This window comes from Pseudomonas sp. LBUM1661, from assembly GCF_059695925.1.
The window spans coordinates 6555610-6610874 of sequence record NZ_CP166794.1 but is presented as its reverse complement, the minus strand read 5'-3'; the positions used below and the strand labels follow the sequence as shown (position 1 = coordinate 6610874).

The window sequence follows — 55265 nt, the reverse complement described above, 5'->3', positions numbered from 1 at the left end:
GATCTGATGCCTTGCGTGCAGGAACACTTCAAAACTCTTGTCGGCCAGGTCCGAAGCCTGGCCGTGGTCGTAACCGGCCTCTTCCAGCGCATGGAACAGCACTTTGCGGCGCAAGGCACTGATGCGGTGCTTGAGGCTCGGCTCGCTGCCGAGGATTCGCTCGCGAATGGTCCACAAGTGTTCCACCGGCACGGCACCGAGGTTCGGCGCGTGTTCGGTCAGCCATTCACGCAAGATGGCTTCGGCGCTGACGATCACCGGGGCGGTGTCCCACAGGGTGTCGTCGAGGTCGAAGGTGATCAATTGAAGAGTCATGAATCATCGCCCTTAATGCGTTTGGCCCGTGGATGGGCGCTGTCGTACACCGTGGCCAGGTGCTGGAAGTCCAGGTGGGTGTAGATCTGGGTGGTCTTGATGTCCGAGTGGCCGAGCAATTCCTGCACCGCTCGCAGGTCCTGTGAGGATTCCAGCAAATGGCTGGCGAAGGAGTGGCGCAGCATGTGCGGATGCAGGTTCTGGCCCAGCTCGCGCTCGCCGGCAGCCTTGACCCGCACCTGAATCGCCCGAGGGCCGAGGCGCCGGCCGTGCTGGCTGACAAACACCGCGTCGTCCGCCGGGTTGGTCATGGCCCGCAGCGGCAGCCACAGTTCCAGGGCTTCGCGTGCTTTTTTTCCGACCGGCAACAGTCGCGTCTTGCTGCCTTTACCGAGCACCTGGACCATGCCGTCGGCCAAATCCAGCTGATCGAGATTAAGCCCGGTCAGCTCCGACAGCCGCAACCCGGAGGAATAAAACAGCTCCAGAATTGCCTGATCCCGCCGCGCCAGAAAATCATCTTCCACCGCGCCTTCAAGCAGCTGCAGCGCGCGGTCGGTGTCGAGGGTTTTCGGCAGGCGTCGTTCGCCTTTGGGCGGCGCCAGGCCGTTGGCCGGGTCGTGGTCGCAGAGGCCTTCGCGGTTCAAGTAGTGATAGAGCCCACGCACCGCGGACAGCAGCCGCGCCAGGCTACGGGACGATTGACCTTGTGAATGCAGGCGAGCGATCAGGCTGCGCAGGCGCTGGATGTCCAGGGCCGCCCAACTGCTGATGTTCTGTTTGACGCACCAGCCCAGCACTTTGTCGAGGTCACGGCGGTAGGCGTACAGCGTGTGCGGCGACACCTGCCGCTCACTGCGCAGGTGTTCGCAGTAAGCGTCCAGTTGCCGTTCCACGATCAGCGTACCGAGCGCAGGGAGTTGTTGACCCGTGGCAGCACGCGGCCCATGACTTCGGCGATGTAGCTGAGGAACAGCGTGCCCACCGAACTCTTGTAGTGCTGCGGATCGCGGCTGGCGATGGCCAGGACGCCGTGGATGCCCTGATAGCTGATGGCGACGACGGCGGTGGAGCCGATCTGCTTGCGTTGTTCTTCGCCGAACAGGAAGTCCAGTTCGTGCTCACGCAGGCTGCCGCTGACGCTTTTGTCTTCCGAGAGCAAGCCGCCAATGGCCGTTTGCGCGTCGGCGTGGGTCACCCAACGGCCGACCGGCATCGGGTTGTCGCCCAACAGGATCAGGCTGACAAAGGGCACCTGGAAGTCCTGGCGCAGGCTGTCTTCGACGCTGATCACCACGTCTTCCAGGCTGTTGGCGTCCATCAGCGCGAGAATCAGGCGGCGGGTCTTGTCGAACAACCGGTCGTTGTCGCGGGCCACGTCCATCAGGTGCGAGAGCCGATGACGCAACTCGATGTTGCGGTCGCGCAGGATGGTCATCTGCCGCTCGACCAGCGAGATTGTATCGCCGCGCTGGTGAGGAATGCGCAAGGCCGGGAGCAGTTCCTGGTGCTCGACGAAGAAATCCGGATGAGCCTCCAGGTACGCGGCAATCGCCGCCGCCTCAAGGCTTTCGGAAGGGGATTCGTCGGGCTGTAGGGCGGGGACCTGAGGCTTATCTTTCATGGATTTGACTCTCTCAAAGACGCACTTGTCCTTCATATACGCGCACTGCCGGGCCGGTCATCATGACCGGCTGGCCAGGGCCTGCCCATTCGATGGACAAGCGCCCGCCAGGCAGGTCGATCAATAGCGGCGAATCCATCCACCCCTGGCTGATCGCGGCGACTGCGGCAGCGCAGGCGCCGGTTCCGCAAGCCTGGGTTTCCCCGGCCCCGCGTTCCCAGACGCGCAATTGCGCGCGGTTGCGGTCGATGACCTGGAGAAAACCGACATTGACCCGCGCCGGAAAGCGCGGGTGACGCTCGATTTTTGGCCCCAGTTCATGCACCGGTGCATTGTTGATGTCGCTGACCCGCAGCACGGCGTGGGGGTTGCCCATGGACACGGCGGCCAGCTCGACCGGGGTGCCGTCGACGTCAATCTGATAGCTCTTTGCCTGTTCCGGCGCGTCGAAGGGAATGTCGGCCGGCACCAGGCGCGGCGCGCCCATGTTCACACCGATCTGGCCGTCGCTGCGGATATCCAGCTCGATAATGCCACTTTTGGTTTCGACGCGAATCTGCCGTTTTGCGGTCAGGCGCTTGTCGAGCACGAAGCGGGCGAAACAGCGCGCACCGTTGCCGCACTGTTCCACTTCCGAGCCGTCGGAGTTGAAGATCCGATAGCGGAAATCCACGTCGGGGTTGCTCGGCGCTTCGACGATCAGCAACTGGTCGAAACCGATGCCGGTGTGCCGATCGCCCCATTGCTTGGCGTGTTTGGGCAGGATGTGCGCGTGCTGGCTGACCAGGTCGAGGACCATGAAGTCATTGCCCAGGCCGTGCATCTTGGTAAAACGCAGCAGCATGGTTTTACTCCGGCAGCAGGCTTTCGCCAGCAAACAACTCGGCTACCGTCTCACGGCGACGCACTTCGATTGCCTGATCACCGTCCACCAACACTTCAGCGGCACGGCCGCGGGTGTTGTAGTTGGAACTCATGACAAACCCATAGGCACCGGCCGAATGCACGGCCAGCAGGTCGCCTTCTTCCAGGGCCAGTTCACGGTCCTTGGCCAGGAAGTCGCCGGTCTCGCAGATCGGCCCGACGATATCGTAGGCGCGCGCGGCGGTAGTACGCGGGCGCACGGCGGTGACGTCCATCCAGGCTTGATACAGCGCCGGGCGGATCAGGTCGTTCATGGCCGCGTCGACGATGGCGAAGTCTTTGTGCTCGGTGTGCTTGAGGTACTCGACCTGGGTCAGCAGCACGCCGGCGTTGGCAACGATGAAGCGGCCGGGCTCGAACACCAGCGCCAGGTCACGACCGTCCAGACGCTCGCGCACGGCTTTGATGTAATCAGCGGCCAATGGCGGCTCTTCATCGCGATAACGCACGCCCAAGCCACCGCCGAGATCGATGTGGCGCAGGTAGATGCCGCAATCGCCGAGGCGGTCGACCAGGCCCAGCAGGCGATCAAGCGCGTCGATGAACGGCGGCAGGGTGGTCAGTTGCGAGCCGATGTGGCAATCGACACCGACCACTTCCAGGTTAGGCAGTTGGGCGGCGCGGATGTACACGTCTTCGGCATCGGCAATGGCAATGCCGAACTTGTTCTCTTTGAGACCGGTGGAAATGTACGGGTGCGTGCCGGCATCGACGTCCGGGTTGACGCGCAGCGAAATTGGCGCGCGAACGCCCAGCTCGGCGGCGACAACTTGCAGGCGTTCCAGCTCGTCGGTGGATTCGACGTTGAAGCAATGCACGCCGACTTCCAGGGCACGACGCATGTCGTCACGGGTCTTGCCGACGCCGGAGAAAACGATCTTGTCGGCGCTGCCGCCAGCGGCCAGTACGCGTTCCAGCTCGCCACGGGAGACGATGTCAAAACCGGCGCCGAGACGGGCCAGGACATTCAGAACACCCAGGTTGGAGTTGGCCTTGACCGCAAAGCAGACCAGGTGCGGCATGCCGGCCAGCGCATCGGCAAAAGCCAGGTACTGGGCTTCGATGTGCGCGCGGGAGTAGACGTAGGTCGGTGTACCAAAGCGCTCGGCGATGGCAGACAGGGCAACACCTTCCGCGAACAGCTCGCCGTCACGGTAGTTAAAAGCGTCCATGGCATTCCCTTATTGGTAGACGTCGTGCTTGTGTGCTTTGGACGCAGGCTGCTGTTGCGAGGACTTGGCCTGCTCGGCAGGGTCCTGGTTCTCGTCAGGCAGGTACAGCGGGCCTTTTTGACCACAGGCCGACACAAGGCAGGCAACCGCGACGGCCGCAGCAAGGGAAGAGATCAGGCGCTTCATGGCGAAATCCTTGAAAATGCATTAATTGCGCCGGAGTATACCGGCCACCCGGCAGCTTGCCTATGTAACGAGGCTCCCGTCCGGCGGGGCTTGGACTGATGCAGACTGGCCATACACAATACCTGTGGGAGCGGGCTTGCCCGCGAAGACGGAGTATCAGTCAACAATTATCTTGAATGTGCCGGCCTCTTCGCGGGCAAGCCCGCTCCCACAGGTCCGGTGTTTAACCTGGCTGTATCGACCCCTTGGTCGTTATCCTTTGCAATCACCGGGGCTCGCCCGTATCTTGCGGCGCTTGAGCGTGAGTAGACACTTTTTGAGGTTGCCGTAATGAGTTTGACCGAAGCCCGTTTCCACGATCTGGTCGATGCCACCCAGCAGACGCTGGAAGACATCTTTGACGACAGCGACCTGGATATCGATCTTGAGAGCTCGGCCGGTGTGCTCACCGTCAAGTTCGAAAACGGCAGCCAGTTGATCTTCAGCCGTCAGGAACCCTTGCGTCAGCTGTGGCTGGCGGCCGTGTCCGGTGGTTTCCACTTCGATTACGACGAAGAGAGCGAGCGCTGGATGTGCGACAAGAGCGAAGAGCAGTTGGGCGAAATGCTTGAGCGCATCGTCATGCAGCAAGCGGGCGCTGAATTCGATTTCGAAGGCCTGTGAGGCCGTGACTCAACCTGTTCCCGTTCGTCCGCCGAAGCCGCTCTACAGTAATGTCAGCCCGGCGGTGCCTTCGCCGTGCAGCGGCGTGTGTCGGCTGGATGAACAGAAGGTCTGCCTCGGGTGTTTCCGCCATGTCGAAGACATCCGTGAATGGCGCTCTGCGGACGATGATCGCCGCCGGGTCATCTGCGCCGAGGCGGCTCAACGCAAAACCTGCGCCTGATGCACAACCTGTGGGAGCGGGCTTGCCCGCGAATGCGGCGTGACAGTCAGCATTGATGTCGGCTGATACACCGCAATCGCGGGCAAGCCCGCTCCCACAGGATCTCTGCTTGGCCGACTCATCATTTCCCCCCTATCGGGTCCCTTGTCCCCTCACTTGTATATTTATTGAGCTGTGATAGTGTCCGGGTACGCCTCAACCCATCGAGGCTCGTGAAAACCCCGCCTTTTTCTGGCGGGGTTTTGCTTTTTTCGTGCAGAAGAAAGGAGTCTGCCCTGATCATGACCGCACCTTCCATTACCCTTACCCGTCTGGACGTGCAACGTCTGGAACGCCTGATCGACAGCCTGGATGACACGCTGCCGGGCGTTATCGCGCTGCAAACCGAACTGGACCGCGCCGATACACTGGTTAGTCACGAAGAGGTGCCAGCCGATGTCGTGACCATGAATTCCAAAGTGCATTGCCGTGAAGAAAGCAGCGGCAAGGACTATCACCTGACGCTGGTTTACCCCAAGGACGCCAACGCCGACGAAGGCAAGATTTCCATTCTGGCACCCGTGGGCAGTGCGCTGCTCGGTCTCAAGGTTGGCCAGCATATCGACTGGCCGGCACCGGGTGGCAAAACCCTGAAGCTGACCCTGCTGGAAGTTGAATCGCAGCCAGCCGAGGGCGGCCACTTTCCGGAATAAACCTGTCAGACCTGCTCGAGCGCCTCATTCAATGCGCGCTCCAGGTCGGCCTTGTAGCGCAGATAGATATTGCATGAACTCTGACCATCACCGAGCAGGCCCGACAGGTCCAGGTCGGTGATGTAGCAACGGTAGCGTTCGGTCTCGCGGCGTTGCCCGACGATTTCCCGGGCGACTGCGCTGAACAGTTGCTCGCCATGCTCCAGCTCTGAAAATTCCCGCTGATTGCAATACAACGTGACCTGCACCTCGCCCGGCGCGGCTTTGCCGACGATCGCCTGCACGTCGTAGAACGGTTTGTTGACCGGGGTTTTCGGCGCCGGCCTGGCTTCGACCCGACGCGCCCGGCCGGGGCCGGAGGGCAGCAGTTGGTGGTACAAGGTTTCCAGGCTTATGGGCTGGGTCGCGTCCATCGGCAGCAAGGCGTCGCGTCGGTACTGGATCGATTGCAGGAACCGTTGCAACGGCACCAGCAGGCTTTGTTCGTCGTGCCAGGGCAAACGCTGCTGCCACAGGGCGTTGAATTCATCGAGCACGTACAGATCGGCCTGGTCTTCGTTGATTCGGTAAAACACCTGAATGCAGTCGGGCTGACCCATGGGCAGGAGCAGCGCCAGGTCGTGGTCTTCCAGTGCCATCGGGTCCAGGTGCAGCGGGCTGTAGCTGGCCAATTCTTCGCCGAGGTAATCGACCAGCGCCGGGAGTGTGGCGAGGGCAACATGATTGACCTGCCCGGGCACCAGTTCCAGCACGTGGTAATGCTGCTGGACCTGGATCAGGTAGCGATGATTGAGTTTGCTCAGCAACAGGTTCTGCGCGGTGTCGAGGATTTCTTCGACCCGCCGGGCAATGAACTGCGCGCGGTTGTGGCAGAAACAACGGACTCGCAGCTTTGGCTGCTTTAGCCCGCTGGGCAGCCCGTTGAGGTAATCGCGCAGGCAGTCGAGCAGCGCGTGGGGCCCGTCGAAGCGGTTGACCAGCACTTCGTTCCAGCTGTTGAGTGTGACCTGGTCGAGGGTCAGCACCAGGTTTTCCCTGACGCCGGCGTAACTCAGGGAATCGGTGCGCTCGGTGGTCATCAGGATGTTCAAGTCGCGATGATGTTTGAGCGGGTCGACGCCGACGTTCACCAGAATCAGCACTTCGCTCGGCACGCTGGCGCGCAACAGCGGCTCTTCAGCGACGGTCGTCAGGGGCAGTGCGATGCTCTGTTGCAGGCTGCCGAGCAGGTTGAACAGTTCGAACTCGCTCAGGTCGCTGCTGCCCGGATGCAAAGCCAGGCGGGTGCTGCTGTCGATCACGCCGTTGCGGTGGCACCAGGTCAGCAGTTCGAGCAATTGGCGGCTGCGCTTGATCGGCGCGAAATGTTCCCACTCGTGGGCGGTCAGGCTGCCGTTATACAAACCCCATTGGGTTTGCCCCGATTCCTTTTTGTTCGGCGCCTGCACCAGCGTCAGCGTGTCTTCGGCCAAGTCCGGGGCGATGCCCGGGTTGATGAACTCGACCTTGTCTGCCTTGCGCTCGAAGGCCGCGTACAGCCGTCGACCCAGCACGTTGAGGTCGCGTTTGTTGATCAGGCTGACCGTCTGCTCAGTGCGGGCGAATTGCGTGAGGAAACGGTAGCTGTAATTCAGTTCGTTGACCAAGGCCCGGCGTTCAGCGCTGACCTGGCGGACTTTCCACTGGCTGCGGCTGTCGAGCAGGGCCAATTGGCGATGGTCCCAGTGCCATTCGCGGGCCAGGCGTTCAAGCAACGAGCGTTGCCAGCTCTGGGTGCGATTGCCGCTGCCGGTGAGTTTGCGATTGACCTTCAGGTACAGCGCCCGACGCACCAGCTCCAGGCGCTCCGGCTCGCCACGGCCGATGAGGTATTCCTCGATGCGCCGGTAGACCACGACGTACGGGTCCAGCTCATCGAGGTCCAGTTGATTGGCGAACACGGCGTGCTTGAACCGCAGGCTCAGGCAATGGACCTTGGGGTGTTCGCTGGCGTAGACCTCGGTCAACAGCAGCTTGAGCACCGATTTGTACGGCGATTCGATGCCCTTGAATAACTGCCAGAGCCCGGCGCCGATGAATTCGCCGGGCGGAATGAACGCCAGATGCCCCAGGTCCAGGGTTTCGTCAGCACGAATGAAACGCTTGGACAGCAATGTGTGGGTGTAACGGTCGTAAGCCGATTCTTCGTAAACCGGCACCAGCCACCAGATCGGCGTGCGCCCCGCCAGCCAGATCGCGGTGCGGTAAAACTCGTCCAGTAGCAAATAGTGCTGGGTGGTGCCGCAGTCTTCCGAACTCAGTTGATTGTCCCGCTCGCCCAGGACGAAGCGCGCCGGGTCGATGAGGAAGAAGTGCGCCTCGGCGCCCTGGCTGGCGGCCCAGACTTCGAGCAACTGGCACTTTTTGCGCAGCTCGATGAGCTCGTTTTCGCTCAGGTCCGGTGCGTGACACACCCACACGTCCATGTCGCTCTGGTCGGCCTGCGCCAGAGTGCCAAGACTGCCCATCAGGAACAGGCCGTGAATGGGCCGCGGCGGATTGTTACGGTGGCGGGGTTTGTAGGAAAACGAGCGGGTCAGGCGTTGGGCTTCGGCGAGGGTGTTGGCGTCGGGCTCGTAGTTCGACAACCCGGCAGGCGTGCTGCCCGACACGTAGCCCGGCAACAGCGGATGATTGACGTGGAAGAACAACGGCAGCAGGGTCAACACGCCTTGCTGGCGGGTCGACAGCCCTTCCATGGCACGGACCATGCGGCCGTCGTTGAGCTTCAGAAATCGTGAGCGCAGTTGGCTCAGCACCTTGCGGTCGATTCCTTCGTCCAGGTCGGGGCGGATTTCGTGGGTGCGGGTCATGTCAGCTCAAACCGGCTCGCAGGGCTCGGACGTGGAGGTCTCAGGATGAGGGGCAGTTTAGCGCCTCAATCGCAGGACTTTTTAGCTGATTTTGTTTTTTGGCGTCAGATTTATAACGCCTGGCGACAGCAGGTACCCGAACTGCCCGCGGAAATCCCGTAGCAGGGTTTCCGTGGGCGATGCAGGGGTGTTCAGGCTGTTTCCTGGACGCTCAGAATGGTCAGGAGGGTTTGCACATTTTGCGCGGCGTCACGACCCAGGCTGGTCAGGTAACCGCCATCGGGCTGGTCGATCAGTTCTTTCTCGTACAGGCGTTGGGCGGCGGCAATGGCTTTCGGGGCAGCGGTCTGATGAATTTTCAAACCTTCCTGGGAACTGTCCAGGTTGAAGAGGGCAAGGATTTCCAGTTCGGCAACCAACTCAGGGGTAAGCGACATAAGGACTCCAGACTTTCTAGGAATTGGACGACAGCGCTCCTAAGGTGAGCCCACTCGTGCGCCATGTCCAGTGCTCGCGACAGGGTTTTTTTACCTTTGTAGGAGCGAGGCTTGCCCGCGAAGAACGATGACGCGGTTTTTTGGATAGACCGCGGTGAATCCTTCGCGGGCAAGCTTCGCTCCTACAGGGTTGGGTGTTGGCTTATTTCTTTTCTGGCGGCAGCTCTGGCAATGCGCGCAGGGCGGTTTCGTACCATTCGGTGTTGAACGCGCGGTCTTCTTCGAGGATCGCGTCGATTTCTACCGCCAAAACGTGGGCCATCAGGTTGAGGATTTCTTCACGCTCGTAACCCACCAGGGTCAACTTGTTGAAGGTCGCCTTGGCGGCCGGAGGGTTGTCGCTTTCGATCTGGTTTTCAATGGCTTCGATCAGCGTGTTCTCGGCGAACTCTTCTTCGTCGATCTCGATATCAGTTGGCTCGCTCATGGCAGGCTCCTCAAGTTAAGACGGGCAGTTTACCTGCATTCAGCGCTGTGATGCTGCTGGCGAGAAGCGCCGGGGCGTTCTATAACTGGCGCTGCCAACCCCCTGCACGGCCTGGAGGCTATGTAATGCTCAAGCTTTATGGATTTTCGGTCAGCAACTACTACAACATGGTCAAGCTGGCATTGCTGGAGAAGGGACTGCCGTTCGAAGAAGTCCTGTTTTTCCCCGGGCCGAGCCCCGAGGCGCTGGCGATCAGCCCGCGTGGGAAAGTGCCGGTACTGGGTGTCGAGCAGGGTTTCGTCAACGAAACCAGCGTGATTCTCGAATACCTCGAGCAAAGCCAGACAGGCACGCCGCTGCTGTCGAGCGATCCTTTCGAGCGGTCGCAGGCTTTGGCGCTGGCCAAGGAAATCGAGTTGTACATCGAACTGCCCGCGCGCGCCTGTTATCCCGAAGCGTTTTTCGGCGCGTCGGTGCCGGAGGCGATCAAGGACAAGACCAAGGCTGAGTTGCTGCTGGGTTTTGCGTCGTTGAACCGGCACGGCAAATTCTCCCCGTACGTGGCTGGGGACAGTTTGAGCGTTGCGGATTTGTATTTCCTGTACAGCGTGCCGCTGGCGTGTGCGGTGGCGAAGAAGCTGTTTGACCTGGATGTGTTGGCGCAGATGCCGGCGGCCAGAGCGTTGCTGGAGCGTCTGGAGCAGAACCCGAACGTGCAGCGGATCGCGGCGGACAAGGAAGCGGCGATGCCAGCGTTTATGGCGATGGTCGCGTCCAAGAAGTAGGTGTGGAGCGTCCTTTAGGCCGCTTTCGCGAGTAAGCCCGCTTCCACATTAGACTGATGTGAACACAAAATCTGTGAACACCAGAGATCAAATGTGGGAGCGGGTTTGCTCGCGAAGCTTTTGGCGATTTAGCGGCTGGCGAGCAATGCCTGGCCGCGAGCCACTGCCTGCTTGACCTGCGCCGGCGCAGTGCCACCGATGTGGTCACGGGCATTCACCGAGCCTTCCAGGGTCAGCACTGCGAACACGTCCTGATCGATCTGGTCGCTGAACTTGCGCAGTTCTTCCAGGCTCATTTCCGCCAGGTCCTTGCCGCTTTCCACGCCGTACTTCACGGCATGGCCAACGATTTCGTGGCAGTCACGGAACGGCAGGCCACGGCGCACCAGGTAGTCGGCCAGGTCGGTGGCGGTGGAGAAACCGCGCAGGGCCGCTTCGCGCATCATCGCGTGCTTGGGTTTGATCGCCGGGATCATGTCGGCAAAGGCGCGCAGCGAGTCGCGCAAGGTGTCGGCGGCGTCGAACAGCGGTTCCTTGTCTTCCTGGTTGTCCTTGTTGTAGGCCAATGGCTGGCCTTTCATCAGGGTCAGCAGGCCCATCAGCGCGCCGAATACACGGCCGGTCTTGCCGCGAACCAGCTCCGGCACGTCCGGGTTTTTCTTTTGCGGCATGATCGAGCTGCCGGTGCAGAAACGGTCCGGCAGATCGATGAACTGGAACTGCGCGCTGGTCCACAGCACCAGCTCTTCGGAGAAGCGCGACAAGTGCATCATCGCGATGCTCGCGGCCGAGCAGAATTCGATAGCGAAGTCACGATCGGAGACGTTGTCCAGCGAGTTGCCGCCCACGGCATCGAAGCCCAGCAGCTGCGCGGTGAATTCGCGGTCGATCGGGTACGTGGTGCCCGCCAGCGCGGCGCTGCCCAACGGCATGCGGTTGGTGCGCTTGCGGCAGTCGACCAGGCGCTCGTAGTCGCGGCTGAGCATTTCGAACCAGGCCAGCATGTGGTGCCCGAAAGTCACTGGCTGCGCGGTTTGCAGGTGGGTGAAGCCCGGCATGATGCTGCCGGCTTCGCGCTCGGCTTGCTCCAGCAGGCCTTTTTGCAGGCGGGTGATTTCGCTCAGGATCAGGTCGATCTCGTCACGCAGCCACAGGCGGATGTCGGTGGCGACCTGGTCGTTACGGCTGCGGCCGGTGTGCAGTTTTTTACCGGTCACGCCGATGCGGTCGGTCAGGCGCGCCTCGATGTTCATGTGCACGTCTTCGAGGTCGATGCGCCAGTCGAACTGGCCGGCCTCGATTTCACCCTGGATGGTCTTCAGGCCATCGGTAATGCTGTCGCGCTCGGCATCGGTCAGCACGCCGACCTTGGCCAGCATGGTGGCGTGGGCGATCGAGCCCATGATGTCGTGGCGATACAGGCGCTGGTCGAAAGTGACGGAGGCGGTGAAGCGGGCGACGAAGGCGTCGACGGGCTCACTGAAGCGGCCGCCCCAGGACTGATTGGTCTTGTCAGTGCTCATGAATTCGCTCGTATCGGTTGAAGAAAGATGGCGTTGAAAGCTGTCGCGGATAATAACAGGGATGCCAATCCTGTCGCTGACACTGGTCGATACGTTTTTTTCTCATGGCACGACCCATACTCGGGGCAAGACTTGGCGCAATTGCGCAACGATATTTTTCAATTGAGCAATATCGTCCCGGCAACCGTCTACAGTTGGACAGTAGGATCAGCGCACTTCTTGACGCTGCAGCTGACTATAAGAAGAGGGGTGTTCGTATTGTGTATCAGCAAACCCTACGGCGATGCCTCGCAATTGCGGGCCTGGGCCGCCAAACGCCCGGCAGATGAAAATTTAGCCGCCCGACCAGCGGCACTTTTTGGCCTTCGCGCTAGTCTTAGCGTGGATCGCGGTGACGGACGTCACTTCACCTGTCTACGCTATCCTTGTGCGAGACTCACGCAGGAATCCAGCGCAATATGAATGTCCTGATCGTTGATGACGAACCCCTTGCCCGCGAGCGCCTGAGCCGAATGGTCGGCGAACTCGAGGGATACAGTGTCCTGGAGCCCAGCGCCACGAACGGCGAAGAGGCGTTGGCACTGATCGACAGCCACAAGCCGGATATCGTATTGCTCGATATCCGCATGCCAGGCCTCGACGGCCTGCAAGTGGCTGCACGGTTATGCGAACGCGAAACCCCGCCCGCCGTAGTGTTTTGCACCGGACCCGATGAATTTGCCGTGGAAGCCTTACAGGCCAGCGCCGTAGGCTATCTGGTGAAACCTGTGCGTACAGAACATCTACACGAAGCGTTAAAGAAAGCCGAGCGGCCCAACCGCGTCCAGCTCGCCGCCCTGACCCGCCCTGCCGCCGAAAGTGGCAGCGGCCCACGAAGTCATATCAGCGCCCGAACCCGTAAAGGCATCGAACTGATCCCATTGGGTCAGGTGGTCTACTTCATTGCCGATCACAAATACGTGACCCTGCGCCACGAAGGCGGCGAAGTGTTGCTGGATGAACCGCTCAAGGCCCTTGAAGATGAATTCGGCGACCGATTCGTGCGCATCCACCGCAACGCACTGGTCGCCCGCGAGCGCATCGAACGCCTGCAACGCACGCCTCTGGGGCATTTCCAGCTGTTCCTCAAAGGCTTGAACGGCGACGCGTTGATCGTCAGCCGCCGCCATGTGGCCGGTGTGCGCAAGATGATGCAGCAGCTTTAATTCGCCGTTCGCTGCGGATTTCACACCCGATTGCCGGACATCCGGGGCCAGGGAGGCCAAGCAGTATCTGATACAAGTCAAAGTGGATTTGGCTGAGCTGTTATTATCCGTCATATCTATTCAGTACGGATTGATCCATGTCCTCTCGCGAAATCCGCATCGCCACCCGTAAAAGTGCGCTCGCCCTGTGGCAGGCCGAGTACGTCAAAGCCCGTCTGGAAGAGGCCCATCCCGGTCTGCTCGTGACGTTGGTGCCCATGGTCAGTCGCGGCGACAAGTTGCTCGACTCGCCGCTGTCGAAAATCGGCGGCAAGGGCCTGTTCGTCAAGGAGCTGGAAACGGCGCTGCTGGAAAACGAAGCCGACATCGCCGTGCACTCCATGAAAGACGTGCCGATGGACTTCCCCGAGGGGCTCGGTCTGTTCTGTATCTGCGAGCGCGAAGACCCGCGTGATGCGTTCGTCTCCAATACCTATGCAAGCCTGGATGAATTGCCGCCAGGCAGCATCGTCGGCACCTCCAGCCTGCGCCGCCAGGCGCAATTGCTGACCCGTCGCCCGGACCTGGAAATCCGCTTCCTGCGCGGCAACGTCAACACGCGCCTGGCCAAGCTCGATGCCGGCGAATACGACGCCATCATCCTCGCCGCCGCTGGCCTGATTCGTCTTGGCTTTGAAGATCGCATCAGCTCGGCCATCAGCGTCGACGACAGTCTGCCGGCCGGTGGCCAGGGCGCGGTGGGTATCGAATGCCGCAGCGTCGACAGTGAAATCCACGCATTGCTGGCGCCGCTGCATCACCAGGACACCGCCACCCGCGTCACTGCCGAACGCGCGCTCAACAAACATTTGAATGGCGGCTGCCAAGTGCCGATCGCCTGCTACGCCGTGCTTGAAGGCGAGCAGATCTGGTTGCGCGGTCTGGTGGGTGATCCGAGCGGCGGCCTGCTGCTCAGCGCCGAAGCCCGCGCGCCGCGCAGCGATGCCGAAGCCTTGGGTGTGCGAGTGGCCGAGGACCTTCTGGGTCAAGGCGCCAACGACATTCTCAAGGCGGTCTACGGCGAGGCAGGTCACGAGTGACTGGCTGGCGCCTGCTGCTGACGCGTCCTGCGGAAGAGTCGGCGGCGCTAACCGGTGTGTTGGCCGAGCAGGGGGTTTTCAGCAGTAGCTTGCCGCTTTTGGACATAGCGCCGATCCCGGCCTCTGACACAATGCGTGAAGTGATTCAGGGTCTGGATCGCTACTGCGCGGTGATCGTGGTCAGCAAGCCGGCCGCGAGGATTGGCGTCGATCTGCTCAGGCAATATTGGCCGCAGCCACCGGCTCTGAAGTGGTTCAGCGTGGGCGCGGCGACCGCACAGATTCTCGAAGATCACGGCTTGGAGGTGAGCTTCCCGGCGGAAGGGGATGACAGCGAAGCCTTGCTTGAACTTCCTCAGCTGCGCGAGGCTATCGCCCGACGCGATCCACGCGTGCTGATCCTGCGCGGGGAGGGCGGGCGCGAGTTGCTGGCTGAGCGTTTGCGCGAGCTTGGTGCTAGTGTCGAGTATCTGGAACTGTACCGCCGCGAGTTGCCACAGTACCCGCCAGCGACGCTACCCGAGCGGATCCAGGCGGAACGCTTGAACGGGCTGGTGGTCAGCAGTGGACAGGGTTTTGAGCACCTGCACCAATTGGCCGGCGATGCCTGGCCGATACTGGCGCGGTTGCCGTTGTTTGTTCCAAGCCCCAGGGTCGCCGAGCTGGCACGTGCCGCCGGGGCCCAAACAGTTGTGGATTGTCGTGGCGCGAGTGCCACGGCTTTGCTGACGGCGTTACGGGAGCATCCCGAACCCGTTCTCTAATGCAAAGGATGGATACGTGAGCGAAACAGCCTTGCCTAAAGATGACGTCCAGCCCGTGCTTGATGCGCCGGTTGAAGCACCGGTTGAAACCGCGCCACCTGCTGCCGAGCAGCGCCGAGGCAATGGGCTGGCAATCGTCGCGCTGTTGCTCGGCGCTGCCGGTGTTGCCGTCGGCGGTTGGGGTGTCTGGCAGGTCCGTCACCTGCAAGCCAATACCCAGCAGCAGTTGAGTCAGGTCCAGGCATTGAACGATCAGGCGCAGGACCTGAAGCTCAATGAACAGCGCCTGACCGCTCGCCTCGAACAAATGCCAGCCGCCGACGTGCTCGACGCGCGCAGTCGTTTGGTCACGCAACTTCAAGGCGATCAACAGCGCTTGAATCAACGTCTGGAAACCGTCCTCGGTGCCAGCCGCAAAGACTGGCGTCTGGCCGAAGCCGAGCACTTGCTGCGCCTGGCCAGCCTGCGACTTTCTGCGTTGCAGGACATCAGCAGCGCCCAGGCCCTGGTGCAGGGCGCCGATGAAATTCTCCGTGAACAGAACGATCCGGGTTCCTTTGCCGCTCGCGAGCAAGTGGCCAAAACCCTGGTAGCGTTGCGCAGCACCGAACAGCCGGATCGCACCGGATTGTTCCTGCGCCTGGGCGCGCTGCGCGATCAGGTCATCAGCCTCACCGAGCTGGCGCCCGAGTACAAAGACCGTGGCGAATCCTTGCTGGGCCTGACGGCCGATGGCGACGGCGCCAGTCGCTGGTCGCAGTGGTGGGATCAGGTCTCGCGCTACATTCGCATCGACTTCAATGCCGACAAGAATGTTCGTCCATTGTTGGCCGGGCAGAGCCTGAGCCAGGTGCGCCTGGCCCTGAGCCTGGCGCTGGAACAAGCGCAGTGGGCCGCGCTCAATGGCCAGCCCGCCGTTTACACCCAGGCACTGGCTGAAGCACGGGATGTGCTCAAGGGCAACTTCAACCCGGACAACCCGCAGAGCAAAGTGATGCTCGAGCAGGTTGGCGAGTTGAGCAAGCAACCGGTCACCGTCGTCACGCCGGATCTGACCGCCACGCTGAGCGCGGTCCAGGGCTATCTGGAGCGACGTAACGTCAACGCCGAGGACTCGATCAAGCCGCTGCCGAAACCTGACGCGAGCACCGCGCAGGAGGCGACGCCATGAAACGCCTTTATGTGATCGTGTTCCTGGTGATTGCTGCCGCCGCCGCGTTGGGTCTGGCGATTGCCGAGCATTCCGGCTACGTGCTGATCGCCTACAAGAGCTTCCGTTTCGAATCGAGCCTGTGGGCAACCCTGGCGTTGGTGGCGGTGCTCTGGCTGGTGTTCTGGGGCATCAAGGCGCTGGTCGAACTGGTGACGACGTCCAGCGGCGTGGTCAATCCCTGGTCGCGACGCAATCGTAGCCGTCGGGTGCAAGTGGCAATCGAACACGGTCAGCTGGATCTTGCGGAGGGGCGCTGGGCCAGTGCGCAGCGTCATCTGCATCGGGCTGCCGAAGCCGAGCGACAGCCGTTGCTGTACTACCTCGGCGCTGCCCGCGCGGCGAACGAACAAGGTCATTACGAAGAAAGCGACAACCTGCTGGAGCGCGCTCTCGAGCGTCAGCCCCAGGCCGAGTTGGCGATCGCCTTGAGCCACGCACAGTTGCAGACAGACCGTGGCGACACCGACGGCGCCCTGGCGACCCTGCAAGTCATGCACGAGCGTCATCCTCATAACGTCCAGACCCTGCGCCAGTTGCAGCGCCTGCATCAACAGCGCGGCGACTGGTCGGCAGTGATTCGCCTGTTGCCGGAGCTGCGCAAGGACAAGGTGTTGCCGCCGGCGGAACTGGCCGAACTGGAGCGCCGGGCCTGGGGTGAGAACCTGTCCCTGGCAGCGCATCAGGAAGAGGACGGAACGGTCGGTTTGCAATCGCTCAACCGCGCCTGGCAACAGCTCACCTCGGCTCAGCGCCAGGAACCTCAACTGGTGCTTGCCTATGCCGAGCAACTGCGGCAACTGGGGGCTCAGGTCGAGGCTGAAGACGTTCTGCGTACGGCGCTCAAGCGCAAGTACGATAGCCACCTGGCGCGACTTTACGGGTTGGTTCGCGGCAGCGACCCGGCACGTCAACTGCACACCGCCGAAGGCTGGCTCAAGGACCACCCAGCCGATCCGAGCCTGCTGTTGACCCTGGGCCGCTTGTGTCTGCAAAGCAGCCTGTGGGGCAAGGCCCGAGATTATCTGGAAAGCAGCCTGCGCGTGCAGCGCAACCCGGAAGCCTGCGCGGAACTGGCACGGCTGTTGGCCCAATTGGGCGACACCGAGCGCAGTAATCAGCTATTCCAGGAAGGGCTGGGCTTGCTGGACGAGCGCCTGCTGGCGGCCCCATTGCCGGTTCCCGTCCACGCCTGACGACCGTCGCTCTGTAGCAGCCTGCGTCCGGCTGCGCAGCAGTCGCAAGTCCAGTCCGCTCGGTGTTTCAGGTAGATCAAACTAGTAGGATTGGCGACTGCTTCGCAGCCGAACACAGCCTTCGGCCGCTGCTACATGAGCGGGGTTCGCAAGGGGTGTGCACAGCGTCGAAATTCGTGGGGTTTTGACCGTCCTATATCCTCGTCGGAGACGTCCTACAGAGGACTACATCTGATCCTCTCGCTTCTGTCGGGAATTCCCTACATCGCTGTTGAAGTGTCCCTGCTGGCCCGCCTTGAAAGGCTGGCGCACTTTCCTCTACCGTAACCACTTGTCTCTACTGGTACGGAAAAGCCATGTCTTTGGCCTGCTCACGCTCCTTGTTTTTCATGGTTTTCATTGCGGGTGCCCTGGTCCTGGGCATTTCCTATTACCTGGAATATGCGGTCGGCCTCAAACCTTGCGGGTTGTGCCTGCTGCAACGCTTTTTCCTGGCGCTGCTCGTCGGTGTCTGCCTGCTGGCGTCGGTGCATGGTCCCGGTCGACTCGGCTCATTCCTGTATTGGCTGCTCGGCCTGTTCTGCAGCCTGGCAGGTACCGTCACGGCGTGGCGGCAGGTGTTGCTGCAGAGCGATTCGATGGCGCAGCTGTCGACCTGTTCGCCCCATCTGACGGAGGTGTTCGCCAATACGCCGTGGGAATTCATCGCGCGGCAACTGTACGAAGGCACCGCGGACTGTTCGCAGGTTTCATGGACGCTGTTCGACCTGAGCATCCCGGAGTGGAGTCTGCTGTTCTTCGTCGCGATGATGATCGTGGGAGCTTATCAGTTGCTGCGCGTGGTCTGGATCGCCTGTCAGCGACCGCTCAGCGGCGAGTCGTCGCACCGGGTGTTGGCGGGTGATTAAACACTTGTATGAACTTTATCTCCTGCGTACCTTGAAGGCATTGTCGCGCGGGCATAATCTGGCCCGCACGTGTCATTGGAATTATGTTGCTCGAATGACGCTCTGCCTGGCCGATACTTGACCTTCAAGTGTGCGACAGGTGTAGGGCAGCATGACCCACAAGGGAAGAGAGATCACCATGCTCGAAAGTTGTCAGAATGCTCAGGAACGTTGGGGTGGAGTGCATCTGCTGATCGATCGCTGGTTGCAGGAGCGTCACGAACTGGTTCGGGCCTACGATGCTCTCGGCGCCAAGCCTGAGGCACTGGGCGCAGACCGAAAACCTTTGCAGGAATTCTGCGGAGTGTTGGTCGATTACGTGTCTGCCGGACACTTCGAGATCTACGAACAGCTGACTGGCGAAGCCAAGGCGTTTGGCGACACTCGCGGGTTGGAGCTGGCCGAGACGATCTATCCGCGCATCGACGTCATCACCGAGAAGCTGCTCGCGTTCAATGACCTGTGTGATGCCGGCAAATGCGTCGCAGAGAAATTCAAGGAGCTGGGTGGCCTGTTGCATGAACGCTTCGAACTGGAAGACTGCCTGATCGAAGTGCTGCATACCGCTCACAAGGAAGAAGATTCGGTTCAAGCCTGAACCGTCTCCCCGCAAGACCCGCTTCCTGCAGGAAGCTAAAAACGGTGCGCATTGCGCGCCGTTTTTCGTTTGTGCTGTTCAGCCGGTGGCGCCGCGCAATTCGACTTCGAATACCAGCGGCGTGAACGGCTCGATCAAGTCGCCGGCTCCGTCGGCGCCATAGGCTTGGGCCGATGGAATCACCAGCCGCCATTTCGCACCGACCGGCATGTTTTGCAGTGCGCTGCGCCATCCGCTGATCACACTGTCGAGGCTGAACCACTGCGGCTGAGTGTTCTGATCGAACACCGTGCCGTCGGGAAGGCGACCGATATACAGCACCTGGACTTTTCCGTTCGGGCCGGCTTTCGCGCCGTTACCGGGAGCCAGCTCCGTCAGTAGTATTCCATCGGCCAGTTCTCGAACGCCGGGTTTGGCTTTTTCCTCAGCGAGAAAACGCCGCTCTTTTTCCAGGGCTGCTTCGCTCTGTGGCATGGCCGGTTGCAAGGCAACCTGAGCTTCGTGCTCATTCAGAATCTGTTCGATCCGCTCATCTTTCAGCGCCAGGGGTTTGCCTTGATAGGCTTGTTGCAGACCTTCCACCAGCGCTTTCAGTTGCAGGTCGGGAACCTCCTGACGCAAGCGTTCACCGAGGCTGGCGCCCAGGCTGTAAGCAAGATCGTGAGCGTCATTTTCGTTGGTTTTTTCGGCGGCCTGGACCGCGGAAAAAAACACGCACAGCGATAAAAAAAGGTAACGCGACATGGGCACTCTCCGGCCTGAGATGCGGCGGATTATGCCAGTGTGAATGGGCTCAAAGGTGAACTGGTTTTCGCACCTGCGCAGAAGAATTTCAATCCGTTGCAACGCAGCGCTTTGGATACTGTCAACATGCCCTAGCGGCGGTAGCAGCAGAGGTCTAGTATGAGCCGCACCCACGTCAGCCAGGAGGTAAACCATGTCGGCCACCAAGAAGCCTGTAAATACCCCGTTGCACTTACTCCAACAACTCTCGGGCAGCTTGCTCGAGCACTTGGAAACCGCTTGTTCGCAAGCCTTGGCTGATGCTGAAAAATTGCTCGCCAAACTGGAAAAGCAGCGCGGAAAAGCACAGGAGAAATTGCACAAATCCCGTACCAAATTGCAGGACGCTGCGGCGGCCGGCAAGGCCAAGGCTCAGACCAAAGCCAAGGGTGCGGTCAAAGAGCTTGAGGACCTTCTCGATGCCCTCAAGGATCGTCAATCCGAAACGCGCAGCTACATTCTGCAACTCAAGCGCGATGCTCAAGAAAGCCTGAAACTGGCCCAGGGCGTCGGTCGTGTACAAGAGGCTGTCGGCAAGGCGTTGTCCCTGCGTTCGGCCAAGCCTGCTGCGGCCCCTGCCAAGAAAGCCGCGGCCAAACCAGCCGCTGCAAAAGCACCGGCCAAGCCTACTGCCAAAGCACCGGTGAAAGCCGCAGCCAAGCCAGCAGCAAAACCTGCGGCGAGAAAACCAGTCGCTGCCAGCGCTGCGAAAGCGGCTGCTAAAACGACGGCTGCCAAGCCTGCCGCCGCCAAGCCAGCCACTGCAAAAACGGCTGCTGCAAAACCAGCCGTGGCAAAAGCTGCCGCTGCCAAACCAGCTGCCAAACCAGCAGCTAAACCCGCTGCAAAAACGGCCGCTAAACCTGCAGTCAAACCCGCTGCCAAAACCGCTGCGGCGAAACCTGCAGCCAAGCCAGCTGCCAAACCTGCCGCGGCTAAAGCGGCTGCAAAACCAGCAGCCAAACCAGCTGCCAAAACCGCTGCGGCGAAACCTGCTACCAAGCCGGCTGCCAAACCTGTCGCGGCTAAAGCTGCTGTAAAACCAGCTGCAAAACCAGCTGCAAAACCAGCTGCAAAACCAGCGGTAAAAACGGCTGCAAAACCAGCCGCTAAACCGGCAGCAAAACCTGCTGCAGCAAAACCTGCCGCTGCTGCCAAGCCGGCCACCGCCAGCGCTGCAAAACCTGCCGCAGCCAAGCCGGCCACCGCGCCAGTTGCCAAGCCAGCCAACCCGGCTCCGGCGGCAACATCCGCTTTAGCGGCCGCCACCTCGACAGCCACGCCAGCGCCAACGCCGGCCGCCGCGTCGATCGCAGCAACCACCCCAACCAGCGCTTCCTAAGTGCCGGTTGCCGCGACGCGCAGCTGAAGCAGCGCGTCGCGGTGCAGGTGGACGGCGCCCGCCGTCACACCTTCCAGCCAGGCCGAGAGATCGGTCGCGTCACCCTGCGGCCAACTCTGTGCCGATCGCTCCAGCCGCAACAACAGATGCCGCTCGGCTTCCAGTTCCAGTGTCTTCACTTGCTCACGTAACGTATTCAGTTCGGCATCTTCGGTCGCGACGGCTTTCCATTGCATGCGCAAGGCTCGCAGTGGTCGAACGACATCGGCGTCCCAAGGCTCGGCAACGGTGCGAAGTAGCTGCAAGCGTTGTTCGTTGCAGGCCACGCCACGCTGTCCCAGCCACAATCCACACAGCAGCAGGCAGACATTGCTGCCCGCCGACTGCAATTGCAGGCACGCGTGTTCAACACCGGGACGGGCGTAAGTGGTCAGGGAAAAGCTCCACAGGTCAGAGGACATAGTGCTACTCGCGCCAGTTGCGAGCGAAGCTGGTAGACTCCGCCGCCATTATGATTCGACTTCAGAACCTGACTTTACAGCGTGGCCCGCAACGTCTGCTAGAAGACGCCGAGCTGACCCTGCACGCCGGCCACAAAGCCGGCCTCATCGGTGCCAACGGCGCCGGCAAATCGAGCCTGTTCGCCTTGCTTCTGGGCGACCTGCACCCGGACTCGGGTGATTGCTTCTTGCCGGCGGACTGGCGCATCGCCCACATGCGCCAGGAGATCGACACCCTCGATCGCATCGCGGTCGACTACGTGCTCGATGGCGACCTGCGCCTGCGCGAGGTGCAACGCGACCTCGCCGCAGCCGAAGCGGCCCACGACGGTGCCGCTCAGGCCCGCCTGCACGCCGAACTCGACAGCGCCGACGGTTACACCGCCGACGCCCGGGCGCGCAAGCTGCTGGCTGGCCTTGGGTTCACCAACGATCAGATGGACCGTCAGGTCGGAGATTTCTCCGGTGGCTGGCGGATGCGTCTGAACCTGGCGCAGGCATTGATGTGCCCTTCAGACTTGTTGCTGCTCGACGAACCGACCAACCACTTGGACCTCGACGCCATCATCTGGCTCGAAGAATGGCTTAAGAGTTACCCCGGCACCTTGATGCTGATTTCCCACGACCGGGACTTCCTCGATGCCGTGGTCGATCACGTGGCCCACGTCGATCAGCGCAAGATCACCCTCTATCGCGGTGGCTACAGCGCCTTCGAACGTGCCCGCGCCGAACGCCTGGCCCAGCAACAACAGGCCTACGAGAAGCAGCAGGCGCAACGTGCGCACATGGAAAGCTACATCGCCCGCTTCAAGGCCCAAGCTACCAAGGCCCGCCAGGCCCAGAGCCGGATCAAGGCGCTGGAGCGGATGGAAGAGCTGTCCGCCGCCCACGTCGATTCGCCGTTCGACTTCGTTTTCCGCGAGTCGCACAAAATCTCCAGCCCGTTGATTGATATCTCCGACGCTCGACTGGGTTATGGCGAGCGAGCCGTGCTGGAGAAGGTCAAGCTGCAACTGACCCCTGGCGCGCGCATCGGCTTGCTCGGCCCCAACGGTGCCGGTAAGTCGACCCTGATCAAAAACCTCGCCGGTGAACTCGAGCCGTTGTCCGGCCGCCTGACCCGTGGCGAAAACACCGTGGTCGGCTACTTCGCCCAGCATCAGCTCGACTCACTCGATTCCAAGGCCAGCCCGTTGCTGCACATGCAGCGCCTGGCGCCGACCGAGCGCGAGCAGACCCTGCGCGACTTCCTCGGCGGTTTCGACTTCCGTGGTGCGCGGATCGACGAGCCGGTGCTGAATTTCTCCGGTGGCGAGAAAGCGCGACTGGCCCTGGCGTTGATCGCCTGGGGCCGGCCGAACCTGTTGCTGCTCGACGAACCGACCAACCACTTGGACCTGGAAATGCGCCTGGCGCTGACCATGGCCCTGCAGGAATTCAGCGGTGCGGTGCTGGTGGTCTCCCACGATCGCCATTTGCTCAAGAGCACCACCGACAATTTCTATCTGGTGGCGGACGGCAAGGTCGAGGAGTTCGACGGCGACCTGGAAGACTACACCCGTTGGCTGGTCGACTATCGTCAGCGCAATGCGCCGGTGAGCAACACGCCGGTCAATCCGGACAAGACCGACAAGAAAGCCCAGCGCCAGGCCGCCGCTGCGTTGCGTCAGCAACTGGCGCCGCACAAGCGCGAGGCCGACAAGCTCGAAGCCGAGCTCGGCAAGCTGCACGAGAAGCTGGCGAAGATCGATGCCAGCCTTGGCGACAGCGACATTTACGAACCGGCGCGCAAGAACGATCTGCGTGATCTGCTGGCCGAACAGGCCAAGTTGAAGGTCCGTGAAGCCGAACTGGAAGAAGCCTGGATGGAAGCGCTGGAACTGCTTGAAAGCATGCAGGCGGAGCTGGAGGCGTTGTCCTGATGGAAGCGTTCCGGTTGCCATTGCCCGCCGTGTGGGTCGAGCCGATCTGGCTCGTCGCGCAAATCCTGCTGATTCTGTTGGCCGGTTACTTCGCCCAGCGCTGCGTCGCCAAATGCCTGACCCGCCTGGGCGAGCGCTATCCGTTTCCGCCGCAGTTGCTGATGCCGCTGCGCGGTGGCCTGCGCTGGCTGATCATGGGCAGCGCGCTGATCTTCGTGCTGGAACGTCTCGGGGTTTCAGCGACGGTGCTCTGGACGGCCTTGTCCGGTTTTGTCGCGGTGGCGGCGGTGGCATTTTTTGCCATGTGGAGCGTGCTCTCCAATCTGCTCTGCGCGATCCTGATCTTCACTGTCGGCCCGTTCCGCCTCGGCGACGTGGTCGAATTGGTGGACACCACCGACAAGCCCGGCGTCAAAGGTCGGGTGGTGGCGATCAACCTGCTCTACACCACGTTGATCGAGGCCGAAGAGCTCGGCACCGGCAGCGCCATGGTGCAAGTGCCCAACAGCCTGTTCTTCCAGCGTTCGGTTCGGCGGTGGCGCGGCACGGATATGTTTCCGTCCAGCGGGTTTGAAAAGTAAGCCCTCTGTTGCCTGACAGACCGCCATCGCGAGCAGGCTCGCTCCCACAGTTGACCGCGATCTACTGAGTGACGCGGTCCAATGTGGGAGCGGGCTTGCTCGCGATGGCGGTCTGTCAGGCGATGAGCCCTTCATGCCGTAAACGCTTGTCGAAAGTCGCCATGGCCGACAAAAAATCGGTAGTCATCCGCCCAAAGCCGCATTAGCTTAGACGTCTGTCAGGAGTCTGAGTCGAGGTGTGCAATGGAGCTTCAAACATGGCTGGCGTTTTTTGCCGCCTGCTGGGTGATCAGCTTATCCCCCGGTGCCGGCGCCATCGCGTCGATGTCCAGCGGTCTGCAATATGGTTTCTGGCGCGGTTACTGGAACGCCCTGGGCCTGCAATTGGGCCTGGCAGTGCAGATTGCGATTGTCGGCGCCGGTGTTGGCGCGATTCTCACGGCTTCGGCCACCGCCTTCTACGCAATCAAATGGTTCGGCGTGGCGTACCTGGTTTACCTCGCGATCAAACAATGGCGTGCGCTGCCCAGCGACATGAGCGATGACGCGGCGGTGCGTCAGATTGGCAAGCCAATGGCCCTGGTGTTCCGTGGTTTCCTGGTGAACATCAGCAACCCCAAGGCATTGGTGTTCATGCTGGCCGTATTGCCGCAGTTCATCGACCCGCACGCGCCGCTGCTGGTTCAGTACCTGATCATCGGTGTGACCATGGTCTGCGTTGACCTGATCGTCATGGCCGGCTACACCGGGCTGGCGTCGAAAGTGCTGCGCCTGTTGCGTACGCCAAAGCAGCAAAAACGCATGAACCGCACCTTTGCCGGGCTGTTCATTGGCGCGGCGGCCTTCATGGCGACGCTGCGCAAAGCGACGATGTAAAACCGTCAGCCACAAAAAAGGCGACCTCTACCGGTCGCCTTATCGTTCCCACGCTCTGAACGATTATCAGCGCAGAATAACCGGCGCTGTATCCTGCGGCAGGTTGTTGCGCTGCGGGGCTTGCCCCGGCTGCTCGTAACCGCCGCCGCCAAGCTGTTGGCTCAGTTGCGCAGCCACGTCTTCGCCCAACGCTTTGGACACATCACGCACCACCCGCGGGCGGTTCAGCGACACCTTGATATCCCGGCCATTCAGCAATTTGGTGTCCTGGCCTTCGCCCATCGCCGTGAACGCCGAGGTGATTTCGAACGTCCTGGTGTTGATCAGGCTGAAATCCGCCACAAGGGTCAAAGCCAGCACTGCCGAATAGCTGTCGGTATTGGCCAGTTCATTGATGTCGCGGGTGAAGTCGATGTCCGACACGGTACCGAACAGCACGTAATCCGCGCCCTTGAAGTTGCCGGCCTTGATCCGCTTGATCACATCATAGATGTCACCCTTGGACGAAGCGGTGTAAGGCGTGCCCTGAATCAGCTGGAACATACCGGTGCGCAGGATTTCACCCTTGATGTCGCCGGTGAATTTACGCAACTCGGTCTGCTCGATGTAGCTGGTCGTGGCTTCGATCTCGTTGTAGTTCGACGAGCCGCTGGCGCCGTAGTAGCTGTGGTTGTAGTTGTTCTGGGCCGAAACGATGTGGATGTACTGCTCCACCCGCTCCTGATACGCCAGGTCGGTCACTGCAACTTTCGGCGCCGCCTGCACGCTGAACGCGCAAGCCAGGGCCATGATGCCAATCCATGCGCGCATCGATTAACGCTCCGTGGTTTTGCGGATCTCTTTTTCGTCCATCCACTCGGCCAGACCGCTTTCAACGTCGATCAATTGCAGGCTGAATTTGTAGAAGACGTCCTTGTAGTCGCTGCTGCGCTTGACGATCGAGCTGATCGAACCTTCAAGACGGTATTGGGCAGCGATCATGTTGCCAGTCTTGGCCACCGTGCTCTTCTTGTACAGGCCGCTCTGGTTCTGCAGTTTGAGCTGGTCGACCTGGCTTTGCATCGCGGTATTGTCGCTGGCGAAACGGGCCACGCCCGTCTTCATCAGCTGAGTCTTGATGCTGGTGGTGATTTCGCGGGTGTCGATGTATTCGCTGGTCTTGTTCTTCACGTCGTAGACCTGAACCACCGGACGGCCGTGCAGGATGCCGGACTGGGCCAGGGAGCGGGTCATCGACTCGGCGATCATCTGCAGGTCGGTGGAACCGAACTCGTTGGTCACGGTTTCCACCGCCTTGGTGTCGCCGTAACTGATATTTTTGCTTCCCAGCGTTGGCGAAGTATTGGCGCAACCGCTGGCCAGAAGGGCCACCACGGCGATGAACGAAAAGCGTGCAAACATGGGAATGCTCTCTAGAACTGAACGAATAGGGTGTCAGGCTTAAGGCGTTTTGATTTCGAGACGGAAATCCACGGCTTTGGCCGTTGGCGCAATCGCCTGGATAAAGCTGGTCTGCTCGCCGTACATCAGCTGGCTCTTCCAGACTTCCTCTTCGGCGACGGGAAAGCCTTCAGGGCCGAGCCAGGCAAAGCGGTAGTAGAAGATTTTGTTGTTGTAGCTGGTGTTGCTCAGCTGCACATTGGCCGTCATGAAGCCGTTTTCCCGGGCGACGCGCATGGCGCCGACCACGATGTTCTTGAGCTTGCCCATGGCCACGACCTTGCTGGCAGCAGTGCCTGGCTCGGGTGGCGGCGGGGTGGCGCAGCCGGCCAGCAAGGCCAGGGCGACGACAGCGATGAGTTTGAAGCGCATGTAAAGACTCCGTTCTTAAGGTTTGAGGCTGGCGACAGCGGTCGGGTTGGCGCTCGGGATCACGTGCGCGGCCAGGCCACTGGCGAACACCTGATTGCCCACGGCGCGCAGGCTGACCACCTGGTAACGCTGATCGATGGTGACCTTGACCACCGAACCGCCCACGGCGCTCGGCAGCGTGACTTGGTGCTCGCCTTTCTTCAAGCGCAGACGCACCACTTGGGTGTTGTCCGGCAGGGTGCGCCATGTACGGGTATCGGCACCTTCGAGCACGGCTGAAGTGATACCGACCGCCAGGCCCGCCAGCGGGTTGGTTTCATTGATCTGCTTCTGCGCCACGCCACGGGTGATCGCCCGCACGGTGGTGCGCACGATGATCCCTGGCATGTCGTCACGCAATGCGCGGCGAGACATGGCGGTGGTGCTGTTGAGTTGCGTCAGGTTGAGCTGCTGGCCGTCCACGCCGATCTGGGCGAAAGTCGCGGTGGAGGCGTCAGCCTTGATGATCGGGAACGACAGTGGGGTGATCACCACGTTGTTGCTGATCGGCAACGGCAGCGGAATGCGGATCGAATCACGCGCCGGTGCCAGACCGCTTTGCACGACAATCAGGATGTCGCTGTCTTCTTCCTTGCCACTTGGCTTGTCGAGGTTAACCAGTGCCTGTTCCAGCAGCGGAGTGTTGGGGCGCAGCTCGGCGGCTTTGCGATAACCCGGTGCGGCCAGGCCTTTTTCGCCCAGGGCCTCATACACAAACCCGGACAGGTAATGGCTGAACGCACTCTGGTAGCTGTTTTTCAGGCCAACCACTTCTGGCGCATCAAGGCTGGCGACCGGGTAACCCTGCAAATCCTTGTACTGGGTTTTGACGCCTTCTTTCTCGGCTTGCTCTTCGCTCTTGAGATATTCCTTGTCGCGCAGCTCAGCGATCAGCGCTTCTCGTTCGTGAGTCTTCTTGATGGCGGTGCGCGCACCGTCGAAGTCGTTCACCGCCAGCAGGTTGAGCGCCATTTGCGTGGTCAGCATGACTTTTTCATAGTCATAACCTTCGTAGCGACGGACTTTGTCGTTGACCACGAAACTGCCGAATTGGGCGAGGTACTTGCCGGTGTCCAGCTTGACCGAATCCTCCCACTTGCCCACCACTTGATCGGCGCTGCTCCAGGCATTCTGGCTGCCGGACAAATCACCCTTGGCGCGCAGCAGTTCACCTTTCTCAAAGTAATAGAGCAGGTCTTTGTCTGCGCCGGTGTTGTTCTTTTCCAGCAGGGTCAGCGCGGCATCGACGTTACCAGCGGCCAGTTGCTGGTTGGTCTGGGCCAGTTCGGAGTCGTAATTGCGAAATGCCGAACAGCCGGAAAGCAAGGTGACGGCGCTGAGCGCGATCGACGTTAGGGCGCGGGATGCCATAGGGTGTTTCTTCCCTGAATGAAAGCAGCCGCAAATGCTGGTCGGGCTGATAGGACCTACTGGCGGAAAGCTGGCTTCCTGCCAATTCCTCACTACAAGAGGAGCTTCAAATGCCGCATCGCATTAGCGAGGGCGCGGCATTATAAGCAAGAATGCTGGCCAAGTAGTGGCTTTTTGATTCTGTTTTTAGGGTGCTGTGCCATTACTTATTTCAAGCCGGATACCACGCGGCTTCCAGGCGCGTTGGAGGGCTCGAAGGCCACCCCATTGTGGAAAATCTGCTGACCCAGGGCCCGCAGACCGATGACTTGATGGTTTTGGTCGACGCGGAATTTCAGTGGCTCGGCGCCCGGCGTATTGGGCAGGCTAATCAGGTGTTGGCCTTTTTTCAGGCGCAGGCGTGTCACCAGGGTGATGTTGGGCAGCGTGCGCCAGGTGCGGGTGTCCGCATGCTCAAAACCATCGTGCTGGGTCACATACGAGGCTTTGCTCGGATCGCGTCGGTTGTCTGTGCCCTGGACGGAAGCCGCCAGGTAGGCGCGATAGGCCGTGCGTTGAATGATGCCCGGCATGTCGTCCCGCAGCGTGCGCAGCGACATATCGGTGATGCTGTTGACGGCAATCAGTGGCTGTTTGCGACCGTCGATATTCACTTGCGTGAAGGCCGGCGTCGAGGTGTCGGGAACCATGACCGGAAACGACACGTTGGCGACAATCACCTGATTGTCCTCCAGGCGTACCGGGTAAGGCACGCGAACCGAGCTGCGCGCCGGCGCCAGGCCGCTTTGCACTATGATCAACACGTCGCTTTCATCAGCCTTGGCCCTGGGTTTATCGAGGTCGCGCAACGCCTGTTCGAAGAAGGGCACGTCGGGCCGCAACTCGATGGCCTGGCGATAACCGGGGGCGGCGAGATCCCGCTCACCCAGTGCTTCATAAGTAAACCCGGCCAGGTAGTGACTGAACGCACTTTGATAGCCGTTTTTCAGCGCGATGACGGCAGGTGCGTCAAGGGTGGTCACCGGGTAGCCCTGAAGATCCTTGTAATGAACCCGCGCACCCTGCGCCTTGGCTTTTTCTTCGAGCCGCTCGTATTCCTTTTCCCGTTGACGGGCAATGAGTGCTTCACGTTCATGGGTTTTTTTGATGTCGGCCCGTGCGCCATCGAAGTCATTGAGCGCCAATTGGTTTAACGCCATTTGCGTGGTCAGCATGACTTTTTCGTAGTCGTACCCGTCATAGCGACGCAGTTTGTCGTTGATGATGCTGCCCCAGTGATTGCCCATCGCGGCCAGCAATTGGTCGCCGGTGGTCTCGAGGGTGTCCTGGCGTTCAATGATCCGTTGCTCGGCACTGCGCCAGGCGACCTGACTTTGCGGCAGCGCCCCTTCGGCGCTCAGCACTGCGCCCTTCTCGAAGTAATAAAGCAGATCCTTTTCTTCTCCAGGATTGTGCAGTTCGATCAAGGAAAGCGCGCCAGCAGGATTGCCCGATTTCAACTGATCGGTGGTTTGCTGCAGTTCAAGGTCGTAGTTGCGGTAGGCGGCGCAACCGGTCAGTTGCAGGACAAGGCTTACCAGCAATAAAGAACGGAGGCGGGCGCGCATGAGCAATGATTCTTCCCTGAATGGAGGCGGTGGATAGTGGCAAATGGCTGCTAACTGTACACGCCGTTACGCAGGAAACTCCAACAAAGCTTGAGTGAAAGTCATTGGGAGTGAACAATGTGTTACTTCGTATTTCCAATTGAGATTCATTCATGACTGCCCCGTCCCGTTTACTGGCCTGGCTGGTGTTCCCGCTGTTTGCCTTGTGCAGTTTCAACCTGCTGGCCGACACCGTGGAAGGCGCGCCGCAAGCGCTGCATTTGCTCGATTACATTGGCGCTGACTACCCGGAATCGGTGCAAGCGGGTACGGTCATCAACGAGACGGAATACCGCGAGCAGCTGGAATTCATCAAGGTCCTGCAAGGCTTGATTGCCGCCCTGCCAGCCAAACCGGAAAAGCCCGGGCTGGAGCAGGGCGCCACTGCGCTGCGCAACGCGATCACCGCACGTCAGGATGGCGCTGACATCACCCGCCAGGCCCGTCAGCTCGGCGCGAAGCTGGCTGTCGCCTATGAAGTCAGCCAGGCACCGATCATTACCCCGGACCCGACGCGTGGTGCGCCGTTGTACGCGCAACACTGCTCGGTTTGCCACGGCGATGCGGGGGCTGGCGATGGCCCGGCAGGTGTCGGCTTGACGCCGCCACCGGCCAATCTGCGTGACGCGGCGCGTCTGGATCACCTCAGCCTCTACGCGATCTACAGCACTTTGGGCCTCGGCGTCGAAGGCACCGACATGCCGGCCTTCGCCGATCAACTCGACGACCGTCAACGCTGGGACCTGGCGACGTACATCGCCAGCTTCAGCGCCGACCCGGCTGCCGCATCCTCCGAAAAAACCTACAACATCGCTGACCTCGCCCGTCAGACGCCGGCCGAAGTGCAGGCTACCGACGGCCCGCAAGCGGCGGCGACGTTCCGTACCCAGCGTGCGCAACCGCCGCAGGTCAAGCGTGGCCCGGCACAGCTGCTCGACTACACCGCTGCCACGCTGGACAAAAGCGTCGCGGCTTACCGTGCTGGCGACCACGATCAGGCCTACGACCTGTCGGTGGCGGCGTACCTGGAAGGTTTCGAACTGGTCGAGAGCTCCCTGGACAACGTCGACGCCAACGTACGCAAAGACACTGAAAAATCCCTGATGGCTTACCGTCAGTCGTTGCAGGACGGTTTGCCGGTGGCCCAGGTCCAGGAACGTCTGGACGCGGCCAAGGCCAAGTTGAAAGCGTCCGCCGGCTTGTTGGGCAGCGATGGCTTGAGCTGGTCGCTGAGCTACATCTCCGGCCTGCTGATTCTGCTGCGCGAAGGCCTGGAAGCGATTCTGGTACTGGCGGCGATCCTCGCGTTCCTGCGCAATACCGGCCAGCAATCGGCGGTGCGCAGCGTCAACGTCGGTTGGGGCCTGGCGCTGTTGGCCGGCTTGGCGACCTGGGCGCTGGCGGCGTATGTGATCGATGTCAGCGGCTCGCAACGCGAATTGCTCGAAGGTGCGACGGCGTTGTTTGCGGCGGTGATGGTGCTCTGGCTCGGCGTGTGGATGCACGACCGCCGTCACGCCGCGGCCTGGCAGGATTACATCAAGAGCAGCCTGGTGGGCGGCGGGGGACGCTTCGGCTTTGCGACGCTGGCGTTCTTCTCGGTGTATCGTGAATTGTTCGAAGTGATCCTGTTCTACGAAACCCTGTGGTTGCAGGCAGGCCCTTCGGGCCATAACGCGGTGCTGGCCGGTGGTGCGACGGCGTTGGTGTTGCTGGTTGGTCTGGCCTGGGTGATCTTGCGCGGCTCGGCGAAATTGCCGTTGTCGTTGTTCTTCAGCATCAACGCCGGTTTGCTGTGCGCGTTGTCGGTGGTGTTCGCCGGGCACGGGGTGAAGGCGTTGCAGGAAGCCGGGATCTTCGGCACACGGCCGGTGCCGTTCTTTGACTTCGACTGGCTGGGGATTCACGCGGATGCGTATTCGTTAAGTGCTCAGGCCGTGGCGATCATTGCGATCATCGTGCTGTATAGCCGCAGTCGGATGGCTGAGAAGCGCCGGGTGCAGGTTTCTTAAAGCATTCGCTGCGCTCACATTCGCGGGCAAGCCCGCTCCTACAGGTTTAGCGTTAACCTTGTGGGAGCGGGCTTGCCCGCGATGCTTTTCAACAGAGGAAAACACAATGCGTGTCTGGATCGATGCCGACGCCTGCCCGCGGGCGGCCAAGGATCTGGTGGTGAAGTTCGCCCTCAAACGTCAATTCGAAGTGGTGCTGGTGGCCGGCCAGCCGCAAATCAAGCCGGGGCTGGCCTTGGTGAAGCTGATCGTGGTGCCCAGTGGCCCGGATGCGGCAGACGACTACCTGGTGGAACACGCCGTGCCCGGCGAATTGGTGATCTGCAGCGACGTGCCGCTGGCCGACCGGCTGGTGAAGAAGGGCGTTTCAGCGCTGGACCCTCGGGGCAAGGAGTTCGATGCGCAGAACATGGGCGACAGGCTGGCCGTGCGTAACCTGTTCACCGATTTGCGTGAACAGGGTCAGATGAGCGGCGGCCCGGCGCCGTTTGGTGAGCGCGAGAAGCAGGCGTTTGCCAACTCGCTGGACCGAATACTCACGCGGCTAACCCGCAAAACCTGAGCCTTGCATAGAACCCTGTGGGAGCGAGCCTGCTCGCGATGGGGCCCTCAAATTCACCATTGATGTCGACAGATGGGCCGCCATCGCGAGCAGGCTCGCTCCCACATTAGTTCGCGTTACACATCATTTTCGTGGGTCAGTTCGAGCACGCGGTCGACCAGTTTGTTGATGCCCGACGCCGCTTCGCTGATCGATTGCGCCAGCATGTAAGCCGGGGTGCTCACCAGTTTGCGCGCCTTGTCTTCGACGATCTCGCTCACCGCGCAGTCGGTGTGAGTGGCGCCCATCTTGTTCATGGCCGCAGCCGTATCGGCGTCGTTGCCAATGGTGCAGGTCACGCCCGGCCCATAGATCTTCGCCGCCAGCGCCGGCGAGATGCAGATCAGCCCGACCGGTTTACCCGCCTCGGCAAACGCTTCCGCCAGTGCCAGCACTTCCGGTTGCACGGTGCAGCTGGCGCCTTCGATGGCGAAGTTCGACAGGTTCTTGGCCGCGCCGAAACCACCGGGCACGATCAACGCATCAAAGTCTTCGACGTCCGCTTCGCGGATGTCCTTGATGTTGCCCCGGGCGATCCGCGCCGACTCCACCAGTACGTTGCGTGACTCGGGCATTTCTTCGCCGGTCAGGTGGTTGATCACATGCAACTGCGCGATATTCGGTGCGAAACACTGCACCTGAGCGCCGCGTTGGTCCAGACGCAACAGGGTAATCACGCTTTCGTGGATCTCGGCGCCGTCGTAGACGCCACAGCCGGAAAGGATCACTGCAATTTTTTTGCTCATGGGCTTTTCTCCAGATTCATGGCGTTAAATGTCCACTAATTTGTCACTCGTTGCCATAGGGTTAATTCACGGCTACACCTAGCATCTGTCCTCAAGATTCCGACTCAGGGCGCGTCATGGACTTCATTCTGTATGCGGTGCCGTTTTTCTTTGTGCTGATTGCCGTCGAACTGCTGGCGGATCGTTGGCGCGGAGTGAGCAATTATCGCGTGGCCGACGCGATCAACAGCATCAGCACCGGCGTGTTGTCCACCACCACCGGCCTGTTGACCAATGGCGTGGGCCTTGTGACCTATGCGTTTGCCCTCAAGCACCTGGCGCTGTTCGAACTCTCGGCTGACCGTGTTTGGGTCTGGGTATTCGCCTTTGTCCTGTACGACTTCTGCTACTACTGGCTGCATCGCATGGGCCACGAGCGCAACATCCTCTGGGCGGCGCATTCGGTGCATCACCAGAGTGAGGACTACAACCTTTCCACGGCGTTGCGCCAGACCAGTACCGGGTTCCTGTTGAGCTGGATTTTCTACCTGCCGATGGCCGTGCTCGGTGTGCCGCTGCTGGTGTTCATCAGCGTTGCGTCGCTGAACCTGCTCTACCAGTTCTGGGTGCATACCCGGCACATTCCCAAGCTCGGCTGGTTCGAGTGGTTCTTCGTCACGCCTTCCAATCATCGGGCTCACCATGCACAGAACGCTCTCTACATGGATCGCAACTACGGCGGGGTGTTCATTATTTGGGACCGTCTATTTGGCTCGTTCCAGGAAGAGGACGACAACGAGCCGGTGATTTTCGGCGTCACCACGCCGCTGGCGAGCTGGAACCCGGTGTGGGCGAACGTGCAGTTCTACGCGCAGTTGTGGGCCGATGCGCGACGTGCCGAAAGCACCTGGGACAAGCTGCGGATCTGGTTCATGCGCACCGGTTGGCGGCCGGCGGACGTGGCGGCCAAGTACCCGATGAGCAAGCCGGACCTGAGTCAGTTCCGTAAATTCGAAGTGCCACTGGACGGGCGTCAGCAGCTGTATGTCGCCTTGCAGTTTTGCGCCTACATCGCGCTGGGCAGCTATTTGATGAACCTGGAGCCGAGTTTGCCGACCGGCGCATTAGTGCTCGGCTGGAGTGCAGTGGCGTTGGGCTTGTTTGTGCTGGGCGTGGCCTTGGAGAATCGCCCGTGGGCGCTGAAGCTGGAGCTGCTGCGGCTGGCATCGAATGTGCCGCTGGTGTGGCTCGCGCCGATGGTCGGCCTGTGGCCGGCCAGCGCGGTGGGCTGGGTCGGCCTGATCAGTTACAGCCTGCTCAGCGGCATCGGCCTTTACTGCTGCCGAAACCGATTCACTCGGTTGGCGTCTTAGTCTCGGCGGCCTTGGCCAGCTCGGCCTGTTCCTCGGCGTATATCTTCTTCGCCAGACGGGCATTCTTGAAACGCCGACGCAGCCACAGGACAAAGCCCAGCACCAGCAAGGCGCCGAGCACCCACAGCTCGTATTTCTTGACGCTGCCGAGCATGCCTTCCAGCACTGCCCCGAAGTGATAAGCGGCGGCCGCCAGCGCACTCGCCCAGATCGCCGCGCCAATCCCGTTCAGCAGCAGATACCGGCCCGGCGGATAACCCGACAAACCGATCGCCACCGGCATCACCGTGCGCAGGCCATAAACGAAGCGGAAGCTCAGCACCCAGATGTCCGGATGCTTGCGGATGTGTTCCAGCGCTCGGTCGCCCATCAATTGCCAGCGCGGTTTGCGTGCCAGCAACTTGCGGCCGTGCTTGCGTCCCAGGAAGTACCAGAGCTGGTCGCCGGCATAACTGCCGCAGAACGCCACGACCACCACCAGGTTGATGTCCATGTATCCACGGAACGCGAGGAAGCCTGCGAGCACCAGAATGGTTTCGCCTTCGAAGAACGTGCCTAGGAAAAGGGCAAAGTAGCCGAAGTCATGCAGAAATTGTTGGAGCATTGTCTGGGTGCTGGCGAAATGAACGCGCAGCCTAACCCTTCGTGCACATTCATGAAAGTGTCCAAATGTGTCTCGACGTGAACATTTCCTACAAGGACAATGGAATGCGACTACCTCTCGCAGGGGTGCACATAACTGTAATACGACCGTCATAATGGTCGCTTATAACTGTCACGCTCGCCCGCCAGCGCGGGCTCTGGAGTCTGCCGTGAGCTTTACCCCCGCCAATCGTCTGTTTCCTGCAACCCGCCTGCGTCGCAACCGCCGTGATGATTTCTCGCGTCGATTGGTCCGTGAAAACGTTTTGACCGTTGATGACTTGATCCTGCCAGTGTTCGTGCTGGACGGTGAAAACCGTCGTGAAGCGGTGGCCTCGATGCCCGGTGTTGAACGCCTGACCATCGACCTGTTGCTCGAAGAAGCGGCCAAGTGGGTCGAGTTGGGAATTCCAGCCCTCGCGCTGTTCCCGGTGACGCCACCGGAGCTGAAGTCGCTGGACGCCGCCGAAGCCTGGAACCCCAACGGTATCGCCCAGCGCGCCACCCGCGCCTTGCGTGCGCAGTTCCCTGAACTGGGTGTGATCACCGACGTCGCCCTCGACCCGTTCACCACCCACGGACAGGACGGTATCCTTGATGAAGAAGGCTACGTGCAGAACGACATTACCGTCGACGCACTGGTCAAGCAGGCCCTGTCCCATGCCGAAGCCGGCGCTCAGGTGGTGGCCCCGTCGGACATGATGGACGGTCGCATCCAGGCGATTCGCGAAGCCCTCGAGCTGGCCGATCACGTCAACGTGCGGATCATGGCCTACTCGGCAAAGTACGCCAGCGCCTATTACGGCCCGTTCCGCGATGCGGTCGGTTCGGCGCTGAACCTGGGCAAGGCCAACAAGGCCTCCTATCAGATGGACCCGGCCAACAGCAACGAAGCCTTGCACGAAGTGGCGGCGGACTTGTCAGAAGGCGCGGACATGGTCATGGTCAAGCCAGGCATGCCGTATCTGGACATCCTCTACCGGGTCAAAGAAGAATTTAAAGTGCCGACCTTTGTTTATCAGGTCAGCGGTGAATACGCCATGCACATGGCGGCAATCCAGAATGGCTGGTTGAGCGAAGGGGTTATCCTCGAATCCCTGACCGCTTTTAAACGTGCAGGCGCTGATGGCATCCTGACTTACTTTGCCGTTCGTGCTGCTCAATTGTTACGAGAGCAAAAATAGCCCTCCCAGGAACATTCGATGAATACCGAAGGACTCACTGACGTTGCCGTAAAAGATGCTCAACCCGTGGTCGAGCAAATCGCCGAAACCCCGCCGGAACTGGAGCCTGCTCCACCCGCGGTGGTCGCGGAGCCTGTTGCGGCGGCGCCGGCGATTGCCATTCCCGGCCTGGATGACAGCAGCCTGTACATCCATCGCGAGCTCTCGCAACTGCAGTTCAACATCCGCGTGCTGGAACAGGCGCTGGATGAGTCCTACCCGTTGCTGGAGCGCCTGAAGTTCCTGCTGATCTTCTCCAGCAACCTGGACGAGTTCTTCGAGATCCGCGTGGCGGGCCTGAAGAAGCAGATCACCTTCGCCCGTGAACAGGCCGGCGCCGATGGCCTGCAACCGCACCAGGCCCTGGCCCGGATCAGCGAGCTGGTGCACGGCCACGTCGACCGTCAGTACGCGATCCTCAACGACATTCTGTTGCCGGAACTGGAAAAACATCAGGTCCGCTTCATCCGTCGGCGTCACTGGACCACCAAGCTCAAGACGTGGGTCCGCCGTTATTTCCGTGACGAGATCGCACCGATCATCACCCCGATCGGCCTCGACCCGACGCACCCGTTCCCGTTGCTGGTGAACAAGAGCCTGAACTTCATCGTCGAGCTCGAAGGTATCGACGCCTTCGGTCGCGATTCCGGTCTGGCGATCATCCCGGCTCCGCGCCTGTTGCCACGGGTTATCAAGGTGCCGGAAGAAGTCGGCGGCCCTGGCGACAACTATGTATTCCTGTCGTCGATGATCCACGCTCACGCCGATGACCTGTTCCAGGGCATGAAGGTCAAGGGCTGCTACCAGTTCCGCCTGACCCGAAACGCCGACCTTTCCGTCGACACCGAAGACGTGGAAGACCTGGCCCGCGCCCTGCGCGGCGAGTTGTTCTCCCGTCGCTACGGTGACGCGGTGCGCCTGGAAGTCGCCGACACGTGCCCGAAACACCTGTCCGACTACTTGCTCAAGCAGTTCAACCTGCACGAGACCGAGCTGTACCAGGTCAACGGTCCGGTCAACCTGACCCGCCTGTTCAGCATCACCGGCCTGGACAGCCAGCGCGAGCTGCAATACCTGCCGTTTACGCCGCAGATCCCGAAACTGCTGCAAAACAGCGAGAACGTTTTCAGCGTGATCAGCAAGCAGGACATTCTGCTGCTGCACCCGTTCGAGTCGTTTACCCCGGTGGTCGACTTGCTGCGCCAGGCAGCCAAGGACCCGCACGTATTGGCGGTTCGTCAGACCCTGTACCGCTCCGGTGCCAACTCGGAAATCGTCGACGCGCTGGTCGATGCGGCGCGTAACGGTAAAGAGGTCACCGCGGTGATCGAATTGCGTGCGCGGTTCGACGAAGAGTCCAACCTGCAACTGGCCAGCCGTCTGCAAGCGGCGGGTGCGGTGGTGATCTACGGCGTGGTCGGCTTCAAGACCCACGCCAAGATGATGCTGATCCTGCGTCGCGAGGCCGGTGAGATTGTCCGTTACGCCCACTTGGGTACCGGCAACTACCACGCGGCCAACGCCCGTTTGTACACCGACTACAGCCTGCTGACATCCGACGATGCCTTGTGTGAAGACGTCGGCAAACTGTTCAGCCAGTTGATCGGCATGGGCAAGACGTTGCGCATGAAGAAGCTGCTGCATGCGCCGTTCACATTGAAAAAGGGCATGCTCGACATGATTGCCCGCGAGACGCAGTTCGCGCTCGACGGCAAACCGGCGCACATCATCGCCAAATTCAACTCGCTGACCGATCCGAAGATCATCCGCGCGCTGTACAAGGCCAGTCAGTCCGGGGTGCGTATCGATCTCGTGGTGCGTGGCATGTGCTGCCTGCGTCCGGGCATTGCCGGCGTGTCGCACAACATCCACGTGCGCTCGATCATCGGGCGCTTCCTGGAACACACCCGGGTCTTCTACTTCCTCAACGGCGGTGACGAACAGATGTTCCTGTCCAGCGCCGACTGGATGGAGCGCAACCTCGACAAGCGCGTCGAGACTTGCTTCCCGGTCGAGGGCAAGAAGCTGATCATGCGGGTCAAGAAAGAGCTGGAGCTGTACCTCACCGATAACACCCACAGCTGGAGCCTGCAGTCGGACGGTCGCTACATCCGCAACACGCCGACCGGCAATCAGAACCCGCGCAGCGCCCAGGCGACGCTGCTGGAGCGTTTGGGCAGCCCGATCCTGGCTGTTCGTTAACACAAGACGGATACAAAAAATGGCGATCCCTGCGGATCGCCATTTTTGTTTCCATCGCAGCCCCCTGTAGGAGCACAGCTTGCTGGCGAAGGCGTCAGCGAGATCGCCTTCGCCGGCAAGCCGTGCTCCTACAGGACCGTGTTCGGCAAATGCATACCCGTGTGTCAGCGCACGGTCAGGACGAAACCAACCCGGGTCAGCCATTCCGCTTCAAGCGCGAAGTCGGCCTGGGTCAGCTGGTTTTCGTCCAGCCAGTTTTCCGGGAACTGCACATCGAGGCTGTCGCCATTGGCATGCAGCACGACCTGAGGCATTTCCTGGGTGCCGCGAATGTGATGGAACAGGATCGCAAAGCGCAGCAGCACGCACAGGCGAATCAGCTTGATGCCTTCGTCGCCAAAATCGGCAAACCGGTCCCGGGGAATATTGCGCCGGTGACCGCGCACCAGCAGCGCGAGCATCAGTTGGTCTTCGCGGGAGAATCCCGCCAGGTCCGAATGCTCGATCAGGTAGGAGCCGTGCTTGTGATACTGATAGTGCGCGATGTCCAGGCCCACTTCATGGACCTTGGCCGCCCAGCCGAGCAGCTCACGCCAGACGCCATCATCCAGGTCCCAATCCTCGGCAACCTGATCGAAGGCATGCAGCGCTTTACGCTCGACCCGCGCCGCTTGTTCCAGATCGACGTGATAACGCTCCATCAGCGAGCTGAGGGTGCGCTCACGGACGTCTTCGTGATGATGACGGCCCAGTAGATCGTAAAGCACGCCTTCGCGCAGGGCGCCTTCACAGTGGTCCATGCGTTGCAGTTCGAGGGCGTCGAAGATGGCTTCGAGAATCGCCAGACCGGCGGGGAAGATTGCCCGGCGGTCGGGCTTGATGCCTTCGAAGTCGATCTTTTCGACGTCGCCGAGCTTGATCAGTTTGCGCTTGAGCCAGGCCAGGCCTGGGGCGTTGACTTCACCTGCACCGTGACCGCCGGCCTTCAGCGCCAGGCCGATGGCGCGAATGGTGCCCGAGGAGCCGATGGCTTCATCCCAGGTCAGGCGGTGGAGGGCGTGTTCGATGCTCATGATCTCCAGCCGCGCCGCGGTGTACGCCTGGGCGTAGCGGGCCGGGGTGATCTTGCCGTCCTTGAAATAGCGCTGGGTGTAGCTGACGCAGCCCATTTGCAGGCTTTCGCGCAGCAGCGGCTCGAAACGCTGGCCGATGATGAATTCAGTACTGCCGCCGCCGATGTCGGCCACCAGGCGCTTGCCCGGGGTGTCGGCGAGGGTGTGGGAGACGCCGAGGTAGATCAGGCGCGCTTCTTCACGGCCGGAGATGACTTCCACCGGGTGACCGAGGATGTCTTCGGCGCGGCGGATGAATTCGCCACGGTTGCGGGCTTCACGCAGGGCGTTGGTGCCGACGATCCGCACGGCGCCAGTCGGCATACCGTTGATCAGTTGGGCAAAACGCTTCAGGCAATCGAGCCCGCGCTGCATGGATTCTTCACTGAGCTTGCGCTCATCGTCGATGCCGGCGGCCAGCTGAACCTTCTCCCCGAGTCGTTCGAGAATACGGATTTCGCCGTTCTGGGCCTTGGCCACGACCATGTGAAAGCTGTTGGAGCCCAGGTCGATTGCGGCGATCAGGGACAGATTCTTGGCTTGGGATTGCGGCATGGTCAGGGGGTCTCGGTCGATAACCTCGACATCGTGCCACGATCAAACGCTGACGCCAACGCGCAGTGTTCAAAGCCTTGATCCTGCGCAGTTAAGTCGGTGACCGCTGCGCGGTCAATCGCTAGCAGGCTAGCTCCCACATTGGAATGCGTCCCCCTGTGGGAGCTAGCCTGCTAGCGATGATGGCCTTAAAGACACTGAGGTTGTTTCAGGCTGTGGCTTCAACCGTCCCAATGAAATTCGCCAGCTCCGCCGTCTGCGGACTGGCAAACAAAACTTTCGGATCCCCCACCTCATGCACCTTGCCCTGATGCATGAACACCAACTTGTCCCCCACTTCCCGGGCAAAACGCATTTCATGGGTGACCATGATCAGCGTCATGCCTTCCCTGGCCAGCTGCCGAACCACGCTCAGCACTTCGTTGACCAGTTCCGGGTCCAGCGCCGAGGTGATCTCATCGCACAGCAACACCTTCGGCGACATCGCCAGCGCCCGGGCAATCGCTACCCGTTGCTGCTGCCCGCCGGACAGCCGATCCGGGAAGGCATCGAATTTCTCCCCCAGCCCGACCCGCTCGAGCATCTGCCGCGCAAGTTCGGCAGCTCTGGCCTTGGGTACTTTCTGCACCACTTGCGGCGCGAGCATCACGTTCTCGCCCACGGTCAGGTGCGGGAACAGGTTGAACTGCTGGAACACCATCCCGACTTTCTGCCGCAAGCTGCGCAGGTCGGCGCGGGCGGCATCGAGGTATTCGCCATCGACTTCGATCACGCCGTCGTTGATCGACTCCAATCCATTGAGCGTGCGCAGCAAGGTCGATTTGCCCGAGCCGCTGCGGCCGATGATCGCCACCACCTGGCCTTCCTCGACGCTGAGGTCGATGCCTTTGAGTACGTGATGGTCGCCGTAATATTTATGCAGGGCCGAAATTCTAAGCAGAGGCATGCAGTCTCCTTTCCAGGTAGCGCGCACTGAGGGACAAGGGGTAGCAGAGCAGGAAGTAACCGAGGGCCACCAGGCCGTAGACCATGAACGGTTCGAAGGTCGCGTTGGCGAGCATGCCGCCGGTCTTGGTCAGTTCGGTGAAGCCGATGATCGAGGTAACGGCGGTGCCTTTCACCACCTGCACCGAGAAACCCACGGTCGGCGCCACGGCGATGCGCAAGGCTTGCGGCAGGATCACGTAGCGCAGTTGCTCCAGCGGGTTGAGCGCCAGGCTCGACGAGGCTTCCCACTGGCCGTTGGGAATCGACTCGACGCAACCGCGCCAGATCTCCGCCAGGTACGCGCTGGTGAACAGCGTCAGGGCAATCGCCGCCGCCATCCACGGCGAAATCTCCACCCCGGCCAACGCCACGCCAAAGAACACCAGAAACAGCTGCATCAACAGCGGCGTGCCCTGGAACAGTTCGATGTAGGTGCGGGCAACGCTGCGCGGCAGGGACTTTTTCGAAATGCGCATGACCATGATCAGCAACCCGATCAGCCCACCGCCGATAAACGCCACCAGCGACAGTGCCAAGGTCCATTGCAGGCCGGTGAGCAGGTTGCGCACGACGTCCCAAAAGGTGAAATCGCTCATTGGCTGCTCCTGGAAATGTAGCGGCGACCGATCCAGTTCAGTAGCTGGCGGATCAGCAACGCCATGCACAGGTAGATCAGCGTGGTCAGGGCGTAGGTTTCAAAAGCACGGAAGTTGCGCGACTGAATGAAGTTGGCGGCGAAGCTCAGCTCTTCCGTGGCGATCTGCGAACAGACCGCCGAACCGAGCATGACGATGATGATCTGGCTGCTCAACGCGGGCCAAACCTTGCTCAACGCTGGCAGTAGCACCACGTGGCGAAAAGCTTCGAAGCGCGTCATCGCCAACGCGGCGGCGGCTTCCAGCTGCCCTCGGGGGATCGCTTGGATGCCGGCGCGGATGATCTCGGTGGAATAAGCGCCGAGGTTGATCACCATCGCCAGCACCGCCGACTGCCATTCGGAAATCTGCACGCCGAGGGACGGCAGGCCGAAGAAGATGAAAAACAACTGCACCAGAAACGGTGTGTTGCGGATCAACTCCACGTAGACCCCGAACATCGCCGAGAACGGGCGAATGTTCCACGCCCGCACCAGCGCCCCGACGATGCCCAGGCCCACGCCGAACACCGCGCCGATGGCCGTCAGTTCAAGGGTGAACAGCGCACCGCGCAGCAGCAGGTCGGTGTTTTGCACCACCGGTAGAAAGTCGAACTGATACGCCATATCAAATCTCCCGAGCGTCGATCAGAGATCGGCCGGCAGCGGTTCTTTGAGCCAGGTCTGGGAGTTCTTCTCCAGCGCACCGTCGGTCTTGGCGGTAGCGAGGATTTCGTTGACCTTGCCCAGCAGCGCCGGCTCGTTCTTGTTCACGCCGACGTAGACCGGCGAATCCTTGAGCTTCACTTTCAGCGCCGGCACGCGTTTTGGGCTGCGCTCACTGATCGCTACCATCACCACGTTGCCGCTGGCGATCAGGTCGACTTGCCCGGCGAGGTAGGCGGCGATGGTCGAGTTGTTGTCTTCGAAGCGCTTGATGGTGACGCCTTCGGGGGCGACTTTGCTCAGCTCGATGTCTTCGATGGCACCACGGGTAACGCTGACGGTTTTGCCCTTGAGGTCGTCCAGGCTTTTGATGTTGGCGTCTGGCGGGCCGAACACGGCGAGGTAGAAGGGCGCATAGGCGCGGGAGAAGTCGATGACTTTCTCGCGCTCGGGGTTCTTGCCGAGGCTGGAAATCACCAGGTCGACCTTGCCGGTGGTCAGGAACGGGATGCGGTTGGTGCTGTTGACCGGCGTCAGTTCGAGTTTGACCTTGAGCTGATCGGCCAGCAGTTTGGCCGTATCGATATCGAGGCCGCGCGGCTTCATGTCCGGGCCGACCGAGCCGAAGGGCGGGAAATCCTGAGGCACCGCCACCTTGAGGACGCCGCGCTTGACCACATCCTCCAGACCGTCGGCGTGGGCGGGCGCCTGGCTCAGCATTAGGCTGGCAAACAGGGCGGCGAGGAGGGCGCTGTAACGCTGGGTCATGGCAAATCTCCGAATCGGCGAGAAGTGATTTCTGCGGATCGACAGAGCACGGGCCATGCCAAGATCGGTTTTCGGGGTGCGCAGGCCGCGGTTTTATTGGGATTTGTCGGTCTTACTGGTCTGAACAGTCAGGTGGTGTTTCGCACCCCGATAGCGCATCGCCGGATGTCACCGAACCCCCATGGGGCACGACTTGCCGGGCGTCGCGAATAGCTTTACAACTAACCGCTCATTGGCCTGGTTCGTCTGAAAAACCATGAACTCGATCTCTCGCGCCGTACCTGAAGTGGCGCTGCAAGCCATCCGCAAACTGATCACCGAACAGGGTTTCGGGCCGGGGGATGCCTTGCCCTCGCAACGGGACCTGGCCGTGCAATTGGGGGTGAGTCGGGCGTCGCTGCGCGAGGCTTTATCGTCACTGAGTGCGCTGGGTGTCATCAGCATCCAGCCGGGCAAGGGTGTGTTTGTGCAATCGCCGGTGGACTTGCCACGGTCCGATGCCGCGCTCAGTTGGCCATTCGCGGCCCAGGCGTCGCCGCTGGACATCTTCCAGTTGCGTTATGCCCTGGAAGGCTTTGCTGCGGGGCTGGCGGCCGTGACGTTGAGTACGTTTGAACTCGATGCCCTGGAGGACAACGTCGCCGCCATGCGTAACGAACTGAAGGCTGGTGATTTCGATGCAGCGGCGCGGCTGGATTTCGAATTCCACCGGCGCATCCTGCTGGCCAGCGGCAATCAGGCGATGCTGAGCATCCTCAGCGCGAGCGCCGAGATCTTCCTGGAGAGTCAGAAACTACCGTTCATCCGGGCCGAGCGGGCCATGGAAACCTGGCAGGAGCACCGCAAAATCCTCCGTGCACTGGCGCGGCGGGCGTCCGGCGCGGCGCAGAAGGCCATGCACGAGCATGTGCGTAATGCCGCGTTGCGCACCGGAATTGCCTTCGTCGCTCCCGCCACCTCCTGACTTGAGCTATACCCAAACTCATGGACCACCATAGCGAGACTCAATCATCTGCGGCTTCCTGAACGCGGGAAGGGCGGCTATGATGGGCCACGTTTTTTTGCTTACAACCTGGAGACTTCCATGAGCAGCGATCTTATCAAACACGTTAGCGACGCTAGCTTCGAGGCCGACGTACTCAAGGCCGAAGGCGCTGTATTGGTCGACTACTGGGCTGAATGGTGCGGCCCTTGCAAAATGATCGCTCCTGTTCTGGACGAAATTGCCGAGACCTACAAAGGCAAGCTGACCATTGCCAAACTGAACATCGACGAGAACCAGGAAACACCGGCCAAGCATGGCGTGCGTGGTATCCCGACTCTGATGCTGTTCAAGAACGGCAACGTTGAAGCGACCAAGGTCGGCGCACTGTCGAAGTCGCAACTGGCTGCTTTCCTCGACGCCAACATCTAAGCGTCGCTGTAAAGTGTCCGAAAAAAGGCCCCGCATATTGCGGGGCTTTTTCGTTATAGAGGGCTAGACGCTCCGAAACTCAGGTGGTACATTCGGCCCCGCACTGGTTTCTCCATTGCCCCCTGCTAGCCGTCGCCGACGCACTCCTTTTCGAATAAGTACGCGATCCTGTCGCCTTCTCTGCGGCGCGGCCTCATTAAGCCAAAAGCTTAATTTCCCCCCCTCCATAAATGATTACGTCATTCCTATATGAATCTGACTGAACTCAAGCAAAAGCCGATTACCGAACTGCTCGAATTGGCCGAACAGATGGGCATAGAAAATATGGCCCGTTCGCGCAAGCAGGACGTGATTTTCTCCCTGCTCAAAAAGCACGCGAAAAGCGGCGAGGAAATCTCCGGTGATGGCGTGCTGGAGATTCTCCAGGACGGCTTCGGCTTCCTGCGCTCCGCTGACGCTTCCTATCTTGCCGGCCCGGACGATATTTACGTCTCGCCTAGCCAGATCCGCCGTTTCAACTTGCGCACCGGTGACACCATCGTTGGCAAGATCCGCCCTCCGAAGGAAGGCGAGCGTTATTTCGCGCTGCTCAAGGTCGACACGATCAACTACGATCGTCCCGAGAACGCGAAAAACAAGATTCTCTTCGAGAACCTGACCCCGCTGTTCCCGACCGTGCGCATGAAGATGGAAGCCGGCAACGGTTCCACTGAAGACTTGACCGGTCGTGTGATCGACCTGTGCGCCCCGATCGGCAAAGGCCAGCGCGGTCTGATCGTTGCACCGCCGAAAGCCGGTAAAACGATCATGCTGCAGAACATCGCGGCCAACATCGCGCGTAACAACCCTGAAGTTCATCTGATCGTCTTGCTGATCGACGAACGTCCGGAAGAAGTGACCGAAATGCAGCGCACCGTGCGCGGCGAAGTGGTTGCCTCGACGTTCGACGAGCCGCCAACCCGCCATGTGCAGGTTGCCGAAATGGTGATCGAGAAGGCCAAGCGCCTGGTCGAGCACAAGAAAGACGTGGTGATCCTGCTCGACTCCATCACCCGTCTGGCTCGCGCCTACAACACCGTGATCCCGAGCTCCGGCAAAGTGCTCACCGGTGGTGTCGATGCCCACGCCCTGGAGAAACCGAAACGTTTCTTCGGCGCCGCGCGGAACATCGAAGAAGGCGGTTCGCTGACCATCATCGCCACCGCGCTGGTTGAAACCGGCTCGAAGATGGACGAAGTGATCTACGAAGAATTCAAAGGCACGGGCAACATGGAACTGCCGCTGGATCGCCGTATCGCTGAAAAACGCGTCTTCCCGGCCATCAACATCAACCGTTCCGGCACCCGCCGCGAAGAGTTGCTGACGGCCGACGACGAGTTGCAGCGCATGTGGATCCTTCGCAAGTTGCTGCACCCGATGGACGAAATCGCTGCCATCGAGTTCCTGGTCGACAAGTTGAAAACGACCAAGACCAACGATGAGTTCTTCCTGTCGATGAAACGCAAGTAAGTCGAATAGGCCAAGAAGCCGGGGAAACCCGGCTTTTTGCTATCTGATTTTTGATCAATCGCCAGTTCGAGGTTCTGAACAGCGGGGTTCGGCGCTAAACTGCCACCCCCGAACGGCACGGCCAATACGAGGCTCACGCATGCAGTATCGCGACTTGCGCGACTTTATCAGCGGCCTGGAAAAGCGCGGCGAACTCAAGCGCATCCAGGTTCCGGTGTCCCCAGTGCTCGAAATGACCGAGGTCTGCGACCGCACGTTGCGCGCCAAAGGCCCGGCCCTGCTATTCGAAAACCCTACCGGCTATGACATTCCCGTGCTCGGCAACCTGTTCGGCACCCCCGAGCGCGTTGCGTTGGGCATGGGTGCAGAAGCGGTCAGTGAACTGCGCGAGATCGGCAAGCTGCTGGCCTTCCTCAAGGAACCCGAGCCGCCCAAAGGCCTGAAAGACGCCTGGTCGAAACTGCCGATCTTCCGCAAGATCATCGCCATGGCGCCGAAAGTCGTCAAAGACGCGATCTGCCAGGAAGTGGTCATCGAAGGCGACGACGTCGACCTAGCGATGCTGCCGGTGCAGACCTGCTGGCCCGGCGACGTCGGCCCGCTGATCACCTGGGGCCTGACTGTCACCAAAGGTCCGAACAAGGATCGCCAGAACCTCGGCATCTACCGTCAGCAAGTGATCGGCCGCAACAAGGTCATCATGCGCTGGCTGAGCCACCGTGGCGGCGCGCTGGATTATCGCGAGTGGTGCGAGAAACATCCGGGCCAACCGTTCCCGGTGTCCGTGGCGTTGGGCGCTGACCCGGCGACCATTCTCGGTGCGGTGACGCCGGTGCCGGACAGCCTGTCCGAATACGCCTTCGCCGGTCTGCTGCGCGGCAACCGCACCGAACTGGTGAAGTGCCGTGGCAACGACCTGCAAGTGCCGGCCACCGCCGAGATCATTCTTGAAGGCGTGATCCATCCGGGTGAGATGGCCGATGAAGGTCCGTACGGCGACCACACCGGCTACTACAACGAAGTCGACAGCTTCCCGGTGTTCACCGTCGAGCGCATCACCCACCGGATCAAACCGATTTATCACAGCACCTACACCGGCCGTCCGCCGGATGAGCCGGCGATTCTCGGCGTGGCGCTGAACGAAGTGTTCGTGCCGATCCTGCAGAAGCAGTTCCCCGAGATCACCGACTTCTACCTGCCGCCCGAAGGCTGCTCGTACCGCATGGCCATCGTGACCATGAAGAAGTCGTATCCCGGCCATGCCAAGCGGGTAATGCTCGGTGTCTGGTCGTTTTTGCGACAGTTCATGTACACCAAGTTCGTTATCGTCTGTGATGACGATATCAATGCACGCGACTGGAACGACGTGATCTGGGCCATCACCACGCGCATGGACCCCAAGCGCGACACGGTGATGATCGACAACACGCCGATCGACTACCTCGACTTCGCCTCGCCGGTTTCCGGCCTGGGTTCGAAGATGGGGCTCGATGCCACGCATAAATGGCCGGGCGAAACCACCCGCGAGTGGGGCCGGGTCATCGTCAAGGACGAAGCCGTGACCCAACGGATCGATGCCATCTGGAATCAGTTAGGAATAGATTGATGCGTGTAACCTTGCAGCCCTCCGGAGCAGTGCTAGAGATTCTGCCCGGCGAGCGGATTCTCGATGGCGCACGGCGTCTGGGCTATGAATGCCCGCAAAGCTGTCGCAATGGTAATTGCCACGTGTGTTGCGCGCTGCTGGTGGAAGGGCGCGTCGAGCAGGCCGGCGATGTGCGCGACCATGGCGAGTTCTACACTTGCATAGCAGAGCCGCTGGAAGACTGCATCGTGCTGTGGGATGGCGTGCTCGCGCTGGGAGAACTGCCGGTGCGCAGCTTGTCGTGTCAGGTCATTGAATGCAGGGACGTCGGCGGCGATACCTGGCGCGTGCGTTTGCGCGCACCGGCAGGCAAACCGCCGCGCTATCACGCGGGTCAGTACCTGATGATCGAACGGGAAAACGGCGAGAAATCCGCGTTCTCCCTGGCCTCGGCGCCGCATGGCGGGCGTGACCTGGAAATCCATGTGCTGGCGCGCGAAAGCAGTGCGCTGAGCCTGATCGAGCAGCTTCAGCGCAACTCGATGGTGCGGATCGAAATGCCGTTCGGCGATACCCACCTGGCGGAACTGCCGGCCGGTCCGCTGGTGCTGATTGCCGCTGGCACCGGCATGGGCCAGATCCACAGTTTGATCGAACATTGCCGCGCGACGGGCTTCAAACATCCGGTGCATCTGTATTGGGGCGTGCGCCGTCCTGAAGACTTTTATGACATTGAGCATTGGGATGAATGGCTGAAACTGCCCAACCTGTTCCTGCATAAAGTCGTCAGCGATCAATGCGGCTGGCAGGGGCGCTGCGGCATGTTGCATGAAGCGGTGTGTGAAGACTTCCCTGACCTGAAAGCCCTGCACGTCTACGCCAGCGGCTCACCGGCGATGGTCTACGGCACGCTGGACGCGTTGGTCGAAGCCGGGATGGATGCCCATCAGATGCGCGCCGACGTGTTTGCGTACGCGCCGCGATCTTGATCCGCGATCTTGATCCACGATCTTGATCGTTATAACCCTCTATATAGCCGATCGGTATTTATATATTTATATAAATACCGATAGGTTATATGTCACCCAGGCAATCAGTTAAGAACTGTGCCATGGCACTTAAATTGCCTTAAAACATATGTGCCTTATTGTTACAGCGGTGCGTTCTATTAAGTAATCTTTACCCGCGGGGAGCTGAACGCTATTCGCCATGAGCGCCATTGAATCTGCTTTTTTGAATCTGCCTTACCCTCCGCGGCTCGATCTGGGGCCGCAGCTTACGCACGAACAATTGCTCAGCTCGATGCAGTCGACCATGGCGCGCCACAAGGGTGGGCCGGTCTGGCTGTTCGCTTACGGTTCGCTGATCTGGCGGCCTGAATGCCCGGCGGTGGAACGTGTACGCGGTCGCGTGCATGGCTACCATCGCGGTTTGTACCTGTGGTCCCACGAACATCGCGGCACGCCGGAAGTGCCAGGGTTGGTGTTTGGCCTGGATCGCGGCGGCTCTTGCAGCGGTTTCGCTTATCGCTTGCCCGAAGAACAACTCGACGCGTCGCTCTACGCCTTGTGGCAGCGCGAAATGCCCTTTCCATCCTATCGCCCACACTGGCTCAACTGCCGTCTCGAAGACGGAAGCCAGGTTCAGGCATTGGGATTCGTGTTGGAGCGTCACCTGCCCAGCTATGCCGGCAACCTGCCGGATCACGTGCTGAGCCATGTATTCGAAAACGCTTGCGGGCGTTACGGCACCACTCGCGATTATGTCGAGCAGACCGCCAACGCCCTGCGCAGCCACGCCATGCCAGACCGGAATCTGGAGGCGCGGCTCAAGCGTTGCAAATCAACGTCCGATCAGGCGATGGCTTCTTCGCGGCTCTGACTGGCGACGTTCTTGTGACCCAGCGTGGGTGCCAGGAACGCCATCGCCAGCAGGCACGCGGCCACCAGCAGAATGAAACCGCCATCCCAACCGAAGTAGTCCACGGTGTAGCCCATCAGCGCACTGGCCGCGACTGAACCGCCCAAATAACCAAACAGACCGGTAAAACCCGCGGCTGTCCCGGCGGCTTTTTTCGGTACCAGTTCCAGCGCTTGCAAGCCCACCAGCATCACCGGACCGTAGATCAGGAAGCCGATCGCGAACAGCGAGATCATGTCGATCATCGGGTTTCCCGGCGGGTTCAGCCAATACACGATCGTCGCGACGGTCACCAACGCCATGAACACCATGCCGGTCAGGCCACGGTTACCACGGAAGACCTTGTCCGACATCCAGCCGCACAGCAACGTGCCCGGAATGCCTGCCCACTCATAAAGGAAATACGCCCACGACGTCTTGTCGAAGTCGAAGTGCTTGACCTCTTTGAGGTAGGTCGGCGCCCAGTCCAGGATGCCGTAGCGCAGCAGGTAGACGAAGACGTTGGCCAGGGCGATGAACCAGAGCATTTTGTTGCGCAGCACGTATTTGACGAAAATGTCCTTGGCGCTGAATTCGTCTTCGTGGCTGGCGTCGTAGCCTTCCGGGTAATCGTTCTTGTACTTCTCGATCGGCGGCAGGCCCGTCGATTGTGGTGTATCGCGCATCACAATGAAGGCAAAGACGGCGACCAGCAGTGCCACGGCGGCCGGTACATAGAACTTGCTGTGCCAGTCGTTGAACCAGCCCATGCCGAGAATCGCCAGCGGGCCGATCAAGCCGCCGCCGACGTTATGCGCGGTGTTCCACACCGAAACCACACCGCCGCGCTCTTTCTGCGACCACCAATGCACCATGGTTCGCCCGCTCGGCGGCCAGCCCATGCCTTGCGCCCAGCCGTTGATGAACAACAGGATGAACATCATGGTCACGCTGGAGGTCGCCCACGGTGCGAAACCGAAAACGAACATCACCCCGGCAGACACCACCAGCCCAAACGGCAGGAAGTAACGCGGGTTGGAGCGGTCGGACACAATGCCCATCAAGAACTTCGACAGGCCGTAAGCGATCGCAATCGCCGACATGGCCACGCCCAGCTGGCCTTTTGTATAGCCTTGGGCGATCAGGTCGGGGAAGGCCAGGGTGAAGTTCTTGCGCAGCAGGTAGTAACCGGCATAGCCAATGAAAATCCCGGCGAAGATCTGCCAGCGAAGGCGTCGGTAGGTGCTGTCTATTTTTTCTTCAGGCAATGGAGCCTGATGTGCGGCAGGACGAAAGAAAGCAAACATTCAAGAGCTCCAGATTTCTTGTTTTGACTGCGGATGCGAATGTTACAGTTTCGTTACCGAAAATAGCACCGGTTCGCATTGGCAAAACAGCGGAAACATTGGAGATCGCATGTTCTTTTACGAACATGTCGCTCAGGTATAAATGAAGGACGTTGTAGGAAGCATTACCCCTGTTGCTTTGACGCCCTTGGTCTGTCCGAAGTAGGGCAGGGCTTTGGGAAATGTCCTTCGATTGAATGGGAAGTCGTGACGTTCTGTTTCAAGTCACCGCGCTTTAACCTTTGTGCGGGTGCCGGGTTTGGCATTGCAGTGGCGAAGGGGAGGGATTATGCGGTGGTTAGCGTGTGTGATTTTGCTGATGGTGTCGGTGGATATCAGGGCGGGGGACGTGCTCCTGATACCTGAGCATAATCCCAAACCGATTTACCCCCGGGCGCTTTACAGGGCCGGGATAATCGGTGAAGTCCGGGTCGGCTTCACTGCCAATGCTGATGGTTCGGTCAGCCAGGTCAACATTTTGCAAAGCGACCATCCTGAACTGGCCGAGGCGTCCAGGGTCGCGATTGCACAGTGGCGATTCAAACCATGGGCGGTGGACGGTGACACCCTTGCCGAACTGGAAGTGGTTGCGCCCATGAGCTTCCGGCTGGATCTGGACACGCCCATCCACACCAACCAATGGCTCAAAAAGCTGCGATGCCGTGACATCAACGAAGCTCTGGCCGATTTCCCGGAGCACGCGTGGGTGGACACAGCTGTGTTCGATTACACCCGGGCGTATCTGTCGAACGTGTTCCACGTGACTCAGTTGCCAGACGAGAAGCGTCTGGCGCTGATCGCCAAGCTCAACAGGCGTGTGCCCACCATCGTCAGGCAATGCCGTCGCGGCCCGGTCCTCAAATACATGAGTTTGCTACCGAAGGAAGTTCGCGAGTTGCTTTAGTCCCGGCAAAAAAAGCCCCCGATCCTGAAATCGGGGGCATTTTTTATGCGTTGCACAACACCTGTAGGAGCCAGGCTTGCCGGCGAAGGCGTCATCAGCCTCAGTGAACCTGAACCACCACTTTCCCGACCGCTTTACGCTGGCCCAGATCATTGATGGCTTGCGCCGCATCGCTCAGCGGATACACCTGCGACACCAGCGGCTTCAACTTGCCCTCGGCAAACCAGCCAAACAACTGCTCGAAGTTCGCCGCGTTGTCTTGTGGCTGGCGCTGGGCGAACGAACCCCAGAACACGCCGACCACCGCTGCACCCTTGAGCAGCGCCAGGTTCACTGGCAGTTCCGGGATGCGTCCACTGGCGAAGCCGACCACCAGCAACCGACCATTCCAGGCGATCGCACGGATGGCCTGGTCGAACAGGTCGCCGCCCACCGGGTCGTAGATCACGTCGGCACCCTGGCCATCCGTCAGGCGCTTGATTTCGTCCTTGAGGCTGGTTTCGCTGTAGTTGATCAGCTCATCGGCGCCGGCCGCCTTGGCCACGGCGAGTTTTTCGGCGCTGCTGGCGGCGGCGATCACGCGGGCGCCCATGGCTTTGCCGATTTCCACGGCAGCCAGGCCGACACCGCCGGAGGCGCCCAGTACCAGCAGGGTTTCACCGGGTTGCAGATTGGCCCGTTGCTTGAGTGCGTGCATCGAGGTGCCGTAGGTCATGCTGAACGCGGCGGCAGTGTTGAAATCCATCGACGGCGGGATCGGCAGCACGTTGTAGCCCGGCACCGCGACCTGTTCGGCGAAGCTGCCCCAGCCGGTCAGGGCCATGACCCGGTCGCCGACTTTAAGGTGGCTGACCTTTTCACCCACCGCACTGACGACCCCTGCCGCTTCACCGCCCGGCGAAAACGGGAAGGGCGGCTTGAACTGGTATTTGCCCTCGATGATCAGCGTGTCCGGGAAATTTACCCCGGCGGCGTGCACGTCCAGCAGGATTTCATTCTTCTTCGCGACAGGACTGGCGACGTCTTCCAGCACCAGCGATTCGGCAGGGCCGAAGGCTTTGCACAGCACGGCTTTCATCAGGGCTATTCCTTTGGGAGTGATGGCCGATAAGTGTAGGTGTGTGAGTCGACGGGTCAACGAGCATGCCCGACCCTGATAGTCAGCCATAAGCTTGTGCTAGCGCGGCGGGTCGTTATGCTTGGCCGCAAACCGGATAAGGAGCGAATTGTGAAAGCGTGGATCATGTTGTTGCTGGCCCTGTCTCTGCCTGTGGCAGCAGTGGCCGAAGAAGCCAAAGAAGGTTCGGCGCCGAAGGTCAATTACATCACCTTGAGCCCGCCGTTCGTGGGCAACTACGGGCTGGACGGCACGCCGAAGCTCAAGGTCTACAAGGCCGATGTAGCCTTGCGGGTCACCGGGGAAGAGGCGACCAAACTGGTGAAGGCCAACGAACCGTTGATTCGTAATCAGCTGGTGGCGCTGTTTGCCCAGCAGACGACCGAGGCGATGAACAATGTCGAGGCCAAGGAAAAGCTGCGTCAGGAAGCATTGAAGCAGACCCAGCAAATAATGAACGACGAAACCGGTCAGCCGGTGGTTGAGGATTTGTTGTTCAACAACCTCATCATCCAGTAAGACTTTCGCTGTCCGGGCTGGCCTCATCGCGAGCAGGCTCGCTCCCACAGGTTTTGGGTGTGATGCAAAAATTGCATTCACTGAAGAGCCCCTGTGGGAGCGAGCCTGCTCGCGATAGCATTTTTGCAGCCGCTACAAATCTCAAGGCTTTAACGCGATCACCGCCGCCCACTGCTCGGCCGTCACCGGCATCACCGACAGTCGCGAGCCTTTCTGCACCAGCGGCATCTCGGCCAGTGCCGTCTGCTGTTTCAGGTAATCCAGCTTCAACACCCTGGAAAACGTCTCGACATGCGCGACATCGATCGCGCTCCAGGCGTTTTTCTCGGGTGTGGCCTTCGGATCAAAATAATGACTCTCAGGCTCCAGCGCCGTCGGGTCCGGATACGCGGCTTCGACAATCTTCCCGATCCCGGCTATTCCCGGCTCGGGGCAGCTGGAGTGATAAAAGAAAAATTCGTCACCGGCGGCCATGGCCCGCAAAAAGTTACGCGCCTGATAGTTGCGAACCCCGTCCCAGCGCGCTGTGCCCAGCTTCTCCAGACCTTTGATCGAGAGTTCGTCGGGCTCGGATTTCATCAGCCAATACGCCATGGTTTTTGCTCCTTGCGGGGTGAGTGGGCAAGTTGTCGGTCAATTTTATGACAAACCGACAGTCGGTTGACGCCAGCGTTTGCGTGTCGGTTCACGTTGTCGCAAAATGCCGGCCTTCTAAGCTTGACGCTGCTGCACGGCCTACAACGGAAACCGCTGCTGTCATCGTGTTGATGTGCCTTTGGGGGGCAATCGATGAAACGCAAACCGGATTTACTATGGATTTTGGTTATTTTGTTCGGCCTCGGCGTCGTGACCACCGGCTATGCCCAAAGCTTATGGAACAACACGACCGACGCACCGATCGAAATCGCCCAGCAACAACAGCCGTCAGCCTTCAAGCGCTGATCGGTCTTTTCGACGCCGCTGACTCCAGTGGCGTCTAGCCTGCGAAATACCACGCCTTGTCTGTCACCGTTCCTTGCAACGGCACATCCCAGCTCGCCTGAGCCAATCGTTCGACCTTCTGACATTCATGGGCCAGCCCCAGCAACGTCGGCTTGCGCCAGTTTTTGCGCCGCGCCAGGTACGCCAGGCTCCGGTCGTAGAAACCACCGCCCATGCCCAGGCGCCCGCCGACATCGTCAAAACCTACCAATGGCAGCAACACCAGGTCCAGCGCCCAGACTTTGCGTTGCCGGGCGAGGTTGTGCAGGGGTTCGAGAATGCGGAAGCGGTTGGGTTTGAGTTTTTCACCGGGGCGAATCCGCTGGAACACCATTTTGGTTCGCGGCCAGGCGCTGAGTACCGGCAGGTAGGTGGCCTTGCCTCGACGTTGCGCGGCACGCAGCAGCACGCGCGGATCGATTTCACCGTCGGTGGGCAGGTAAAGAGAGATATGTTTTGCGCGGCGGAACAGCGGTTGCTGGGCCAATTGCTTGTACAACCCGTGAGCGGCCTGGCGCTGCTGACTGGGTGTCAGTGCGCGGCGGGCCTTGCGCAGCATGCGTCGAAGTTGCGGTCGGGGTAGCAGCGCAGGTTCGGTCATGAATTCGGGCTCGCGGGATGAGTCCATGAAGCGTACCCGTAAAAAAGCCGATGCCGGTATTTAAACCGGCATCGGATTGGAATCAGGCTCCCCGGATGAACCGCTGCTGACTTAGCCCTTGAACCCGAAAGTTCAA

General features: G+C 60.5%; 57 protein-coding genes, 1 other RNA gene and 1 pseudogene (2 of these 59 only partly in view). 30 read left to right on the top strand and 29 right to left on the bottom strand.

Annotated features, from left to right (window positions below):
- The 6 genes in view from ACA057_RS30455 to lptM are tightly spaced (at most 13 nt apart) and all read right to left on the bottom strand, a layout consistent with a single transcriptional unit that may run on beyond the window.
- A protein-coding gene (locus ACA057_RS30455) for an HAD family hydrolase (protein ID WP_497344700.1) crosses the window boundary here: on the bottom strand, positions 1–315 show its start. 390 nt of this gene lie to the left of the window's left edge; 315 of the gene's 705 nt are visible here — the first part of the coding sequence; its start codon is at positions 313–315; its stop codon lies beyond the left edge, outside the window.
- On the bottom strand, positions 312–1211 hold the full coding sequence (xerC, locus tag ACA057_RS30450; protein ID WP_497344698.1) for a tyrosine recombinase XerC: 900 nt from the start codon (positions 1209–1211) through the stop codon (positions 312–314). The genes ACA057_RS30455 and xerC overlap by 4 nt, the downstream gene beginning before the upstream one ends.
- 2 nt (positions 1212–1213) lie before the next feature.
- Positions 1214–1939 carry a DUF484 family protein gene (locus ACA057_RS30445; RefSeq protein ID WP_497344696.1) on the bottom strand — a complete coding sequence of 242 codons (726 nt, stop codon included), beginning with the start codon at positions 1937–1939 and terminating at the stop codon, positions 1214–1216.
- 13 nt (positions 1940–1952) lie between these two features.
- Positions 1953–2783 carry a diaminopimelate epimerase gene (gene dapF, locus ACA057_RS30440; protein WP_497344694.1) on the bottom strand — a complete coding sequence of 277 codons (831 nt, stop codon included), beginning with the start codon at positions 2781–2783 and terminating at the stop codon, positions 1953–1955.
- A gap of 4 nt (positions 2784–2787) precedes the next feature.
- Complete coding sequence (lysA, locus tag ACA057_RS30435) at positions 2788–4035, bottom strand: diaminopimelate decarboxylase (protein WP_497344692.1); 1248 nt, start codon at positions 4033–4035, stop codon at positions 2788–2790.
- 9 nt (positions 4036–4044) lie between these two features.
- Positions 4045–4221 carry an LPS translocon maturation chaperone LptM gene (lptM, locus tag ACA057_RS30430; protein ID WP_497344690.1) on the bottom strand — a complete coding sequence of 59 codons (177 nt, stop codon included), beginning with the start codon at positions 4219–4221 and terminating at the stop codon, positions 4045–4047.
- A gap of 330 nt (positions 4222–4551) precedes the next feature.
- Here lptM and cyaY point away from each other — a divergent pair, with 330 nt between their 5' ends.
- The 3 genes from cyaY (at position 4552) to rnk (ending at position 5799) form a co-directional block, all read left to right on the top strand.
- Positions 4552–4884, top strand: coding sequence for an iron donor protein CyaY (gene cyaY, locus ACA057_RS30425; RefSeq protein WP_401355923.1), 333 nt, complete (start codon positions 4552–4554; stop codon positions 4882–4884).
- A gap of 4 nt (positions 4885–4888) precedes the next feature.
- The gene (locus ACA057_RS30420) at positions 4889–5107 is read left to right on the top strand and encodes a DUF1289 domain-containing protein (protein ID WP_497344688.1); all 219 of its coding nucleotides are present in this window, start codon (positions 4889–4891) and stop codon (positions 5105–5107) included.
- Positions 5108–5388: 281 nt separating this feature from the next.
- Positions 5389–5799, top strand: coding sequence for a nucleoside diphosphate kinase regulator (gene rnk / locus ACA057_RS30415; RefSeq protein WP_497344686.1), 411 nt, complete (start codon positions 5389–5391; stop codon positions 5797–5799).
- A 5-nt stretch (positions 5800–5804) separates the two neighbouring features.
- Here rnk and ACA057_RS30410 read toward each other — a convergent pair whose 3' ends face one another.
- From ACA057_RS30410 to ACA057_RS30400, 3 genes are all read right to left on the bottom strand, one after another.
- The gene (locus tag ACA057_RS30410; protein WP_497344684.1) at positions 5805–8651 is read right to left on the bottom strand and encodes a class I adenylate cyclase; all 2847 of its coding nucleotides are present in this window, start codon (positions 8649–8651) and stop codon (positions 5805–5807) included.
- 191 nt (positions 8652–8842) lie between these two features.
- A complete protein-coding gene (locus tag ACA057_RS30405; RefSeq protein WP_401355933.1) occupies positions 8843–9088 on the bottom strand; it encodes a TIGR02647 family protein in 246 nt (81 codons plus the stop codon).
- A gap of 202 nt (positions 9089–9290) precedes the next feature.
- Entirely contained in the window at positions 9291–9575 is a 285-nt protein-coding gene (locus ACA057_RS30400) for a hypothetical protein (protein ID WP_007894899.1), read from the bottom strand.
- A 125-nt stretch (positions 9576–9700) separates the two neighbouring features.
- Here ACA057_RS30400 and ACA057_RS30395 point away from each other — a divergent pair, with 125 nt between their 5' ends.
- Positions 9701–10360: a glutathione S-transferase family protein gene (locus tag ACA057_RS30395; protein WP_497344682.1), complete on the top strand. Its 660-nt coding sequence runs from the start codon at positions 9701–9703 to the stop codon at positions 10358–10360.
- Positions 10361–10488: 128 nt separating this feature from the next.
- On the opposite strand, the gene argH is transcribed toward ACA057_RS30395, so the two are convergent.
- Positions 10489–11883: an argininosuccinate lyase gene (gene argH / locus ACA057_RS30390; RefSeq protein WP_497344680.1), complete on the bottom strand. Its 1395-nt coding sequence runs from the start codon at positions 11881–11883 to the stop codon at positions 10489–10491.
- 137 nt (positions 11884–12020) lie between these two features.
- Here argH and ACA057_RS30385 point away from each other — a divergent pair.
- The 8 genes and pseudogenes from ACA057_RS30385 to rsd form a co-directional block, all read left to right on the top strand.
- Positions 12021–12345, top strand: a pseudogene (locus ACA057_RS30385) (sensor histidine kinase); the annotation flags it as partial.
- Positions 12342–13088: a LytR/AlgR family response regulator transcription factor gene (locus ACA057_RS30380; protein ID WP_401355938.1), complete on the top strand. Its 747-nt coding sequence runs from the start codon at positions 12342–12344 to the stop codon at positions 13086–13088. The pseudogene ACA057_RS30385 and the gene ACA057_RS30380, both read left to right, overlap by 4 nt.
- 137 nt (positions 13089–13225) lie before the next feature.
- Positions 13226–14167: a hydroxymethylbilane synthase gene (gene hemC / locus ACA057_RS30375; protein ID WP_497344678.1), complete on the top strand. Its 942-nt coding sequence runs from the start codon at positions 13226–13228 to the stop codon at positions 14165–14167.
- The gene (locus tag ACA057_RS30370) at positions 14164–14931 is read left to right on the top strand and encodes a uroporphyrinogen-III synthase (protein ID WP_497344676.1); all 768 of its coding nucleotides are present in this window, start codon (positions 14164–14166) and stop codon (positions 14929–14931) included. Before hemC ends, ACA057_RS30370 begins: the two co-directional genes overlap by 4 nt.
- Positions 14932–14947: 16 nt before the next feature.
- The gene (locus ACA057_RS30365; protein ID WP_497344674.1) at positions 14948–16102 is read left to right on the top strand and encodes a uroporphyrinogen-III C-methyltransferase; all 1155 of its coding nucleotides are present in this window, start codon (positions 14948–14950) and stop codon (positions 16100–16102) included.
- Positions 16099–17337 carry a heme biosynthesis protein HemY gene (locus tag ACA057_RS30360; RefSeq protein ID WP_497344672.1) on the top strand — a complete coding sequence of 413 codons (1239 nt, stop codon included), beginning with the start codon at positions 16099–16101 and terminating at the stop codon, positions 17335–17337. Before ACA057_RS30365 ends, ACA057_RS30360 begins: the two co-directional genes overlap by 4 nt.
- Before the next feature lie 356 nt (positions 17338–17693).
- On the top strand, positions 17694–18245 hold the full coding sequence (locus tag ACA057_RS30355; protein ID WP_497344670.1) for a disulfide bond formation protein B: 552 nt from the start codon (positions 17694–17696) through the stop codon (positions 18243–18245).
- Positions 18246–18423: 178 nt separating this feature from the next.
- On the top strand, positions 18424–18882 hold the full coding sequence (rsd, locus tag ACA057_RS30350; RefSeq protein ID WP_497344668.1) for a sigma D regulator: 459 nt from the start codon (positions 18424–18426) through the stop codon (positions 18880–18882).
- A gap of 78 nt (positions 18883–18960) precedes the next feature.
- On the opposite strand, the gene ACA057_RS30345 is transcribed toward rsd, so the two are convergent.
- The gene (locus ACA057_RS30345) at positions 18961–19626 is read right to left on the bottom strand and encodes an FKBP-type peptidyl-prolyl cis-trans isomerase (protein ID WP_497344666.1); all 666 of its coding nucleotides are present in this window, start codon (positions 19624–19626) and stop codon (positions 18961–18963) included.
- A gap of 193 nt (positions 19627–19819) precedes the next feature.
- Between ACA057_RS30345 and ACA057_RS30340 the strand changes: the two genes are divergently transcribed.
- Positions 19820–21007 carry an AlgP family protein gene (locus ACA057_RS30340; RefSeq protein ID WP_497344664.1) on the top strand — a complete coding sequence of 396 codons (1188 nt, stop codon included), beginning with the start codon at positions 19820–19822 and terminating at the stop codon, positions 21005–21007.
- Here ACA057_RS30340 and ACA057_RS30335 read toward each other — a convergent pair.
- A complete protein-coding gene (locus ACA057_RS30335) occupies positions 21004–21468 on the bottom strand; it encodes a TIGR02444 family protein (protein ID WP_497344662.1) in 465 nt (154 codons plus the stop codon). The two genes, ACA057_RS30340 and ACA057_RS30335, sit on opposite strands and share 4 nt — an antisense overlap.
- 50 nt (positions 21469–21518) lie before the next feature.
- On the opposite strand from ACA057_RS30335, the gene ACA057_RS30330 reads away from it, so the two are divergent.
- The 3 genes from ACA057_RS30330 (at position 21519) to rhtB (ending at position 24886) form a co-directional block, all read left to right on the top strand.
- Positions 21519–23429, top strand: a complete 1911-nt coding sequence (locus ACA057_RS30330; protein ID WP_497344660.1) for an ATP-binding cassette domain-containing protein — start codon at positions 21519–21521, stop codon at positions 23427–23429.
- Positions 23429–24010, top strand: a complete 582-nt coding sequence (locus tag ACA057_RS30325; protein ID WP_497344658.1) for a mechanosensitive ion channel domain-containing protein — start codon at positions 23429–23431, stop codon at positions 24008–24010. Before ACA057_RS30330 ends, ACA057_RS30325 begins: the two co-directional genes overlap by 1 nt.
- A 243-nt stretch (positions 24011–24253) precedes the next feature.
- Positions 24254–24886 (top strand): homoserine/homoserine lactone efflux protein, encoded by a 633-nt coding sequence (gene rhtB / locus ACA057_RS30320; protein WP_497344656.1) that lies wholly within the window; start codon positions 24254–24256, stop codon positions 24884–24886.
- Between the two features lie 66 nt (positions 24887–24952).
- Here the strand turns inward: rhtB and ACA057_RS30315 are convergent, their stop codons facing one another.
- The 5 genes from ACA057_RS30315 to ACA057_RS30295 form a co-directional block, all read right to left on the bottom strand.
- Complete coding sequence (locus ACA057_RS30315) at positions 24953–25696, bottom strand: penicillin-binding protein activator LpoB (RefSeq protein WP_497344654.1); 744 nt, start codon at positions 25694–25696, stop codon at positions 24953–24955.
- Between the two features lie 3 nt (positions 25697–25699).
- Positions 25700–26287 carry a penicillin-binding protein activator LpoB gene (gene lpoB, locus ACA057_RS30310; RefSeq protein ID WP_401355973.1) on the bottom strand — a complete coding sequence of 196 codons (588 nt, stop codon included), beginning with the start codon at positions 26285–26287 and terminating at the stop codon, positions 25700–25702.
- Positions 26288–26326: 39 nt separating this feature from the next.
- Complete coding sequence (locus tag ACA057_RS30305) at positions 26327–26698, bottom strand: YcfL family putative periplasmic lipoprotein (RefSeq protein WP_497344652.1); 372 nt, start codon at positions 26696–26698, stop codon at positions 26327–26329.
- Between the two features lie 15 nt (positions 26699–26713).
- Positions 26714–28108, bottom strand: coding sequence for a COG3014 family protein (locus ACA057_RS30300; protein ID WP_497344650.1), 1395 nt, complete (start codon positions 28106–28108; stop codon positions 26714–26716).
- Positions 28109–28314: 206 nt separating this feature from the next.
- On the bottom strand, positions 28315–29715 hold the full coding sequence (locus ACA057_RS30295; protein WP_497344648.1) for a COG3014 family protein: 1401 nt from the start codon (positions 29713–29715) through the stop codon (positions 28315–28317).
- Between the two features lie 152 nt (positions 29716–29867).
- On the opposite strand from ACA057_RS30295, the gene ACA057_RS30290 reads away from it, so the two are divergent.
- Complete coding sequence (locus ACA057_RS30290; RefSeq protein WP_497344646.1) at positions 29868–31766, top strand: FTR1 family protein; 1899 nt, start codon at positions 29868–29870, stop codon at positions 31764–31766.
- Between the two features lie 106 nt (positions 31767–31872).
- Complete coding sequence (locus ACA057_RS30285; protein WP_497344644.1) at positions 31873–32328, top strand: YaiI/YqxD family protein; 456 nt, start codon at positions 31873–31875, stop codon at positions 32326–32328.
- Positions 32329–32444: 116 nt separating this feature from the next.
- On the opposite strand, the gene elbB is transcribed toward ACA057_RS30285, so the two are convergent.
- A complete protein-coding gene (elbB, locus tag ACA057_RS30280; protein ID WP_497344642.1) occupies positions 32445–33113 on the bottom strand; it encodes an isoprenoid biosynthesis glyoxalase ElbB in 669 nt (222 codons plus the stop codon).
- A gap of 116 nt (positions 33114–33229) precedes the next feature.
- On the opposite strand from elbB, the gene ACA057_RS30275 reads away from it, so the two are divergent.
- Positions 33230–34465, top strand: a complete 1236-nt coding sequence (locus tag ACA057_RS30275) for a sterol desaturase family protein (protein ID WP_497344640.1) — start codon at positions 33230–33232, stop codon at positions 34463–34465.
- Here ACA057_RS30275 and ACA057_RS30270 read toward each other — a convergent pair.
- Positions 34446–35069: a DedA family protein gene (locus ACA057_RS30270; protein ID WP_497344638.1), complete on the bottom strand. Its 624-nt coding sequence runs from the start codon at positions 35067–35069 to the stop codon at positions 34446–34448. The genes ACA057_RS30275 and ACA057_RS30270 overlap by 20 nt on opposite strands.
- Positions 35070–35277: 208 nt before the next feature.
- On the opposite strand from ACA057_RS30270, the gene hemB reads away from it, so the two are divergent.
- Both hemB and ppk1 read left to right on the top strand, forming a co-directional pair.
- Positions 35278–36291: a porphobilinogen synthase gene (hemB, locus tag ACA057_RS30265; RefSeq protein WP_008150323.1), complete on the top strand. Its 1014-nt coding sequence runs from the start codon at positions 35278–35280 to the stop codon at positions 36289–36291.
- Positions 36292–36309: 18 nt separating this feature from the next.
- Complete coding sequence (ppk1, locus tag ACA057_RS30260) at positions 36310–38532, top strand: polyphosphate kinase 1 (protein WP_497344636.1); 2223 nt, start codon at positions 36310–36312, stop codon at positions 38530–38532.
- A 164-nt stretch (positions 38533–38696) separates the two neighbouring features.
- On the opposite strand, the gene ppx is transcribed toward ppk1, so the two are convergent.
- The 5 genes from ppx to ACA057_RS30235 form a co-directional block, all read right to left on the bottom strand.
- A complete protein-coding gene (gene ppx, locus ACA057_RS30255) occupies positions 38697–40199 on the bottom strand; it encodes an exopolyphosphatase (RefSeq protein ID WP_497344634.1) in 1503 nt (500 codons plus the stop codon).
- Positions 40200–40407: 208 nt separating this feature from the next.
- On the bottom strand, positions 40408–41145 hold the full coding sequence (locus tag ACA057_RS30250; RefSeq protein WP_497344632.1) for an amino acid ABC transporter ATP-binding protein: 738 nt from the start codon (positions 41143–41145) through the stop codon (positions 40408–40410).
- Positions 41132–41782 carry an amino acid ABC transporter permease gene (locus ACA057_RS30245; RefSeq protein WP_497344630.1) on the bottom strand — a complete coding sequence of 217 codons (651 nt, stop codon included), beginning with the start codon at positions 41780–41782 and terminating at the stop codon, positions 41132–41134. The genes ACA057_RS30250 and ACA057_RS30245 overlap by 14 nt, the downstream gene beginning before the upstream one ends.
- On the bottom strand, positions 41779–42447 hold the full coding sequence (locus ACA057_RS30240; RefSeq protein WP_497344628.1) for an amino acid ABC transporter permease: 669 nt from the start codon (positions 42445–42447) through the stop codon (positions 41779–41781). Before ACA057_RS30240 ends, ACA057_RS30245 begins: the two co-directional genes overlap by 4 nt.
- A gap of 21 nt (positions 42448–42468) precedes the next feature.
- Positions 42469–43254, bottom strand: a complete 786-nt coding sequence (locus ACA057_RS30235) for a transporter substrate-binding domain-containing protein (protein ID WP_497344626.1) — start codon at positions 43252–43254, stop codon at positions 42469–42471.
- Between the two features lie 256 nt (positions 43255–43510).
- Between ACA057_RS30235 and ACA057_RS30230 the strand changes: the two genes are divergently transcribed.
- The 6 genes from ACA057_RS30230 (at position 43511) to ACA057_RS30205 (ending at position 49643) form a co-directional block, all read left to right on the top strand.
- Positions 43511–44218, top strand: coding sequence for a FadR/GntR family transcriptional regulator (locus ACA057_RS30230; RefSeq protein ID WP_497344624.1), 708 nt, complete (start codon positions 43511–43513; stop codon positions 44216–44218).
- 120 nt (positions 44219–44338) lie between these two features.
- Positions 44339–44668 carry a thioredoxin TrxA gene (gene trxA, locus ACA057_RS30225; protein WP_003177349.1) on the top strand — a complete coding sequence of 110 codons (330 nt, stop codon included), beginning with the start codon at positions 44339–44341 and terminating at the stop codon, positions 44666–44668.
- 249 nt (positions 44669–44917) lie between these two features.
- The gene (gene rho / locus ACA057_RS30220; RefSeq protein ID WP_007942421.1) at positions 44918–46177 is read left to right on the top strand and encodes a transcription termination factor Rho; all 1260 of its coding nucleotides are present in this window, start codon (positions 44918–44920) and stop codon (positions 46175–46177) included.
- Between the two features lie 139 nt (positions 46178–46316).
- The gene (gene ubiD / locus ACA057_RS30215) at positions 46317–47783 is read left to right on the top strand and encodes a 4-hydroxy-3-polyprenylbenzoate decarboxylase (RefSeq protein WP_059407230.1); all 1467 of its coding nucleotides are present in this window, start codon (positions 46317–46319) and stop codon (positions 47781–47783) included.
- Complete coding sequence (locus ACA057_RS30210; protein ID WP_497344621.1) at positions 47783–48751, top strand: CDP-6-deoxy-delta-3,4-glucoseen reductase; 969 nt, start codon at positions 47783–47785, stop codon at positions 48749–48751. Before ubiD ends, ACA057_RS30210 begins: the two co-directional genes overlap by 1 nt.
- Before the next feature lie 220 nt (positions 48752–48971).
- Positions 48972–49643 (top strand): gamma-glutamylcyclotransferase, encoded by a 672-nt coding sequence (locus tag ACA057_RS30205; RefSeq protein ID WP_401356018.1) that lies wholly within the window; start codon positions 48972–48974, stop codon positions 49641–49643.
- Here ACA057_RS30205 and glpT read toward each other — a convergent pair.
- On the bottom strand, positions 49616–50968 hold the full coding sequence (gene glpT, locus ACA057_RS30200; RefSeq protein ID WP_497344618.1) for a glycerol-3-phosphate transporter: 1353 nt from the start codon (positions 50966–50968) through the stop codon (positions 49616–49618). The genes ACA057_RS30205 and glpT overlap by 28 nt on opposite strands.
- Before the next feature lie 328 nt (positions 50969–51296).
- Between glpT and ACA057_RS30195 the strand changes: the two genes are divergently transcribed.
- Complete coding sequence (locus ACA057_RS30195) at positions 51297–51911, top strand: energy transducer TonB (protein ID WP_497350058.1); 615 nt, start codon at positions 51297–51299, stop codon at positions 51909–51911.
- 100 nt (positions 51912–52011) lie between these two features.
- On the opposite strand, the gene ACA057_RS30190 is transcribed toward ACA057_RS30195, so the two are convergent.
- On the bottom strand, positions 52012–52989 hold the full coding sequence (locus ACA057_RS30190; protein WP_497344616.1) for an NADPH:quinone oxidoreductase family protein: 978 nt from the start codon (positions 52987–52989) through the stop codon (positions 52012–52014).
- Positions 52990–53139: 150 nt separating this feature from the next.
- On the opposite strand from ACA057_RS30190, the gene ACA057_RS30185 reads away from it, so the two are divergent.
- Complete coding sequence (locus tag ACA057_RS30185; RefSeq protein WP_497344614.1) at positions 53140–53547, top strand: flagellar basal body-associated protein FliL; 408 nt, start codon at positions 53140–53142, stop codon at positions 53545–53547.
- Between the two features lie 141 nt (positions 53548–53688).
- Here ACA057_RS30185 and ACA057_RS30180 read toward each other — a convergent pair whose 3' ends face one another.
- Positions 53689–54141, bottom strand: a complete 453-nt coding sequence (locus ACA057_RS30180; protein WP_497344612.1) for an EVE domain-containing protein — start codon at positions 54139–54141, stop codon at positions 53689–53691.
- Between the two features lie 195 nt (positions 54142–54336).
- On the opposite strand from ACA057_RS30180, the gene ACA057_RS30175 reads away from it, so the two are divergent.
- Positions 54337–54489: a hypothetical protein gene (locus ACA057_RS30175; protein WP_497344610.1), complete on the top strand. Its 153-nt coding sequence runs from the start codon at positions 54337–54339 to the stop codon at positions 54487–54489.
- Between the two features lie 34 nt (positions 54490–54523).
- Here ACA057_RS30175 and ACA057_RS30170 read toward each other — a convergent pair whose 3' ends face one another.
- Positions 54524–55129, bottom strand: coding sequence for a 5-formyltetrahydrofolate cyclo-ligase (locus ACA057_RS30170; protein WP_401356153.1), 606 nt, complete (start codon positions 55127–55129; stop codon positions 54524–54526).
- A gap of 84 nt (positions 55130–55213) precedes the next feature.
- Positions 55214–55265: non-coding RNA, 6S RNA (gene ssrS / locus ACA057_RS30165), on the bottom strand; it runs 127 nt beyond the window's last position.

Coding starts and splice junctions, on each gene's coding strand:
- ACA057_RS30445 (WP_497344696.1), bottom strand. CDS start 1,939: ATGAAAGATAAGCCTCAGGTCCCCGCCCTACAGCCCGACGAATCCCCT.
- dapF (WP_497344694.1), bottom strand. CDS start 2,783: ATGCTGCTGCGTTTTACCAAGATGCACGGCCTGGGCAATGACTTCATG.
- lysA (WP_497344692.1), bottom strand. CDS start 4,035: ATGGACGCTTTTAACTACCGTGACGGCGAGCTGTTCGCGGAAGGTGTT.
- lptM (WP_497344690.1), bottom strand. CDS start 4,221: ATGAAGCGCCTGATCTCTTCCCTTGCTGCGGCCGTCGCGGTTGCCTGC.
- cyaY (WP_401355923.1), top strand. CDS start 4,552: ATGAGTTTGACCGAAGCCCGTTTCCACGATCTGGTCGATGCCACCCAG.
- rnk (WP_497344686.1), top strand. CDS start 5,389: ATGACCGCACCTTCCATTACCCTTACCCGTCTGGACGTGCAACGTCTG.
- ACA057_RS30410 (WP_497344684.1), bottom strand. CDS start 8,651: ATGACCCGCACCCACGAAATCCGCCCCGACCTGGACGAAGGAATCGAC.
- ACA057_RS30405 (WP_401355933.1), bottom strand. CDS start 9,088: ATGTCGCTTACCCCTGAGTTGGTTGCCGAACTGGAAATCCTTGCCCTC.
- ACA057_RS30400 (WP_007894899.1), bottom strand. CDS start 9,575: ATGAGCGAGCCAACTGATATCGAGATCGACGAAGAAGAGTTCGCCGAG.
- ACA057_RS30395 (WP_497344682.1), top strand. CDS start 9,701: ATGCTCAAGCTTTATGGATTTTCGGTCAGCAACTACTACAACATGGTC.
- argH (WP_497344680.1), bottom strand. CDS start 11,883: ATGAGCACTGACAAGACCAATCAGTCCTGGGGCGGCCGCTTCAGTGAG.
- ACA057_RS30380 (WP_401355938.1), top strand. CDS start 12,342: ATGAATGTCCTGATCGTTGATGACGAACCCCTTGCCCGCGAGCGCCTG.
- hemC (WP_497344678.1), top strand. CDS start 13,226: ATGTCCTCTCGCGAAATCCGCATCGCCACCCGTAAAAGTGCGCTCGCC.
- ACA057_RS30360 (WP_497344672.1), top strand. CDS start 16,099: ATGAAACGCCTTTATGTGATCGTGTTCCTGGTGATTGCTGCCGCCGCC.
- ACA057_RS30355 (WP_497344670.1), top strand. CDS start 17,694: ATGTCTTTGGCCTGCTCACGCTCCTTGTTTTTCATGGTTTTCATTGCG.
- rsd (WP_497344668.1), top strand. CDS start 18,424: ATGCTCGAAAGTTGTCAGAATGCTCAGGAACGTTGGGGTGGAGTGCAT.
- ACA057_RS30345 (WP_497344666.1), bottom strand. CDS start 19,626: ATGTCGCGTTACCTTTTTTTATCGCTGTGCGTGTTTTTTTCCGCGGTC.
- ACA057_RS30340 (WP_497344664.1), top strand. CDS start 19,820: ATGTCGGCCACCAAGAAGCCTGTAAATACCCCGTTGCACTTACTCCAA.
- ACA057_RS30335 (WP_497344662.1), bottom strand. CDS start 21,468: ATGTCCTCTGACCTGTGGAGCTTTTCCCTGACCACTTACGCCCGTCCC.
- ACA057_RS30330 (WP_497344660.1), top strand. CDS start 21,519: ATGATTCGACTTCAGAACCTGACTTTACAGCGTGGCCCGCAACGTCTG.
- ACA057_RS30325 (WP_497344658.1), top strand. CDS start 23,429: ATGGAAGCGTTCCGGTTGCCATTGCCCGCCGTGTGGGTCGAGCCGATC.
- rhtB (WP_497344656.1), top strand. CDS start 24,254: ATGGAGCTTCAAACATGGCTGGCGTTTTTTGCCGCCTGCTGGGTGATC.
- ACA057_RS30315 (WP_497344654.1), bottom strand. CDS start 25,696: ATGCGCGCATGGATTGGCATCATGGCCCTGGCTTGCGCGTTCAGCGTG.
- lpoB (WP_401355973.1), bottom strand. CDS start 26,287: ATGTTTGCACGCTTTTCGTTCATCGCCGTGGTGGCCCTTCTGGCCAGC.
- ACA057_RS30305 (WP_497344652.1), bottom strand. CDS start 26,698: ATGCGCTTCAAACTCATCGCTGTCGTCGCCCTGGCCTTGCTGGCCGGC.
- ACA057_RS30300 (WP_497344650.1), bottom strand. CDS start 28,108: ATGGCATCCCGCGCCCTAACGTCGATCGCGCTCAGCGCCGTCACCTTG.
- ACA057_RS30295 (WP_497344648.1), bottom strand. CDS start 29,715: ATGCGCGCCCGCCTCCGTTCTTTATTGCTGGTAAGCCTTGTCCTGCAA.
- ACA057_RS30290 (WP_497344646.1), top strand. CDS start 29,868: ATGACTGCCCCGTCCCGTTTACTGGCCTGGCTGGTGTTCCCGCTGTTT.
- ACA057_RS30285 (WP_497344644.1), top strand. CDS start 31,873: ATGCGTGTCTGGATCGATGCCGACGCCTGCCCGCGGGCGGCCAAGGAT.
- elbB (WP_497344642.1), bottom strand. CDS start 33,113: ATGAGCAAAAAAATTGCAGTGATCCTTTCCGGCTGTGGCGTCTACGAC.
- ACA057_RS30275 (WP_497344640.1), top strand. CDS start 33,230: ATGGACTTCATTCTGTATGCGGTGCCGTTTTTCTTTGTGCTGATTGCC.
- ACA057_RS30270 (WP_497344638.1), bottom strand. CDS start 35,069: ATGCTCCAACAATTTCTGCATGACTTCGGCTACTTTGCCCTTTTCCTA.
- ppk1 (WP_497344636.1), top strand. CDS start 36,310: ATGAATACCGAAGGACTCACTGACGTTGCCGTAAAAGATGCTCAACCC.
- ppx (WP_497344634.1), bottom strand. CDS start 40,199: ATGCCGCAATCCCAAGCCAAGAATCTGTCCCTGATCGCCGCAATCGAC.
- ACA057_RS30250 (WP_497344632.1), bottom strand. CDS start 41,145: ATGCCTCTGCTTAGAATTTCGGCCCTGCATAAATATTACGGCGACCAT.
- ACA057_RS30245 (WP_497344630.1), bottom strand. CDS start 41,782: ATGAGCGATTTCACCTTTTGGGACGTCGTGCGCAACCTGCTCACCGGC.
- ACA057_RS30240 (WP_497344628.1), bottom strand. CDS start 42,447: ATGGCGTATCAGTTCGACTTTCTACCGGTGGTGCAAAACACCGACCTG.
- ACA057_RS30235 (WP_497344626.1), bottom strand. CDS start 43,254: ATGACCCAGCGTTACAGCGCCCTCCTCGCCGCCCTGTTTGCCAGCCTA.
- ACA057_RS30230 (WP_497344624.1), top strand. CDS start 43,511: ATGAACTCGATCTCTCGCGCCGTACCTGAAGTGGCGCTGCAAGCCATC.
- trxA (WP_003177349.1), top strand. CDS start 44,339: ATGAGCAGCGATCTTATCAAACACGTTAGCGACGCTAGCTTCGAGGCC.
- rho (WP_007942421.1), top strand. CDS start 44,918: ATGAATCTGACTGAACTCAAGCAAAAGCCGATTACCGAACTGCTCGAA.
- ubiD (WP_059407230.1), top strand. CDS start 46,317: ATGCAGTATCGCGACTTGCGCGACTTTATCAGCGGCCTGGAAAAGCGC.
- ACA057_RS30210 (WP_497344621.1), top strand. CDS start 47,783: ATGCGTGTAACCTTGCAGCCCTCCGGAGCAGTGCTAGAGATTCTGCCC.
- ACA057_RS30205 (WP_401356018.1), top strand. CDS start 48,972: ATGAGCGCCATTGAATCTGCTTTTTTGAATCTGCCTTACCCTCCGCGG.
- glpT (WP_497344618.1), bottom strand. CDS start 50,968: ATGTTTGCTTTCTTTCGTCCTGCCGCACATCAGGCTCCATTGCCTGAA.
- ACA057_RS30195 (WP_497350058.1), top strand. CDS start 51,297: ATGCGGTGGTTAGCGTGTGTGATTTTGCTGATGGTGTCGGTGGATATC.
- ACA057_RS30190 (WP_497344616.1), bottom strand. CDS start 52,989: ATGAAAGCCGTGCTGTGCAAAGCCTTCGGCCCTGCCGAATCGCTGGTG.
- ACA057_RS30180 (WP_497344612.1), bottom strand. CDS start 54,141: ATGGCGTATTGGCTGATGAAATCCGAGCCCGACGAACTCTCGATCAAA.
- ACA057_RS30175 (WP_497344610.1), top strand. CDS start 54,337: ATGAAACGCAAACCGGATTTACTATGGATTTTGGTTATTTTGTTCGGC.
- ACA057_RS30170 (WP_401356153.1), bottom strand. CDS start 55,129: ATGACCGAACCTGCGCTGCTACCCCGACCGCAACTTCGACGCATGCTG.